Source organism: Planktotalea frisia, assembly GCF_001890925.1.
Classification (GTDB): domain Bacteria; phylum Pseudomonadota; class Alphaproteobacteria; order Rhodobacterales; family Rhodobacteraceae; genus Planktotalea; species Planktotalea frisia.
On record NZ_MLCB01000133.1, the window covers coordinates 1 to 41,428 of the forward strand.

Below are 41,428 nucleotides of genomic sequence, written 5' to 3' on the forward strand. Positions count from 1 at the left end.
GTCTTCAAGGTTGGATACATCTTAGCACGCTGTCCAGTTTTGCCGGACCACTTCAGTTCACTAACAAAAATCGCAATTGGGGATAAACCACATCTTCAGCTCGCTTAGCACTTTTTGGACAGCAGATGGCGTGATGGCATCGCCGCAAGCCGACTCTTGCGCGCGACCTGCATCGTATAGACCGCAATACCTGCTTGCCAATCGCACAACCCCGATCGTCGAACTAGAGGAGGCATTTGCACAGCCTTCTGCCTTGAATGGGTCGAAAAGCTGCCATTGACTTGTGTGCATCGAACTAGCGCTAGGTCCCGCATCACGGCCATCTAAGCTCAACGAATGTTACACGACATATGAATTGCCACATCGCGAACGCTGCGCAGCAGATTGTCACTTTACACGAAATTCGAATGGAGCACCGCTCCACTGCGAACTTAAAGACATTCAACCCCACTTCCGATCGTCAAATATTCATGAGCTAACGCCTGAGTGATTGAGTGGACCTGATCGTCATTGCGTCTTGAGGGGAACGCGAGGATTTCAGCTTCTAGTTCAGATAACCAGGGCGCTGATCTGGGGAACAACACGCGACTGCTTTGGAATTTTGGCGTCTGAATGTGGGCTCGTATTTCTTTTGATTGTGTAGGCTGGACTTCAACCGCATTGAGGCCTTCATGCCGAAGAACGTCAATCAGACTTGTGCCGACCCCGGCATCTTCAAGCAAGATGACAGACGGATCATACTCATGGGCTTTTTCGATCATTTTAGCCCGAAGTTCAGTATACGTTAGCTTTTCTCGACTGACGTCAAACAGGCGAAGGATTGGTGGAGTGGCCCTGCTTTTGAGGACAGGTTGGTGGCTTGGTAAAGATGCGTCAGGTTGGTTTTTATGCCACTTTTCGTATGTCCGCTCGGGTGAAGTATGCTGTGTCTGGCATGCGCTTATCAAGAGCGGTTCTGAGCGCGCTCAGAACTTAGCATTCTATGCATTCATCGATGATGTGTTTTGCTTGGAACTCTTCGGTGATTTCGCGCCCTTAATCGCCAGCCGTTTCCATTTTCTTATACGCGTAGGGTGCAGCTACCTCTTGGCTACGATCTCTTGCATCGCTTGTCACCGTGTAGCGCCACCAGTTCCGCGAAATCCGCTTTGAAAAGTTCGCATCGTCGCGTGATTTAGACCTCTGCATGGGGCTGGTTTCTCTTTCGGAGGCTCGCGCCATCTGTTTCCGATTTTCCTTTCGCTTACGTTTCGTAATTGCTGCAATGCATCTAGCCATGCCCTGAAATTGAGAAGAGTATGGGGATAGCTATAATTTAAATCGGAACGAATATGACTTACGCATTGGTACTTCACGGCGGGGCAGGGGCGCGGCCCGGGACTGATTATACGAAGCAAAAAGAACATCTCTCAGAATTGATCTCTGCTGGCCAAGAAATGCTGATACAAGGTCAACCCGCGTTAGACGTCGTGGTTTGGGCAATCGAAGCACTTGAGGCGTCGGGATTGTATGTGGCTGGAAAAGGATCTGCTCCGAATTCGACTGGGGCGTTTGAACTTGATGCTTCGCTGATGTGTGGACCGAAAAGGCGTGCAGGCGCAGTGGCTGCGATTGAGGGCATCAAAAGCCCGATTAAAGCAGCGCTGAGCGTTTTAGAAGATGGACGTCATGTCATGCTGGCAGGTGCTGGTGCACAGCTTGCGGCCAAAGATGCCGGCTTGGACGAAATTCAGGACCCACTGGCATATTATACAGAGCATGAAACCCATGGTTCTGGCGACACAGCCAATCACGGTACAGTCGGGGCGGTTGCCTTGGATGTTCACGGAGAATTGGCCGCAGGAACGTCTACAGGCGGCACATTTGGAAAGCTTGTTGGCCGCGTGGGTGACACGCCCATTATCGGGTCTGGAACATGGGCGGATGACACAGTTGCTGTGTCCTGCACCGGTTTGGGCGAGGCCTTTATGCGTACGGCGACAGCATATGATGTGTCCGCCCGTATGCGGTATGCCAGCGCACCGCTTGATCAAGCTGCTCTTCAAGTACTTGATGAAGTTGCAAAATTTGAGGGTGACGGTGGGCTCATTGCGATTGATGCACAAGGCAACATCGCAATGCCGTATAACAGCGACGGGATGAAACGGGCCGCTGTTTCCAGCACAATGCAGCCCGTTGTTAGAGTGTTTGAACCTGAGATTTAAGTCGCATTTTGTGGTGGCAATGCATCGCCTGCCTGCCATCCACATTGTCGCAATGTGTCTAGAAACGCCATTGTTCTCACACGATCTTCATGGATCAAAAGTGCTAGGAAGTCGCCCGGTTGCGCCCATTCCAGCGCCTCAAGGACAGCTTCAAATTCGGTGCCAGTCTTGATGATCCCATCTTCGCTTGCGCCGAGGCGCAGCAATTCATCCGACATCACTTTGGTAAGGTCACCCGGCTCGCGCCCGCGCAACAAATGCGGAAGTTCTGCAACGACAACTACGTCCGGCTCAATGGTCCACATAGCTTGGATCATGTCGCAGGTATCTTTGTTGCTGCGATCCCCGGCTTGCCCCGCAATCACCAAGCGTCGCTTTGAGGGAAATGATTTGATCGCAGGCGCTAGGGCTGCAACGCCGTGAGGGTTATGCGCAAAGTCGATCAAAAGTGTGAGGCCGCCCACTTCGATATAGTTCCCACGCCCCGGATTTTCGTCCGGTGAATCGGTGAACCCTGCAAGCCCAACGGCCATCGCGGAGCGGGGGATATCCAGTGCATCAGCCAGCGAAATCGCGGCGAGTGCGTTGTACACGTTAAATTCAGCCGCGCCGCCCAAGGCTGGCTTAAAGTCGTCAATCGACAGAACTGGCATAGCTTTGCCATCGCGCGCGAGCATCAATTGGCCGTCACACACAAACGCGACGCGGCTGCCTGTCGCGATCCAAACGTCGCGCGCGGCTTGGCCGAATTTCAAACCGAACCATGTTATGTCACCACCAAACTGAGTGCTTCTGGCGACCAGTTCAGGATCATCAGCATTCAAAACTAATCGCCCTCTGGGGCGCACTGCTTGGGATAATTGGAACTTGGCATCGGCCAGAGCGGCAACATCCATTATGCCATAGGTGCCGAGGTGATCGGCCGCGATATTGGTCAGCACGCAAACATCTGCTTTGGGAACAGGCAGGCCGCGACGCATCAGACCACCACGCGCGGTTTCAATGATCGCAAGTTCAACGCGCGGATCGCGCACCGCAAGACGCGCACCTGCGGGACCGGAGTAATCGCCTTCGTCCAAGATATCGCCACCTACACGGACCCAATCACTTGATGATAGGCCAACACATTTGCCAGCTGCCGCACCAATTGCAGCCGCCAATCTGACGGTTGTTGATTTGCCATTTGTCCCCGTCACCATAGCCACAGGAACGTCATGCAGTCTGTCCCAATCGACGGCGTCTGGCGTTGGCAGGTCGGCAGTCTCATAAACCGCTGCACCAACGCCTAAACCAAGCGATATCTTGTCGTCATGCCCAAGGTAGGTCACGCCATGTTTTTGTGCGGCTTGCGCAAGGGCCACTTCTTTTGGTGCCAGCTCTGATGCTATTTGCGCGCGCAAAGCTTCTATGGCGGCGTCAATATCGTAGGTTTCGTCTGCCAATTGAGCGCTGACTGCGTCCCAAGACAGTTCGATCAGATGCGTTGCAGCAAAAAGGGCGTCGGTTGGTGCACTGACTTGCAATGTCGCGCCCCCGTCAAATGCGCGCATTGCGATCTTGCTGTTTGTCCAGCCAACACCATCCAAGAGTGAGCGCGCGCAAGTGCGCCAAAGCGATATCGTGAATGCCTTGTTCGTATCAATAATCGTTGCTTCAGCAGCGGCACCTACATCAGGCATTAGAAAGTTTGAACCGGTCAGACGGCGCAGGTTTTGTAGTTCAGTCACCGTCTTCGTCTCCTGTGTCCTCAAGGCGAACGCCGCGCGCGTCACGGATCATGCGCATGCCGCCCAGCAACATATTCTCGGGGATATCTGGTGCATCCTCAACAGGGGTCGCGTCAGCGAGCGGATCTAGCGTGCTGTCGGGCGCGCCCAATGTTTGAGGGACAGATACAAGCTCTGTCGTTTCTGCAGCGCCTTCCTCTACAACGCCTTCGGGGCGATTGAGGTAGATAATTTGTTTCCAAGTCCGCGAAATATTGTCACCGAACACCATCAAAAGATCATCAGCGGCGGCCAAGCCCAAGGCGGTGTCAACCGCAGTCGCTTCATCAGGAATAACGTTGATTTGCGCGTCAGTGACGCCGTTCTCCAACAGCGTTTTTCGCAGCAGATCAGGCACTTCTGAATCGCCGCGCCCGCGTCGCCCGTCATCTGCTTTGCAGATATAGTGATCAAACTTTCCTGCAACGATTGTGGCCGCTGCAACAATGTCTTCATCGCGCCTGTCACCGGGCATCGAGAAACAAATGATCTTGCGACCCTTTGGCTCTAATTGAGTGCAAAGTTTTGTCATCGCCTCGATCGCAGCGGGGTTGTGCGCGTAATCAAGGATCACTTTGAAAGGATGCTCATCAAAGACATTCAAGCGACCTGGCGCTTGGAAATAGGAGGTCGCGAATGTGCGCAAGCCTTGCCTGATGTCTTCAAGTGACTTACCCATTGAGAAACAAATAGCAGCTGCGAACATCGCATTTTGGACGTTGTGCATGGCCTTGCCGTCAAGGGTCGCAGGGATAAGATGTGTCCACATCAGCTGAATATTCGACGACTTCTCGTAGATTGTGATCATGTGGCCATTCATGCCTTGCTCAAGCACAATTGCGCGCCCACCAAGACGGACATGTTCACGCACCAAAGGATGATGGGCGTTCATCGTTACGTAGCAAATGTTATCAGCTTGGGTATGGCCTGCCATTTTCAAGCACAGCTCATCATCCGCGTTGAGCACGGCTGTGTCTGTCGCCACCTCGACAACGATGCGCTTAACACGCGCGAGGTCTTCGACGGTTTCGATGCCCTTCAGGCCCAAATGATCCGCGTCCACGTTGATGACGGCACCCACATCGCAACGCTCATAACCCATGCCGCTGCGCAATAAACCGCCGCGCGCGGTTTCCAAGATTGCAGCGTCAACTGTTGGATCACGAAGGATCATCTGCGCCGCGCGTGGGCCAGTCAAATCGCCTTTGACCGTAAGATTACCGTCAATATAGACACCGTCAGTGGTGGCCAATCCGACGGTATTGCCGCTGAGTTTGTGTATATGCGCAACCATCCGTGAGACGGTGGTTTTGCCATTTGTTCCCGTGATCGATGCAATCGGTACGCGGCTGGGCGTGCCAGCAGGAAACAACATGTCCATCACGGCACCCGAGACATCGCGCGGCTTGCCCTCGCTCGGTGCGACATGCATTCGAAAGCCGGGGGCGGCGTTCACTTCGCAAATGCCTGCGGGAATGTCCTTGTAGGATTGCGAAATATCCGCTGTGAGAAAATCGACGCCGCCAATATCAAGGCCAATGGCTTTGATCGCGCGTTCTGCCATATTGCGGTTATCGGGGTGCACAATGTCGGTCACATCCACAGCCGTGCCACCTGTAGAGAGGTTTGCGGTCGAGCGCAAAAACACAACTTCGCCTTCAGCGAGAACGGTATTTTCGTCGTAACCAACCTCTGCCAAGTGCTCTATCGCTGTCTTGTCCAATTCCAAGCGCGTCAGGACTTTCTCGTGGCCGACACCACGTCGCGGATCGGAGTTCACAATTTCAATCAACTCGGCAGCGGTGTGTGTCCCATCGCCGACTATGTGCCCCGGCACGCGCTTTGAGACGGCTTCCAGTTTGCCATCAATCACCAACATGCGGTGGTCCAAGCCCTCAATGAAGGTCTCGACAATGATCGTGCGCCCGCGCTTGTTGTTTGCAAGTGCGAAATCGAATGCTTCTGTGACGGCCTCGGCTGTCATTAGGTTGATAGAAATTCCATTGCCGTGATTGCCATCCAGTGGCTTTACGACGACGGGAAACCCAATGCGTTTGGCCGCTTTGACCGCGTCTTCTGCGCTGGTTGCTGAAATCTGGCGTGGGACTGGCAAACCAAGGTCGCCCAAAATCCGATTGGTCGCTTTTTTATCAGAGGCCAAGTCTGTTGCGATATAATCAGTCTCGGATGTGATCGTTGCCTGAATGCGTTTTTGATATTTACCGTATCCAAGCTGGATCAAGCTGTATTCGTTGAGGCGCATCCACGGGATATCGCGTGCGATACCTGCATTCACCAACGACGCGGTAGAGGGGCCAAGTGCTTTGCGTTGAGCGGTCCGGATAAACGCCTCTGACTCAGCGGTATAGTCAAAACCTTCAACGCGCTCGCCGTTTTCGACCAAGTGGTCCGGTAGCAGATTATGAATGAAATCAAGCGCAAGCTGGCTGGCGTGTAGGCCAACCTCTTCTTGCTCGTATTGAAACACCATATTGTAGAGGCCAGTTTCGCCGGCGTCACGCGTGCGCCCGAAGGACACGTCAGAGCCTGCAACATTCTGCAGTTCTATCGACATGTGTTCCCAAATATGGGCCATCCACGTGCCTTCATCTTCGCGCAGACGACGCACAAACCCGCCAGGTTCGCGGTAAGAGCAGCCATGCTCTTGAAGGCCGGGCAGGGCATCAAGCAATTTCTCGATAAAGTCTTCGCCGATCTTTGCGGACGGCCATTCTTCTAAGATGCCGATATCGACGACATGCCGGATAACTGGGAACTTTGCATATATGTTTGGACCTCGAAAGACAGACGTTTCAAGAATCTTCATGCAGGTTCCCCTTTATTTTGTTATTTGGATCGTCGCAGCTCACTCGCTTCCGATTGGAAACGCCTTGCGTGTGTTGAGATCGTAGCGATCTCCTGCGAGGAGGATATGCAGCTTTACCCCGATAAGTCCAACAGGTGCGCCCATATTTGTGTCCGCCATTGATGAAAACTCGATTTCTGATGGATCAACGATCGTTAAACCACCACTTCCGAAAACTTCGATGACATCATCGGGTCCAATGAACGCCGCCGTGTCCTCATCAACGCCAATACCGGTCGCGAAGGGGTTGTACGCAAGTGCTGTCATCAGCCTGCCAAGCCTGTCGCGCTCGCGAAAGTGCTGATCGACGATCACGCGATTGGTCAGACCCAAACCGGGTGCCAAGGATGCCATGCCGCGCTTTGGTGTTCCACCAGATTTACCGATGGCAATCATATGTTCGCACACAAATGCAGCACCCGCAGAGGTTCCAGCGATGTGAACGCCGCGCGCGTTGCCGGCGCGCAATGACTTTGCCGCAGATGTGCCGCCGATGGTGGTCGCCAACCGAAGCTGATTGCCGCCTGTCATAAAGACACCTGTCGCCGCGTCCAGTTTTTCGAGGATCTCCGGGTTTTCGCAATCAGCCCGTGTTTCGATGTCTAATATCTCGATGTTGGTAACGCCGAGTTCCTTAAACACATCAGCCGTCCGTTGCCCGGCCGTTTCCAACTGGGAAGCGGTCGGAATAATCACCATTCGCGCGTCGGCACCACCGCTCAATTCGACCAAGCGTTGCAAGATTGGAGAAGAGCGGACTTTTCTGTCACCTCCACCGATCGGGATGATCCATCCACGTTGAAGGTTCTTAGGGGTTTGAGCCGGAGACATGGGGGCGATTCTTCCTAGAATTAAAGTCTCGTACCACTCGTACCAAAATGCCAAGAAGTACACAGATAACATTGCGCAGGGTTATGAAAGAAACACGCTCCTCGGTCGCGTTGTTCATTTTGCGCTCGTCGCTGAACTTTAATGAAACCAGTGAAACCGCTGACTCTAGATGCCCGTTCACAAATCAAATTGCGTTAGAGCGCAGGTGCCAAGTGCGCAGCTAAAAGGGTTCTTTCAGATCGGGCCATGTATCGCTCAGACGGTATCCTTCGGGCCATGGGTCATCGGGGTCCAGCATGTGTTGATGTGTGCCAGTGATCCAAGCGCGGCCTGTGATTTCGGGGATGATCGCGGGTGTGTCACCTACGGTGGCCGTTTCAGTGATCCGGCCATGGAATTCTGAGTTGATGATCGAGCGGGCTGTGAAGGTTTCACCGACGTGCATGTCACCGCGTGCATGAAGAAGCGCCATGCGCGCGCAGGCGGCTGTTCCCGTTGGAGATCGATCAATTTTGCCCGGCTGTATAGCCACCGCGGCAGAAGTGGTAAGGTGGCTGCCATCGCGTGTGATCGGTCCTGCAAAAAGGCAAAACGAGAAGTGCTGCCAGTCTGGATTGTCAGGGTGGTGAAATGTCAGTTGTGCATTGGCAGCGTTTGTAATCTCGACGCCCAAATCAGCGAGCTCTTTGGCCTCGCGCGCGATCAATTCAAACCCGAGCGCCGCCGCATCAACGACGACAAAACTATCGCCGCCAAAGGCTGTGTCGACCGTGATCTTGCCGATCCCTTTCACATCCAACGGCACGTCCAGTTCGCCCGCAAAGCAAGGCAAGTTGCGCACGGTGATCCGCTCGGCTTTGCCGTTGCGGCATTCAGCGCGTACGCGGACCAACCCGCCGGGGGCCTCCAAGGTCATTTCGGTGACGGGTTCTGTCATCGCGATGATACCGCTGTCCAAAAGCACGGTCGCAACGCAGATCGAGTTTGAGCCAGACATCGGCGGCGTGTCTTCGGGCTCCATTATGATCCACCCCATTTGGGCCTTTGGATGCACAGGTGGCACGAGCAAATTTACATGGCGAAACACGCCGCCGCGTGGCTCATTAAGCATGAAATTGCGCAAGGTTTCATCCTTGGCGATCCAAGTGCGTTGCTCCCATAAGGTTTCTCCCGGCGGAGGAGACACGCCACCGACGATCACATCGCCGACTTCGCCTTCCGCATGGCAGGACACGACGTGAATGGTTTTACTGCTGCGCATATCAGATGTCCATTAGCAGACGCAGGGCGTCATAGATTGCAGCGTGTGTGTTGCGCGCGGAGACGGCATCGCCAATGCGAAAGAGCTGGAAGGTGCCATTTGTATTGGGCTCGATGCTTTGAGGTGTGCCAGCAATAAGCGCTTCATAATCCACCTCTCCCAAGTTAACCGAGGCGGGTTTGAGGTCGAAATAGAGCTCATCCAGCGGTAAAGTGCCGTAGTTTACAACAACCTGATCGACCTCGGTCTCGTAGGTATGATCACTATAATCCGTGCCGATCGTCGCGGTCAGTGTGTTGCCGGTTTGCATGACCCCTATCAGGCGACGGGTGACCGTAAAAGTCACATCCTTATCCTGCAAAGAGCGCATGTAGGGCACTAAATTCATTGCCATAACATCCGGCGAGAAGGTGCGATCAGGCGTCATGATTTCGACGCAAGCACCCGCGTTGGCGGCAACTTCGGCAGCTTGTAGCGCAGGATGATCCCCACTTTCATCATAGATCAGAACTTTGCCTGCGGGCTTTACGTCCCCTGAGATAATATCCCAGGCTGAGACGACATGGGCCTGCGTGCCCTTTTGTTCGAACAGTTCCAAGTTTGGCATGCCGCCTGTTGCGACGATCACGACATCAGGGTTGAGGGTGGTCACATCCTCCGGTTCGGCCCACGTGTTGAAATGGAACGTGACATCGCGTGCTGCGCATTGCGCCATACGCCAGTCAATAATCCCGATCATTTCTCGGCGGCGGGGGGATTGCGCGGTCAAGCGTACTTGTCCGCCAGCCTCTGCTGCGGCCTCAAACACGGTGACGTCATGACCACGCTCGGACGCGACGCGAGCGGCTTCTAGCCCTGCTGGGCCTGCGCCGATGATCACAATTTTCTTCCTGACCGCAGCGGCAGGAATATCATGCGGCATAGATAATTCACGACCCGTTGCTGCGTTATGGATGCATAGAGCTTCGCCCGCTTGGTAAATGCGATCAAGGCAGTAGGTTGCGCCTACGCAGGGACGAATGTCGTCTTCGCGACCTTCAATGATTTTGCGCACGACATGCGGGTCGGCCATATGCGCGCGTGTCATTCCGACCATATCGAGCAGACCTGCCTGTACCGCATGTCGGGCTGTGGCCACATCAGGAATGCGCGCCGCATGAAAGGTCGGCATACCTGTGGCCTTGCGGACCTCACCTGCGAAATCGAGGTGTGGCGCGGACTTCATCCCTTGGATCGGGATCATATCGGTCATGGCTGGATCTGTATGTATGCGTCCCTTGATCACGTTGAGAAAGTCGACCTGACCTGTGGCCGCGATACGTTTGGAAATTTCCAAACCTTCGTCATGGGTGATACCGCCTTTCTGTGCTTCGTCCGCCGTGTAGCGAAGGCCAACGATGAACTCTGCACCAACGCGTTTGCGGATTGCGTCGACTACGTCCAGCGGGAATCGCATGCGGTTTTCCAGCGTATCAGCGCCGTAAGGTCCAACCAGATCGTTGGTCAAAGGCGACCAGAATTGATCGAGCAGGTGGCCGTAGACCTGTAATTCAATCCCATCCATGCCGCCTGCCTTCATACGTTCAGCGGCGTCAGCGAAGTCGCTAATGATGCGCTCAATGTCCCAATCTTCTATCAATTTGGGATAAGCGTGATGCGCAGGCTCGCGGTGCTTGGAGGATGACAGCGACGGCAACCAATCCCCTTTGTTCCAATTTGTGCGCCGCCCCAAGTGGGTGAGCTGGATCATCACTGCACAGTCATGTTCGTGCACCGCATCTGTCAGGTTCTGGATCCACGGCACGACCTCGTCCTTGTAGGCAAGGATGTTGTTAAACACAGGCGGACTGTCACGGCTGACCGCTGCCGATCCTGCCGTCATAGCAAGGGCCACGCCCGCTTTCGCGCGCTCTGCATGATATGCGGCGTAGCGTTCTTTTGGCATGCCATCTTGCGGATAGGCTGGTTCGTGGCTGGTCGTCATAATGCGGTTTCGCAGTGTGAGGTGTTTGAGCTGAAACGGTTGCAAGAGTGGGTCGCTGGACATTTTATTTCTTTCTTGAGCGTGCTTTCCTGACATAGGTGTCAAGTCGACATTTCCGTCAATTGACACATCTGTCAAGTTCTTTAGTACAGTCGTATGAACGAAGTCCCACCCATCAGAACACGCGCAAGCCGAGAGATTTGGCTCAGCGCGGCCTATGATCTTTTCGTCACCGAAGGGATAGACGCGGTCAAAATCATGCCGCTTGCCAAAAAGCTGAATCTGACGCGGACAGGTTTTTACTGGCATTTCAAAGATCTGTCAGAGCTCCATGATGGCATCATCGACATATGGCAGACCCGCAACACAGGCATCATTCTGGACCGCTGTGCGATGCCTGCGCCAAGTCTCTGCGCAGCTCTTTTTAATCTCATTGATTGCTGGATCGACAATGACCTGTTTGACGCGCCGCTCGATCTCGCGATCCGAAACTGGGCGCGCAATGATACGCGCTTACAAGACATCGTCGATCAGTCCGACAAAGATAGGTTAAGCGCGGTTACGGCATTGTTCGAGCGGTTTGGGAGGGCTGGAGATGTGGCACACTTTCGTGCGCTAACAGTTATTTTGACCCAAACGGGCTACTATTCAATGCATGTGTCCGAACCGCGTCTTCGACGCGCGCTGGCAGGATGTCAGTATGTGGAAATCTTTGCAGGCGAAACACCATCTCAGGTGGAAAAGGATGCTTTCTTAAGCCGCCATCGCTGACTCACTTTTTTCAGAAACACGATACTATGGGTTTCGCGAGGTCTCGCGCAGCTTGGTAGCATGAGGTTTCAGGCATATTGACGTCCTATAGCGAGCACGGGTTCATTCAGCGCATGACGTCCTGATATGGGGAAACATCATCCTCAAAAGGCACATGTCTGCGCCTAAACGATGTGCCAATAAGGCACTCTGGTGCGCTGATACGATCCATCCTGAAATGGCGGAACCCATCCCGCGCAGGATCCCACGCCACCAGATACCACAAAGGTTGCAAAATCAGCATCGCTTGCGGCTCAACCTCTCGATATGTGACTGCGCCCTTAGCGTCACGGTACGCGAACCGGATCAGGGTTTGATCCAAAAAGGCGCTCTCAAACGCGGGAAGCAAGGCGGGGTCAATCTTGCCCAGATCGGACAGATCCTGTTTTGGCGAAAGCTGACCAATGTGCAGACACTCCAAGAAGCGGCGTAAATCGCGGACCTTTTCGGAAGGCAAAGACTTTTCGATCTTGGCAAGCCCTGCATCCGCGAGATCAGAAAACGGCAGATTTTGCGCCGCGCGCATCGCAGCGACACTGATCAGTAGGGCAAACACCTCAGCCACAGACAGGCGCGTGGCGGTTTGCATCGATTGCGGATCAAGTTGCAGTCCCCCGCCCGGACCGCTTTCGGAATAGATAACAAAGCCTTCATCGCGCAGGGCTGAAATATCGCGCAACACGGTACGCCGCGATGCACCCACCTCTTGGGCCAGCGTGTCTACTGTTGCTGTTCCGTTGCGCCGCAGCGTGCGTACGATGGTGTCATGTCGGTTTCTAATGTTCATTTTGTCACTCTAGCATAAATGGTGACAAAATTTGGCACTAATTAATTTTAGAAAGGTTTCAGAACACATCAACCAAAGGAAACGAACATGAAACGTACTGCTGTAAACCCATGGAACTGGTCTCTGAAGCTTGGTTACAATCAAGCTGAAATCATCGAGGGCCAAACGCGCCAGTTGATCGTCGCGGGTCAAATCGCTGTCGATGAGAATGGCGCGCCGCAACACGCTGGTGACATGCGTGCCCAGATTGCTCTGGCGTTGGATAACCTAGAAGCAGTTCTGAAAGGGGCAGGGATGGATCTGAGCAATGTCATCAAGCTTGGCGTTTATGCGACCGACGTTGATGAGGCGTTGAAGAACTTTGATCTGATGGGGATGCGATTTGGTCCGGTACAAAACGCTCCGCCCATGACCCTGCTCGGCGTGACCCGCTTGGCAATTCCTGGCCTGTTGTTTGAAATTGAAGCGACGGCTGCCGCCTAAAGCTAGACCAAAACCACAGACCTGAACCTTAGAAAGCCATTCGGTGAAATGCGCCGGATGGCTTTTTGCTGTCCATATGAAATGCCCAGAAAGGACATTGAAATGCTAACCTGCATTATTCGCTATCAGATTGATCCGACCAAAAAACCCCAGTTCGAGCAATATGCCCGCAATTGGGGGCAGGCGATACCGCGCTGTGGTGCCGACCTTATCGGGTATTATTCCCCTCATGAAGGGTCCAGCACGTTGGCCTATGGCATCTACAATGTTGCGAGTCTGGCCGATTATGAAGCCTATCGCGCGCGATTGGCAGATGATCCACTTGGTCGCGAAAACTACGAATTTGCGCAAAAGGAAAAATTCCTGCTACGCGAGGATCGCACGTTCCTGAAGTTGGCATCAACGCCGCATAGTGCAGGAGCAACGCATGTTTGATTACACACCACTTTTGTTGGCGGCTTGGCTCGCCCTTGCAAGTGCGGCCATCTCACCGGGTCCTAACTTGGTCGCGGTCGCTTCGCGCGCCTTGGGGTCTGGACGTCAATCCGCACTTACCGTCGCTGCAGGTTTGGCTGCTGGTGCATTCTTTTGGTCCTTCCTGACGGCCGTTGGCCTTGGCACCTTGTTTTCTGCTTATCCGGCGCTTTTGCTTATTCTTGGCGTGCTCGGTGGCACCTATTTGGTATGGCTCGGTTTCAAAGGCTGGCGCGCAGCATTTACCGGTACAGGCGGACAGATCAAGGCTGTGCAAAGCCATGGGATGTGGACTGATTTTGCGCATGGGCTGACGGTCACGGCCACCAATCCGAAGGTGGTTTTGCTTTGGGCGTCTTTATCTACGTTTGTCGGACCAGCTATGACCAACACCGCCGTTTTAATGATGTTCACGCTTGGATCTGCTGCGATCATATTCACAATCTACGGCACCTATGGCCTGCTGTTTTCGCTTGGCGGGGTGCGGGGCGTTTATCATCAGTTCGAGCGCATTTCAGAAGCGCTGTTTGGTTCAATGTTTGGCCTTTTAGGGATGTTTCCGCAGCTATATCGAGCTTTTCACGCAATATCACTTTGGCACGTACTTGATGAACTCCGCGCTCGTTTCTTTCGCGACGGTTGCGATCACTCTCTTCTTCGCGGTGCCTGGGGCCTACGCCGTTGCGCGCTTGCGTTTTCCGGGGCAGAAATTTCTCTCTCGCTCGATCCTACTGATCTACATGGTCCCCATGATCGTTCTGGTGATCCCGCTCTATGCAATCTTTAGCCAGCTCGGCATGCGCAACACGCTCTGGGGTTTGTTGCTTGTCTATCCTGCTACGACCATTCCTGTCGCGCTTTACATGCTGCAAGGTTACTTTCGCGGCATTCCCGCAGAGTTGGAAGAAGCGGGTTTGATGGATGGTCTTACGCGGATGAACGTGATCCGCAAAATCACATTGCCGCTTGCGCTGCCAGCATTGGCGTCCGTGGCGCTCTACGTCTTTATGATTGCGTGGAACGAATTTCTGTTTGCGTTTATGTTCCTCGATAATGTCGATCTCTATACGCTCTCGCGCGGTATCGCGGAGTTGAATTCATCAGAGGTTCCGCGCCAACATCTCATGGCAGGCGCGGTTATCGCAACAGTTCCTGTGCTCGCGCTGTTTTTGTGGTTTGAGCGTTTCTTGGTTGCGGGTCTGACCGCTGGCAGTGTGAAAGGGTAAATCTATGTCACTCACTCAGAAAGCGATTGATATCCTCACGAAAAATGATCGTGGTGGGTATACAATTCCAACCAGCGGTCTCTATCCCTATCAATGGAATTGGGACAGCGCCTTTGTTGCGCTGGGCATTGCGACCTATGATTTCACGCGCGCATGGTCCGAGATTACAACCCTGATCGAAGGGCAATGGCCCGATGGCATGATCCCTTCGATCATTTTCCGCAGCGATGATCCTGACTATTTTCCGGGGCCTTCGCGCTGGGGCAATACTTTAGGGCCGATCCCTTCGACGGGAATTTCGCAGCCACCTGTTTTGGCGACGGTTGTGAGAACGTTAACTGATAACGCAACGGCCCAAGACAAAGCGCGCCGCGCTGAAGTCTATGATGCGCTTTATGCGTCTCACAAATGGTTCCACGAGGCGCGCACCGTTGCTGGCATAGTGACCACTGTGCATCCTTGGGAAACGGGCCGCGACAATTGTCCTGAGTGGAACATCGGTCTTGACGGAATGACGGTTGCACCGGATCTCGCGCCCTACACGCGGATGGACAACAAGCATTCCGATCCCAAATTCCGACCCAGCCAAGAGCAATATGACAAGTTCCTCACCATCGTGCAGTTTGGTCAAAGTGTGGGTTGGGATCAGCGCCGTTTGACCGACGAAGGGCCGTTCTTGATGGCGGATCCTAACATTCACTTTGTGCTTTTGCGTGCCGACAAAGATCTGCGCGCTATGGCGGTGGATTTGGGCAAACCAACAGATGAGATCGATGGCTGGATCGACAAAGGTGAAGCGGCAACGGATTATCTTTGGAACGACGACCTAGGTGCCTTCACTGCGCGTGATGTGCGCACGGGCCAGTTCTCTGGTGGTTTCAGTAATTGCAGCGCTTTGTGTTTCTACGCAGACAGCGGCACGCCTGAGCAACGTGCCAAAACGCTGGAAAATATGGAGCGGATCGCGGCGCGCGTCGATTATATGTTGCCGAGTTGGGACCCTGATGCCGCCGATTTCGAACCACAGCGCTATTGGTGCGGACCACTTTGGCCACAGATGAATTACATGACGGCGCTTGGACTATCCGAGCAGGGCGAAAACGCGATGGCAGAGCGCGTGCGCGCAGACCTGTGCCGCGCGATTGAGCAATCTGGTTTTTGGGAATGCTTCAATCCGGTCACGGGCGAAGGTTGCGTGAGTTCACAATTCTCTTGGACCGCCGCTGTGTGGCTGTCTTGGCAGCATGAAACAAAACTAAAAGGCGTGGCTTAAGCCGCGAAGGGGAGAACCGCAGATGGGGTCTATCAGTCTGAAATCTGTCGAAAAATGGTTCGGCGAAGTGCAGGTCATCAAAGGGATTGATCTTGATATCCTATACGGTGAACTGATCATTTTTGTAGGTCCTTCGGGATGCGGAAAGTCCACGCTCTTGCGCATGATCGCAGGTCTGGAAGAGACGAGCCGAGGACAAATCATACTTGATGGGGACGATGTCACCCACAAGGTCCCGTCAGAGCGCGAGCTGTCGATGGTTTTCCAATCTTACGCGCTTTATCCGCATCTCTCTGTTGGTAACAATATGGGGTTTGCGTTAAAAACCGCAGGTGCACCAAAGACTGAAATCGCAGAAAAGGTGAACGCGGCAGCGGAAACGTTGAAGCTGAACGACTACCTCGATCGACGTCCCAAAGACCTGTCTGGTGGTCAGCGTCAACGTGTTGCGATTGGCCGCGCGATTGTGCGTAAACCCAAGGGTTTCCTCTTTGACGAGCCGCTCTCGAACCTCGATGCATCCTTGCGCGTGGACATGCGCTTTGAGATTGCGCGCTTGCACAAGACGCTTGCCAGCACGATGGTCTATGTGACCCACGATCAGGTCGAAGCGATGACTTTGGCGGATCGCATTGTGGTGCTGAAAGATGGCTTGATCATGCAAGTCGGCTCTCCGCGCGAGCTATATGAGCACCCCGATAATGTGTTTGTTGCGCAGTTTATCGGCAGCCCGAAAATGAACTTGATGGCGTGTGAAACCGATGCGCTGAAGAACCTAGGTCCCAAAGACGCCGTGCAGCTTGGTATTCGACCTGAACACATCGCTGTCGTAGCGACGGGGCAAGGCCATTGCGAAGGCACTGTGCAAGTCAGCGAATATCTTGGTGCGGATTATTTCCACTATGTCGATTGCGGTGATTTAGGTTTGCTGACTGTGCGCACTGCCGGTTCTGCGGATGAGATTGAAGGGCAAACGATTGGTCTACGATTTGATGAAACGCGTTTGCACTTTTTCAACGCTGAAGGTTTGCGTACGGGAGAGTCCGCATGAAGCGTTCTGAGATTAACGAGATCATCGCGCAGGCCGATGAGATGATGCGCCGCTATGGCTTTGCGCTACCGCCTTTTGCCTATTGGACACCCGAGCAGTTCAAAGCCAACATCGCCAACGCGCGCCACGTGATTGATGCACGTTGCGGCTGGGATATCACCGATTACGGCGAAGGGCGCTTTGATGAAATGGGTCTGTTCCTGTTCACTTTGCGAAATGGTTTGCAGTCTGATCTCGAGCGAGGCGGTGGCATGTGCTACGCAGAGAAGTTGTTGATTTCAAAGCAAGACCAGCTCTCGCCGATGCACACTCATGTGCTCAAAGCCGAAGACATCATCAACCGTGGTGGTGCCACTTTGGTGGTTGAGTTGTTCGGTTCTGATGAGGCCGGTAATTTTTCACAAGATCGCGGCGGGCAGGTCATGTGCGATGGCATTTTGCGCAACTATGCGCCCGGCGAGAAACTCAAATTCGCCCCCGGTGAAAGTGTCACGCTGCGCCCCGGTGATTGGCATGCGTTCTGGGGCGAGGGCGGTGATGTTTTGATTGGTGAAGTCTCTACGGTGAATGACGACGAGACAGACAATATCTTTCGTGAACCAATCGGTCGTTTTGCCCAGATTGACGAAGATGTCGCGCCCAAACATTTACTGGTAAGCGATTACGCGCGTTGGTTGGCGTAAGCAGTGATGGAGCAAGGCGCACAGATCAACCTGACGCAAGAGGCTGATTTTGCAGATGAAATCGAAGCCAAGCTGCTGTGTGAATTGCGCAATAAGTCGACGCAAAGCGAGAACGCCGCCTTTTCGTTAGCGCTGAGCGATGCGAGTGGCGCAACGCTTGGCGGACTTACTGCGTCTACAGCCTACGGCTGGCTTTTGATCAAGGTGTTGTTCGTTGAGCCACCCGCACGCGGTCAAGGTTACGGGCGTGATCTGATCGATGCAGCCTTGAGCCGGGCGAAGGAATTAGGCTGCCACAGCGCATGGCTCGACACATCCGACGCGGCTGCACATCACTTCTACCTCTCGCAAGGATTTGTGACGTTCGGCGCATTGGCGAATGAATTGAACCAAGCGCCGATGGGCCATCAGCGCTGGTTCATGAAGCGCGTGATTTGATTATTCACTCGCAGCGCTTGCCCCTGCAAGCCGCCCAAACACCGCGCCAGAGGTCAGACCGGACCCGCCCGGATAGCCGTTCAAGAACACGCCACCTACGATTTCGCCGCAGGCAAATAAACCTTCGATAGCTGCGCCGTCTTCATTCAGAACTTGCCCTTTTTCGGACACCTTCAAACCACCGTAGGTAAACGTGATACCACCCGTCACAGGGAACGCGCGAAAGGGTCCTTTGTCGAGCGTTTGGGCCCAATTGGATTTCGCAAGATCGCCTGATTTTGCGGATTTGCCATCTTTGATCGTCGGGTCAAAAACGATTTCTTGGGCAACGGATGCGTTGTATTCTGCGAGGGTCGCGAGAGCGGCATCAGCGTCTAGTCCATCGCACTTGCCCAGCAGCGTCGCTAGATCATCGGCTTCTTCAAAATGAGCATCGTGGAAGCGGTATTCGCCGTAAAGAATATCAAAAACCTTCGCATCATAGATTTGCCAAGCGCGTTGTCCCGGTTGCTGCAAGACGGCACGACCGAATTGTGCATAAGTATAGTTGCGAAATTCGATGCCCTCATCGACAAAACGCTGTCCTTCTTCGTTCAGCATGACACCTAGGAAGTAGCTGATCTTGCGATAGTTTTTGCGTTCGCCATGGGGTATATCGAGATTGCCGTAGTTCTTCATGAAGTAGTCCATCGGCGTCGCGTGGCAGCCATCATAGCGCCCGTATTTCTGCGCGCCGATCGCCCATGCCGCCTTGAGGCCATCACCTGTATTATGCGGCGTACCGCGCACTTTGGCATGTTCCCATTCTGGGCCAATCAGCTCAATACGCATTTGCTCATTGCTCTCAAAACCACCGCACGCGAGGATGACAGAAGCGCTCGAAAGAGTAGAGCCATCGGCGAGTGTCACGCCGCAAACAGTGCCATCCTGCACCACAAGATCTGCAAATTCAGTGTTGTATCTGATCTGACCACCAAGGCGCTCAAACGCGGCGAGTTCCATGTCAAAGAGGCCAACGCCCTCATTCTCTGCCGCCAAAGTCAGGCCGCCCCAAAAGATGATTTTACCATCCTTCTCAAAGCTTTGCCGCGCCCAGATCGGCTCGTACGTGACGCCATGACCTGCGAGCCAATGCATCGTTTCATAGCTTTGCGATACCAGAATATCCTGTTCCGGTGTGAGCGGTTTGCCGTCGTTAAAGCCAAGCAAATCGGACTTGAATTTCTCTTGCGTATAACTGCCAAAGTCAGCGCGCGGCACGCGTGGATCTTCGGGGTGTGCAAGTAAAGGAAGCAGGGCGTCGCTGGTCTCATAGGCAAAGCGCATCGCGCCGGCGGTGTATTTGGTATTGCCGCCGGACATGTGTTGGTCTGCTTTTTCGATCATCAAGACCGACGCCCCTTTTTCGCAGGCCGCAATGCCTGCGCTCAAGGCTGCGTTGCCTGATCCCACGATGATAACGTCCCAAATCGGCGATCCAGTATCTGACATTTTACATTCCTTGCTAAATTGTATCCATGCGTATACAATATCTACATCAAACGACAAGGCCTCTCATGCAATCTGCTTATGATCAACTTTTTCAAGCTATCGAGACCGGCGAACTCAAGCCTGCGGATCGTTTGCTTGAGACCGAACTCGCCACGCGATTTGGCGTGTCTCGAACCCCTGTGCGCGAAGCGATCAGGCGGCTAGAGGCAGAAGGCATCGTCATTCACATGCCGCGCGTTGGCGCTGTTGTGCGCACGCTTGGTCAGCAAGAAATCGTAGAGCTCTACGAGATGCGCATCGTGCTCGAAACCACAGCAGCGGCCATGGCTGCAAAGCATGCATCAGGCGCGGAAATTCGCACGCTTGAGGGCCTAAACGAAGACATGGCGCAGAACTCTGGTGATCCGATAAAGGTCGCTATTCTCAACCGCGCCTTTCATCACTGCATCATGCAAGCAGCGCGCAACCAGTTTCTTGCACATAGTTATCATGCGTTGTCCCATGCGCTTATTCTACTTGGTAAAACAACATTGGAAACAGACGCGCGCGTCGCAACGGTCGTGGCGCAGCATGCGGACATTATCGAAGCCCTCAAAGCCGCAAACCCTGACGATGCTGCTGACAAGATGCGCCAACACATGGAAGCATCGCTTGATCACCGCCTGAAGGCGCTACACATTGCGCCCTAGTCACCTCATCACCCATCTTATCAGCCTCACAGGCGTGCTCGCGTTCTTGTGGCTGCATATTCCGCTGCCTTGGCTGTTTGGCCCTATGTTTGCCTGCTTGCTCGCGGCCCTTTTCGGGGTGAAACTCTCGGTCATCAAACCGCTCAGTGAAGGCATGCGCACGATCCTCGGGGTGGCGGTTGGTGCAAGCGTGACGACCGCTTTCTTCGTCGCGTTGCCGGGTATTTGGGACACGCTGATCCTAATTCCGTTTATGGTGATCGGCATTGGTGTTATGGGGGTTTGGTATTTCCAACGCTTCGCGGGCTATGATTTTGCGACATCATATTACGCTTCAATGCCGGGCGGTTTGCAGGACATGATTGCCTTTGGCGAAGAGGCGGGCGGCAATGTGCGCGCGATCTCGTTGATCCATGCAACGCGCGTTTTGGTGATTGTGGTCATCCTGCCGTTGATCTTGACGCAATTTTGGGACGCGAATTTAGACACACCTCCCGGGGCGTCGGTGACGACGTTCGAGTTGGATCAAATTGCGATCCTGACTATTTGCGGCCTTGCGGGTTGGCGTATTGCCAAAAGGATAGGGATGTTCGGGTCGTCGATTTTAGGCCCGCTTATTTTGACAGCAATCGCCAGCTTGGCAGGTATTCTGCACACGCGCCCCCCAGCCGAGGCGATCTGGGCCGCGCAATATTTCATCGCTATTGGAATTGGCGCAAAATACGTCGGGATCACCAGCAAAGAGTTACGCCACGATGTCGTGGCAGGCTTGGGCTTTTGTGTCGTTCTGTTGGTGCTCACAAGCGTGGTCGTCTTGGGCGTCTTCGCGCTCGATCTCGCGCCACCGATGGAGACGATCTTGTCATTGGCTCCGGGTGGGCAGGCTGAATTGGTCGTGCTCGCGCTCATTGTTGGCGCGGACATGGGGTTTGTGGTGGCGCACCACCTGTTCCGCATCTTCTTTGTGATTTTGGGTGCGCCGGTTATTGCGAAGCTGTTTGATCCCAAACAGACGGGTTGATCATGTGGATCGGCGCGCTGTTTTTATAGGCTGCGACCTGATCGAAAATGTCCGAGAATTGCAGCTCGAACTCGTCTTCAGTGACAAAGCCAATATGCGGTGTGCAGGTGACGTTGGGATGGGTGATCAGCGGATCATCCAGCCACGTGATTGGCTCAACATCAAAAACATCAAGCGCCGCTTTTTCAGGTCTTCCCGCGTTGAGCGCGTTCAGCATCGCATCAGGCTCGATAAGACCTGCGCGTGACGTGTTCACAAACAGCGCATCGTCGCGCATTAGCGCCAAGTCATGGGCGGTGATGAGACCCCGTGTCGAAGGCTTCAAACGCACATGCACAGAGATAACATCAGGCGTGCTAAAAAACGCGTCACGACTGCTCGCGATGGTTTTGCCATCGGCCTTCGCGCGCGCGCGACCCGCCTCGGAGGACCACCAGAGTACGTTCATTCCAAAGGCCGTCGCGTAGGTTTCAACAGCCTTGGCAATCCGCCCATATCCATAAAGCCCCAAGGTGCGCCCATTGAGAGTTTTGCCAACGCCCATCTGCCAGCGTCCGGCCTGCATATTCGCCATTTGTTGCGGAATTTGGCGCATCGCAGCAAGGATCAGCGCCCATGTGTGTTCAGCCGCCGCAAAGCTGGGCGTTCCTGCGTGCATGTTAGAACACAGGAGCGTTCCATTGGCGGTGCAGGCGTCAACGTCCACATGCGGATAAACGCTGCGCTGGGAGATGAGTTTTAGATTAGGGAGTTGGCGCAAGATTTGCGCAGTCATGGCACTGCGCTCGCGAAAGAGCACGACGGCATCGAAGGGTTTGAGCCGTTCAGCGAGCCTATCTGGATCGGGCTCATGATCGGTGAAAACCGTGACATCGATACCGTCGAGCTTGGTAAAGCATGGCAGCGTGCGCAAGGTGTCGAACCAATCATCAAGAATTGCGAGTTTCATGATGTCGCTCCGTCCCAAATGCTTCGCGGGATAAACACCTCACCCGACGCAAGTTTGCGACAGGTGCGCACCAATCCTGCGGATGTGTGGTGAAACGCGCCGTCTTTCATTTCAAAGTCGATCAACACGTCCATAAGACCCATTGGATGCTCTAACGTAACGGTTACAGGACCACAGCTAGGGCGCTCTAGCAGCCCATCCGCAACTGTCCCCGGTGTCAGCGCACAAGACGCGATGCATTGGCTGCCTGTGACGGCCATTGTGGGATGCGTGGTCCAAGGCATGAAATAACGTGTCGCAATGGTGCCACCCTCTTTTGCTTTTGCCAGAAGTCCGAATTTTGGCGTAACCGATTGGGTGCAATCGCCCATGCCCATGGCTTTGCCTGCCTTTAGTCGAACAGCTTCCATTTGTTTGAAAAACGCGAGGTTGGCGTCTAGTTCTTCGCGGGTTTCATACCCCGTCAGGCCAAAGTCAGAGGCTTTCGCGAGAGCCATCGGCATTGCGACGTCCATGCAGGTTACGTCAATGCCGTCAAAGGTGTCCGTCAGGTTTCCTGTGGGAAGAAACGCCCCTGTGGAGGAACCTGCAACCTTCATGAAATTGAGCGCAACAGGGGCGGCGGTTCCGGGGACGCCGTCAATTGCTGCGTCGCCCTCGTAGCTCACCAATCCATCTGGCGTTTGAACACGGGCAACGACTTGTGCGCCTGTATTCACCGCGTGAATGCGCACTTCTGTTTCGCCATTTTGCGCGCCAACAAGCCCCATTTCAAGCGCGGCAGAGGCGACGCCAGAGAGGATATTTCCACACGTGGGTTTGAAATCAACGATCTGATCCTCAACGCTCACTTGCGCAAAGAAGTAATCGACATCGGCCCAGTCATCCTCAGACTTCGAGAGCATAGCGACTTTGGTTGTCACAGCATTGCCGCCACCGATCCCGTCGATATTGAGCGGATGGCCAGAGCCGATCGTAGCGATAAGCACTTTTGCCAAGGTCTCGCGATCGCTCGGCAAATGGGCGCGGTTAAAGTACGGGCCACGTGATGTGCCGCCGCGCATGAAGATATATGGAACTGCTGTCTGTGTCATGTGAAAGGCCAAGGTAGGTCAAAGTAGCTTTGCAAAATTCCGGGCGGGAAATCACGACCCAAGAGCCATGCCATGCCCAGCATGAATGCGATGCCCGCTACGCTGAAGATTAGTGTTTGCGCCCAGCTTAGTCCCGCACGAATGCGTAAGAACGACAGCAGAAACGCGGCGAGTGCAATGATGAAACCTGTGATTGCGGTGACGATCAATAGGAACGCAAACCAAGCAAGGGTCGGCCACAGGCCGTAGGTGTCGTCCTCGGATTCCTTGCCCGTTTCGCGGTCCGCAAACAGCGTGTGCGTTTCAGGTGCAAGCATCATTTGTGTCAGCAAAATCACCGCACCGACCAAAGAAACGCTGGCCACGAACATAGGAAACACGCGGTCAGTCCAAGCGTAGTCAGGGATCGTTGCTGCGTCATAAAGCGCGTAAGCAATGAAGCCGAGGATCGCGAGCAAGAATATCAAAGGCGCGCGTTTTCCACCTGAGGGAACATCGCCTTCGGCCAAGATGTTTTTGGCTTGGCGCAGGCCTACGACGACAGAGGCGACTGTGATCACGATCAAGGTGATGGTGATCCATGACAGGATATAGTCGATGCCTGTTTCCCAGCCTTGGCGGAATTTGATGCCTTGGATCTGGTAGGCGTTGTTTGAATAATTCTCGACGGGTGTGGAGAGCACGAAACCGATCAGGAACGCAGGGCGTGACCAATCAAAGCGGCGCATAAGGATGCCCAAGAAGCCGATCGCGAAAAGGGCAACAAGGTCCATAAGGTTTTGTCCACTTTGGAACGCGGCAAAAGCAATGACCATAAAGATGAACGGTGCGAGCAGTGCGAAACGAATGTTCGTTAACTTGGCTATGCCGCCTGACATGGCAATGCAAAGCACCGTGCCAACAACGTTCGCAAGCGCCAAGAGCCATACGATGGAATAGACAAAGTCTAGGTTGTTCTCGAGCAGGCTTGGACCCACATCAATGCCATTCCCGAGCAACGCCAGCGCGCCGATGAAGATCGCCATGGAGCCTGAACCGGGGATGCCAAACAGCAAGGTAGGGACCAATCCGCCGCCTTCTTTGGCGTTGTTGGAACTTTCAGGTCCGATCACGCCGCGCACATCGCCTTTGCCAAATTGATCTTTGCCTTTGGCCGTCTGAATTGTGTGTCCGTACGCAATCCAATCGACAACAGAACCACCAAGCCCGGGGATAACACCCACGACGACCCCAATGATCGAACAGCGCATAGAGAGCCATTTGTTCGCCCACCAATCCTTGATCCCGAGCACCCAACCACCGCCAAGCGCTTGACGATCACTGATCGCTTTGTCTTTGCGTAAAAGGGCGACGATCTCGGGGATGGCGAAGATGCCTAGACCGACAATGACCAGCTTGAGTCCGTCTGTCAGATAGGGGAAATCATAGCTCGACATGCGCAGCTCGCCATTGAACGGCCCTTCGCCAATCGTGCCGATAAGCAAGCCTAGTCCAGCCGCGACAATGCCTTTGATTGCGATGCGTCCTGCGAGAATACCAACCATCGAAAGGCCGAAGACGGAGACCATCAACAACTCTGGCGATTGGAATTTTAGCACCAAAGGGCGTGCGACAAGGATAAAAATGGTCAGAAACGCCGCCCCGACCAATCCACCAAAGAGCGAGGATGCAAAAGCCGCAGACAATGCGCGTGCCGCTTGGCCCTTCTTCGCCATTGGAAAACCATCAAGCACCGTCGCTTGGGACGCCGATGATCCGGGAATGCCCATCAGAACAGAGGCGAAAGTGTCAGAGGTCGGAACAACAGCGACCATGCCGATCATCAGTGCGAGGCCGAGAATGGGGTCCATGCCGAACATGAATGGCAAAAGCAGGGAAAGTCCCGCGATACCGCCCAAACCCGGAAACACACCAATGGCGAGGCCCATGCAAACGCCCATCACCAGATAGCCGATAACCAAAGGTTGCAAGATTTGCCCCCACGCGGATCCGAGCGCTGGCAGAGCGTCTAGAAAAATTTCCATGAATGACCCCAAACAGACAGGTTACAAAAGCGCCCCGCACACTAAATACGGGGCGCTTGAAAACCTGTCGGCTTAGTTCAGTTCAACACCGAAGTCTTCTTTGAGCCAGCCCTGAACAAAGGCTTTCGCGCTGTCGCTCACGGTGATCGCGTTGGTAAGTGCACCTTTCGCGTCTTTGCCTGTGTACATCGGGTACTTGCCCAAACGTGCAGCAGAGATTTCTGCGAAATCGTCACGTGCAGCGATGCTTGCGAATGCGTTGCTGAAGGTGTCGATGATCTCTTGATCCGTACCTGCTGGCAAGAACGCGATCTTCTGGGATGGGAAACCAGCTACGAAGAAGGCTTTCCATGCGTCCCACTGATCGCCGGATGTTTCACAGCCGTCTGTTGCTTCGCAGACTTCTTTAAACGTTGGCATGTCGGGGAATGTTGGATCACGTACAATGTTGCCTGCGGCGTCGATGGAGCCCCATGTCATCATTGGAACCGCTTTGCCTGCTTCTACAAGCTGCGCAGAGCCTTTGAGGTAGCCAGAGGATGTCTGGTAGTCAATTGTTGCTTCGCCGCTTTCAAACATCTTACGACCATCGCCGCGACCTTTGATACCGAGCACGTGCTCAACATTCATGCCCAGCATCTTCCATGCGAGTGCTGGGATGATGTCCAGACGCGTCGCGCCTTGGTTGCCATAGATGAATGTCATGTCTTTGAGATTGTTGGCAGAGCCGTCAAACTTCGCGCCTGCTTCTGCGTTCAAATACGCGACACCACCTGTGCCGGAGGCCATAACAGGGTTCCAGTCGTTATACTCATAGCGCACGCGCGGATCGCCCAAGAGATATGGGAACTGCGTAGAGCCGGAGGAGCCGAACATGACTGTGCCGTCGCCGCCTGTCTGCTCTTGGAACCAGTTCGCGCCTTTGGTGGAACCAGCACCTGGCATGAACTTCACAACAACTGTTGGGTTGCCCGGTAGTGCCTCGGATAGAAGCGGTGCAAAGAAGTTCGCCCATTTCGCAGAACCACCTGTTTCTGAGAATGGAATTGTCCACTCAATCGTTTTGCCGGACATGTCGACGTCTGCGGATGCGGGCAGTGCAAAAGCAGCTGTGGCGGCAATCGCCATCGCTGCGCGGCGTGTGAATGTGGATAGTGTCATGTTGTCTTCCTCCCAAAGCGCACAAAACGGCGCTGAATTCATATTGACCAAAGCGTTATTTTCGCTCTTGATTCTTGCACCATGCATGCCCAACCTTGCGCGAAGCTTTCAGCAAAGGCAAAAAAATGCGCTTCGCAGTCGTAGAGGACAACCAAACATTGGCCAAAGGCATCGCGCACCAGTTGCGGGATCAAGGCCACGGCGTGGACGTCTTGCATGACGGTGCTGCTGCTTTGGAATTTCTGCTCCATGACAGTGCGGATATGGTGATTTTGGATGTGAACCTGCCCACACTTTCAGGCTTTGAAGTGCTGCGCAGTCTACGCACTGCGGGCAAAACGATGCCTATCATAATGCTCACAGCACGCGGAGATTTGAAGGATCGCGTTGCTGGGCTGGATGCAGGGGCGGATGATTATTTGATCAAGCCTTTCGATATGGAAGAGCTCGATGCCCGCATCCGCGCTTTGATAAGGCGTAAACCGCTAGACGATGGCGCGCTCGTGCAAATTGGGGTGCTGAGCTATGATCGTACTGGGCGAAAACTACAGGTGTCAGGCGCGGACATTTCGCTGACCCAACGCGAGCTCGCGGTGTTTGAGTGCTTGTTCGAACGCTCTGGGCAGCTCGTTTCGAAAACGCAAATCGCGGATCATCTATATGGCATCGGCGCTGAGGTCGAAGAACGCGTGATTGAGGTTTACGTCTCGCGCCTGCGCAAGAAACTGAGCGCAGCAGAGATCAAGATCAAAGCCGCGCGCGGGTTGGGATACATGATGGCTATCCCTGCATGAACTGGCCCCGCATGAACTGGCTTCGCGGCTCTTTGCGCCTGCGCTTATCGGTTTTGATTTTGCTGCCGTTGATCCTCGTGTCCTTCGTTGCGGTCAATTGGCGTTTGAACAACGCACGTTCAACGTCCGAAGGGATCTTTGATCGGAACCTCGTGATGCTCAGCCTCGCGGTGTCGCGCGATGTGGCCTATTCGGGGGGTGACACACTTTCAGAAACCACCTCAAGGCTGTTCCAAGAGGTGACAGGCGGCTCTGTCTTTTATCACGTTTATGGCCCCGACGGCAGTTTTGTGACAGGCTACTCTTCGCCACCTGTGCGCCCTAGTGAAATTGCACTTGAACCCAACACACCCTTATTGTTCGACACCCGCTACCTAGGCATTCCTGCGCGCGCTGTCAGTCTCGCGGAACGCGTTGAGATTGACGGTATTCGCGGTCTTTCGGTGGTCACTGTTTGGCAACATCTGCAAGCACGCCAAGATTTTGCCCAAGCGCTCGCGCTGCAAGCGGTGTTGCTTGCCCTGATTTTAGTGCTCACTGTTGCGATGGTTGTCTATTTTGGTGTGCAAATCGGCCTGCGCCCGCTGCAACAACTCGAAGCCGCGATTCAGCAACGCTCCACCGCTGATCTGCGCCCGATCGAGCGTCATATCCCCGCAGAAGCGCGCGGCATTGTGCAACGTCTCAACGAACTCTTTGGTAAACTGACGGAAGCACAAGTTTCCAAAGACCGCCTGATTTCAAACGCGGCACATCAGCTGCGCAATCCTGTGGCCGCGATCCATACGATGGCGCAAGCGGTGGAAGCATCCAAAACCATGAAGGACAGTCGCGAGCGGGCGTCTGAGTTGGTGCAAGAAACGCGGCTTGCTATGCACATCACCCAACAAATGCTGTCTTTGGAACGGCTTAAGGCGGTTGAGCCTGATTTGGTCTCTACGGACCTCAACACCTTTCTGACGGGCATAGCTGGCCGCATCGGACCAAGCGTTCTGAGTGCGGATGTGGATTTTGAACTGTCGCTTGCGCCTGAGCAAATCAGCGCACGGATTGATCCGACAATGTTTGGCGAAGTTCTCAGCAACCTTGTTGATAATGCACTGCAACACGCAGGCCCTAAGTTGACGCAAATCAAAGTGACTTTGGCGCAAAATGAAGCGCGCGCCTGTATCGGTGTCGAGAATGATGGTCGCGCGATAACAGCCACAAACGCACGCCATATTTTCGAACGCTTTGCGCAAGGTAGCGAAAGCCAAGGTGCAGGGCTTGGGCTGTCGATTGTTCACGAAATTGTTGCAGCGCACGGTGGTGATATCGAACTGACCACCGAGCCTGTAACGCGCTTTGAAATTTTTCTGGATGCTGCGGATTAACTCAAAGCAAACGGCATGAAAAACGACATTAGTTTGCGTGAACGCCTCACCACTTCTTGGCGCGCCGCGTCGAAAACTGTAGAAAGCGATAAAATGTCGTCAGAGAAAGAACTCCACATGATCCAACCCACCGCATCGTTCAAAACAATTTGCAACTTTTGCCTACAGTCGATGGTGTTGAACGTCTCGATCTGGTTGATCCGGAAGGTCAAGTCGTTGCGTCGATTTTAAATCAGCCGGGAAAACAGGGGTCACTTTGTGTTTATCAATACCTTGATCAGACCTTTGGCATTATCGATGCGAAAGCAGCCGCGCATGGGCTTGCGGTGTTTGGTGAACATACTGAAGACGCAAAGCTGCGCCCCGGTGCGCATCCGAATATTGATTTTCTGACAGCCATTCTCGACGGCGGTAACCCGTTGAGCGTCCGACTAACGACAGCGTAACGCTGTCTGTAATGTTCTGAGTATCCAAAGTAAGTGCTGGGCTATGCACGTCTTAGAGTGTGCTGAGGACTGAGGCTTTGCAAAATAAAACCCTGCCCCCTCGCGATCTTGGCAAAGATCATTGCAAAAAGATAGCAGCAAAAAACTCTTTGGTTTAGCGGCCGATAGATTGCGGCTTTTCAAGCGTGCGAGCTTACAGGTTTACAGGCAAGACGCCGCCAATCTTGTTCGTAATGATCTGAGAGACACGGCGCAGTTCTGACGCGATTTGTGTTTGCAAATCAGGTGTCATTCGTAGCGCAACTGATGCGATGGCTACGGAGCCAACCGCATGCCCCGTTTGACCAAAGATGGGCGCAGCTGTTCCGACGACATCATCCTCGAACGTGGATTGAACACACGCAATGCCACTTTCTCGGCAGACGTTCCATTCCGTCCGCATATCTTCCTTGTTTGAAGGCGTTTTTGGCGTGTAGGGCGCAAACTCTAACCGATCTAACAGCTCTTTTTGCGCTTCATCCGGTAAGTGTGCAGCGATCGCAATGCCAGAAGCAGTGGCGTGCCACGGCAATGCCGTAGAGGGGCTCACATGCACAAATAACGCGCGGTTGGGGCTACTGATCGCGACGGTTACAGGATCGCGGCCCGCCATCAGTGTGCCATGCGCCGTTTCGCCAACCCGCGTGGCCAAGGCGTCCAAGTGCTCGGCAATAATCGATTCTACCGGAAAGCTCTGCTCTCTGATTTGAGCGAGGTGAAAAGGCGATAGCCCGACCCTGTATTTTCGGCTCAACACATCTTGTTCAACGAAACCATTGCGCTCTAGTGCGTTCAGACAACGTAGTGTCGTCGCCTTGTCAAAACCGGACTTGCGCGCGAGTTCCGACAGGCCAAGCTCGGGAATTTGCGGTGAAAAAAACCGCATGAGCGAAAGCGCTTTATCAACAGTTCCCATCATTTGCTTTGGCATAGGCGTTAACTTTTTTGGCGATAGGGTTTCACAGGAAATTCGAGCGTTGACAGGTATTCGCGATCATCGCACAGTAGTTGAACCATTTGGTAGCAATAGTGAACCGACTACACAAGAGAGTCTGGCGCTTTATCCATCACCGGGAGAGATGAAATGAAATACTTAACCTCAACAATCTTGGCCGCTGGCCTTGCCGCGACGGCGCTTGTGGCACCGTCCGTGGCCCTTGCTGAATACCCAGAAAAGCCTGTGTCCTTTATCGTTCCATGGCCTCCGGGTGATCTTGAGGACGTGTTGACGCGGATGATCGCGGAAGACTTTCAGACAGAGTACGGCGTCGCAGCCGCAGTTGTGAACAAGCCCGGCGGCGGCGGCGGTCCTTTCCCCGGTGCGATTGAAGTCGCGAATGCGCCTGCAGATGGCTACACCATTGGGTCCTTCATCATTGCGATCCCTGTCGTTGGCCCGCAGATCGGTATTCCAGAGCTGAACCCGAACCCGTTCGAGCCGCTCGGCAATTTCTTGACTTACCCCTTCGTGATCGCCGCTGGTGGCGACGCGCCTTATGACGATATTGCTGGCCTTGCAGAGCACGCAAAGTCTAACGACGTTGTGCTTGGCCACTTTGGTGCGCCGCTTGTGCCAACGCAGGTGACTATGGGCCTTGCTAAGGAAATGGGCTTCTCTTTCGCGTCTGATGCGGCGTTTGACATGCTTGATTGTAACTCCATCGCGTCTGGTGATGTGGATGTGATCAACACCACGCTTCAGTTGATCCTGCCTTGCCTTGATGACGTAAAGGTGCTCGCTTCTATCGGGTCCGAGCGTATTTCGCTGACGCCTGACACGCCAACAGTAGCAGAGCTTGCGCCTGCGCTGGATGTCGCGCTTTGGAATGGTCTGTTTGTTCACAAAGACACACCTGCCGATGTGCGCGAAAAGATCATTGCTGTCGCAAAGAAAACAGTGATGTCAGAGCGTGCGCAAAAGCTTGCCGCTGAAACTGGCGCGCTGGTTTACTGGCAGGATGTTGCTGCGGTTACGGCTCAGATCACGACCGATATCGAAACACTTGCTGGCATCGAAAAGATGCTCTCTGAGTAAGGCTCAAATCTCTAGGATCGGGCGGCCTGTTCGCCCGATCTTTCACATTTCAGATCTTTCAATAACAGGGTTATCCGCATGTCCCGTGTCAAGACATTGCAAGAGCTGTTCAAGCGCTACCGTCGCCCCGGCGATATCGTGTTCGCTTGGGCATTTCTGATCCTGTCGCTCTTTCTTGTGAGCCAGCTGGATAGCCAGGCCCCTTGGAAACCTAGCGCCAAGACGTTCTCACAACCTGCGTTTTGGCCCACTGTGGCCGTCTACGCGATGAGTTTGTTCGCGGCGTTTCATTTGCTCTCTTCATTCCTCTCCGAGCGGTTAGAAGGCCGCTGGATCGAGATCTGGAATTGGGTGAAATCTGTCGAATATGCGGGCTGGTTCATGGCCTATGTGTCTTTGGTGCCAAAGCTTGGTTACCTGCCAATGACAATGGTTTTCGCCGTTCTGCTTGGGCTGCGTGCCGGGTATCGCTCGCTCAAAGTATTAGGTTTTCTGCTGTTGCTCGCCGTTATTATTGTTGTGGTGTTCAAAGGCTTTTTGCAGGTCAAAATTCCCGGCGCTGCGATTTATGAATACCTTCCAACTGCGATGCGCAGTTTCTTCCTCACATATTTTTAGGGGGCTAACCCGTGGACGCACTCATTTCCGGCGCAGGCCTTCTCGCTGATTGGCAAGTTATCGTCGCGTTGCTCGTTGGCTCTATTGGCGGTGTGATCATCGGTGCTATTCCGGGCGTTGGTGCGGCGGTTGCGATTGCGATCCTTTTGCCTGCGACTTTCTCTTTGCCGCCTTTGGTCGGCCTCACAATGCTCCTTGGGATCTATGGATCCTCCATGTATGGCGGCGCAATTCCTGCGGTGTTGCTCAACACACCGGGCACGGCCGTGAATGCGCTGACGACCTATGACGGCTACCCGATGACCCAAAGGGGCGAGGGGCGGCGCGCGGTTGCGCTGGCTTATTCGGCCTCGTTTTTTGGGGGTATCATTTCGATCATCGCTCTGATTGCTTTGTCGCCCCTGCTCGCCGCGATTGCGCCGATGTTTGGCTCGCGCGAAATCTTCCTCGCGGCTTTGCTCGGCATAATTCTCGTCATTTTAGCCCATCGCGGCCAAACCTTTGCCGCAGGCATGCTGGCAGCATTTGGTATCTTGTTGCACACGGTCGGATTAGAGCCCGTCAATTACACGCGCCGTTTCACATTCGAGCAAAGCTGGCTTGCGTCAGGGGTTGATCTTATCGTTGTGGTGCTTGGCCTTTTCGCGTTGAGCCAAGCTTTCCTTCTCTTGAGCCAACCTGACGAGCAGCCGCAAACCACGTCTGTAGAAGGCTCTGTTTTGTCAGGTCTCAAAGAGTTGTGGCTTTATAAACGCGTCGCGACTGTCGCGTCAGGTTTTGGCGTGATGATGGGTATGGTGCCAGGTGTCGGGGAATTCACGGCGCAATTCATGTCCTACACCTATGCGCAAAAGACCTCGAAAACGCCGGAAATGTTCGGCAAAGGATCGCCCGAAGGATTGATCGCATCAGAGGCGGCCAACAATGCTGTCCCAGCCGCCGCAATGATCCCTTTGCTGGCGCTGGGCATACCGGGCGAAGCCCTCACGGCGATGATGCTATCGGTCTTTTACGTGCATAACGTCATACCGGGCCCGCAGCTGTTCCAGAACCAGATGGACTTTGTCATGGCGCTCTACCTTGCGCTTTTGGTGCTCAATGTGCTGGTCCTCGTGTTCTTGTTGTTCTCGACCAATATCCTGACGCGTATCATCCAAGTCCCGACGCGACTTGTGGGCATTGTCATTTTGCTGCTCAGTTTTGTGGGCGTCTACAGTCTGCGCAATTCGATCACTGATTGTGCGATCGCTTCTGTCTTTGGTGTGCTGGGTGTGATCCTGAAACGGCTTAATCTTCCTTTGGTGCCGATCATCCTTGGCATGGTTCTGGGCGGTATCATGGAAGTCAAACTGCGCTCGTCTATGCCGCGCGTGAAAACGCCGCTCGATATGATTGATCGCCCGATTGCAATGATCCTGTTTGCTTTGATCTTGCTGGTTATCGCACTGCATATCCGCACCTTGGTCCGCGAGTATCGCAACCCACCTAAAAATCCCGATACGGACATTCACGCGACACAAGGTGGGCAGCAGTGACGCACCCCGCGAGCGCGCCTGTTGTCATAATCGGCGGCGGTATCATTGGCTGCTCGACGCTCTACCACCTTGCGCACAAAGGTGTGCCAGCGGTGTTGCTCGAGCGTAAGCAGATTGCATCCGGCACCACTTGGCACGCTGCGGGCATTGTTGGGCAGTTGCGCGAAAGCGCGGCGCAGACGGAGCTGTCCAAATACACGGCCCGCCTGTTTCAAACGCTCGAAGAAGAAACGGGCCAAGCGACTGGCTACAAGCAAAACGGCACTATCAATTTGGCGCTGTCAGATGTGCGGATGGAGCAGATTAAACGCAGTCATGATCATGCTTTGCGCATGGGTATTAAGAGCCATCTTTTGACGCCCGAAGAAACGGCAGAGCGTTGGCCGTGGGTAAACTATGACGGGGTGCAAGGGAGTTTCCATGTTCCTTCAAACGGACAGGTAAACCCGCTTGATGTGTGTCTTGCGATGGCGAAGGGCGCGCGTCAAAAGGGCGCTCAAATATTTGAACACACCGCCGCCACGCGCATTCTCACTAAGGCGGGACGCGTGATTGGCGTGGAGACCGACAAAGGCGTGATCGCCACCGAAAAAGTCCTGCTCGCTGGGGGGATGTGGACGGCGCGCTTTGCCAAAGCCCACGGCGTCACAGTGCCTCTGCACGCGGCAGAACATTTCTACATCGTCACAGAACCCGTCAAAGACTTGCCCAAAGACCTACCGATCCTCAACATCCTCGAAGAGCGCACTTATTGGAAAGAAGACGCCGGAAAACTGCTGATCGGCGGGTTTGAGGCGCGCGGCAAAGCATGGGCCAAGGACGGTATTCCTCAGACCTTTGAATTTGATGAGCTGCCCTTTGATATGGATCACGCAGAGCCTGAGTTGCAGGTCATGTTCGAACGTATGCCTGCGCTTGCGGATATGGGGATCCAGACGTTCTTTAATGGTCCTGAAAGCTTTACTCCAGACGGGCGTCCGTTTATCGGTCCTGCGCCGGAAATGCCGGGATTGTTCATCGCGGCGGGGATGAATTCCAATGGAATTTTGAATTCGGGCGGTGTTGGGTTGACCATGTCTGAATGGATGACCGACGGGATGCCTAAACGCGGCATGGGGTCCATCATGGCCGCGCGCGCGCTGCCTTTTCAATCCAATCTCGCCTATAATGCAGAACGTGTAACCGAGGCGATTGGCCTTCATTATGGCCTACATTGGCCCGGTCGCCAGATGGAAACTGCGCGGGGTGTGCGCCGTGTTCCTTTGCATGAACCACTCGCCAAAGCAGGCGCCAAATTTGCAGAGCGGATGGGCTGGGAGGTGCCGATGTATTTCGACACCGATACTGCGGATTGGCCGAATGAACCCTCAATCGGGTATCAAGCGTGGTCGCCTTGTATCGCGCAAGAGGTGAAGGCCGTGCAAAACGCGGCTGGTTTGCTCGATCAATCCATGTATGCGAAATTGCTGTTGGCTGGCCCTGATGCTGTGACGCTTTTGAACCATATCTGCGGTGCTCAGATGGATGTTGCCGTTGGCACCAGCGTCTACACCCAGTTTCTAAACAAACGCGGCGGGATGGAGGCGGATGTCACTGTGACCCGACTTGCAGATATGCGCTTTATGATCATCACTGGCCACCCCAGCCAAGCGCGTGACATGGCGTGGATCAAAGCGAATGCCGATCCAAACTGGCAGGTTGAGCTGATCGACATGACCTCTGCCTATAGCCTTTTGACGATCCACGGCCCTAAATCGCGCGCGATTTTGCAAGCTTTAAGCAGTGACGATCTCTCTAACGACGCGTTCCCATTTGGGGCCGCGCAAGACATGGATGTCGCCTTTGCGCGTGCTTGGGTCATCCGGCGTTCTTTCTTTGGTGAACTGGGATATGAGTTGATGATCCCGTCCGAGTTTAGTGCGCACGTCTATGAAGCGTTAATGCGTGAAGGCGCGCCGTTTGGGCTGCGCCATGTTGGCATGTTTGCGATGAACGCCTGTCGTTTGGAAAAAGGGTTTCGCCATTTCGGTCATGACATTGCCGAGGATGATACACCTTTTGAGACGGGTCTTGGCTTTGCCGTTGATCTCTCAAAGGCCGATTTTATTGGGAAAGCCGCACTGCTCAAACAGAAAGAAACCTACATGGCCGCTGTGCCAGACAGGCTTGTCGCAATCGCTGTCCCAGAGCTGACCCTTGAGAACGGACCGTATCTGTCGCACGATGAAACGATCTGGAAGAATGGTGACATGGTGGGCTACGTGACCTCAGGTGGATGGGGGTATCGATTGCAACAAATGATCGGAATTGCGACGCTGCATCAGAGCGGCGGTGTAACGAAAGCTTGGATCGATGAGGGTGGTTTTACTGCGCGGATTGCGGGTGTTGATTATCCAATCCACGTTCAACTCGCGCCGCTTTATGACCCCCAAGGCGAAAAGATGCGCAGCTAAGACGCGAAAGGACATGAAATGACAAAGACCATACTCGTGATCGGCACATACGACACCAAAGACGAAGAGCTGCACTACATTTGCGAGCGTATCGCGGCGCAGGGCGGCAAAGTTTTGTCGATGGACGTGAGCGTCTTAGGCGATCCGTCAACACCGACGGATGTTTCAAAGCATCAAGTTGCACAGGCAGCAGGATCGTCGATCCAAGCAGCCATAGACAGCGGGGACGAGAATACCGCGATGCAGATCATGGCGCGCGGTGCATCCGTTCTGACGGCGCAGCTCTATGGTGCGGGCAAGATCGACGCAATGCTTGCACTGGGCGGAACCATGGGCACCGATCTTGCGCTGGATTGTGCACAGGCTCTGCCACTTGGCGTGCCGAAATATGTCGTTTCCACTGTCTCTTTCTCACCGCTTATTCCTGCGGATCGCCTTAGTCCTGATATCCAGATGATACTTTGGGCCGGTGGTTTGTACGGGTTGAATTCAATCTGTAAATCTTCGCTTTCGCAAGCGGCAGGTGCGGTTCTTGGTGCGGCGAATGCGGTTGAGCCGCCAGTCTCTGACAGACCTGTCATTGGCATGATGAGTCTCGGATCGTCGTGTTTGCGTTACATGAAATACCTGCGCGACCCGCTGCAAGAGCGTGGCTTTGAGGTTGCGGTGTTTCACGCCACCGGCATGGGCGGCATGGCGTTTGAGGCACTCGCGCGCCAAGGATATTTTGCGGCTGTTATGGACTTCGCATTGCCGGAGTTGAGCAATCTAATGGTCGGCTCAGTGGTCAATGCAGGTGCGGATCGTCTCACCAATGCAGGTACGCAAGGCATACCGCAGATCGTTTCGCCCGGCTGTGCGGATCTGATTGATTTCGCGGGTTGGCAAGACATTCCAGAGGCCTACTCGGACCGTCCGTTCCATGCGCACAATCGTTTGATCAAATCCTCAGGTCTATCGCCTGATGAACGTCGTGCTTTGGTACGCGATATCGCAACGCGTTTGAAGGGGGCGAAAGGACCGGTGCATGTTCTGATGCCAACCCAAGGGGTCGAAGAGTGGGATAAAGAGGGCGCGCCAGCGTATGATCCAGAGGGTCTCGCGGCGATGGTCGACGAGATGGGCAAAGCCATCAAAGCGCCCGCAGAGCTGACGATGATTGATTGCCACATCAATGATGAAGCGTTTGCCGACGCGGCTTTGGCTATTCTTGATGCTTGGATTGCCGATGGCACTGTGAAGCTCGATGCTTGACGTCAGCAAAACCGATGAGCGTTACAAAGTCCTTTTCGAACCGGTGAAAATCGGCCCTGTGATTGCACCAAACCGTTTCTATGCTGTTCCGCATGCGATGGGTCATTCGCCGCTGATGCGCAATGGTAGCCATGCGATGCGCGCCACCAAGGCCGAGGGCGGCTGGGGCACGGTTTGCATGCAGCTGGCGGAGATTGATCCGACCTCTGATATTTGTGATCTCCCGATTGAGACATTCTGGGACGAAGGCGATGTGCGCGAGCACCGCGTTTTGACTGATCGGTTGCGTGAAATTGGCTCGCTATCCGCGATAGAGATTGCGCACACAGGTATTCGCGGGCGCGGCATGGGAACGGGGATGCCTGTCTGGGGTCCGTCGAATTTGCCCTGCCTGAAGCCGCAAGTGCCTGTGCAATCCAAAGCGATGGACAAGGCAGATATCAAAGCTTTGCGACAGAGTTTTCGTGCTGCTGTGCGGCGCGCCAAACAGGCGGGATATGACATCGTCTATATCTACGCGGCACATGATGCGTCGATCCTTTGGCACTTCCTTTCGCCCGCTTACAATCACCGCTCTGACGAATACGGCGGCAGTTTCGAGAACCGTTTGCGCCTCATGCGCGAAGTGCTCGAAGAAACGGTCGAAGAAGCGGCCGGAGAAATGGCTGTGGCGGTGCGCCTTGCTGTGCACGAAGTCGGTGGGCGCGGAAAGATTACCCATGACGGCGAAGGGCGCGATGTGGTCGAAGCTTTGGCAGATTTGCCTGATCTTTGGGACGTCAATATCGCCACATGGCCACACGACAGCGGCACCGCGCGGTTTGACAATGAAGGTTGGCAAGAAGAGTTCACGTCCTTTGTAAAGCAAGTGACGTCCAAACCCGTTGTGGGTGTTGGGCGCTTTACTTCACCCGATACAATGGTCAGCCAGATTAAACGCGGTGTGCTTGATCTTATCGGTGGCGCACGCCCGTCGATTGCGGATCCTTATTTGCCCAACAAGATCCGCGAAGGCCGCATCGAGGATATTCGCGAGTGCATCGGCTGCAACATTTGCGTGTCCTCTGATGCGTTTTCGATCCCTTTGAATTGTACACAAAACCCTACGATCTCGCAGGAATGGAAACGCGGATGGCATCCTGAAAACGTGCCACATGCAAAGGTTAAGAAAAACGGGCTTGTGGTTGGCTCTGGTCCTGCTGGCTTAGAATGCGCGTTGGTTCTTGCGCGCGCTGGGCATCACGTCACGGTTGCTGAAAAAGCGGGCGAGCTGGGCGGCAGATCACTGTCCGAGAGCCGCTTGTTCGGGCTGGGCTCTTGGGCGCGGGTGTCGGATTATCGGCTCTATCAGCTGCGCCAAATGAGCAATGTCGATTTGTTTGCTAACAGTGATCTTAATGCTGAAAGCGTCGCAGAGATGGGCGCGGATCATACGTTTATCGCAACCGGGTCCCATTGGTTGAAGAACGGTCTGGGCAGCACTCACTTTGAAGCAATTAAAGGCTTCGAAGAGAACGCGTTGAGCGTCGATGAGATCATCAAAAGTGCCAAGCCCGAAGGTCCCATCGTGATCTACGATGATGAACATTACTACATGGGAAATGTGATCGCTGCGCATTTCGCTCAACTTCGCCACGACGTGACTTTGGTCACTCCTCAACCCTATATCGCGGGTTGGATGGGCTACACGCTAGAGCAACCGCGGGTGAACAAGCAGATGTTAGAGCTTGGCGTCAAGGTGGTCCCAAATGCTGTTGCGAGCCATCACGATGGATCCGCGCTGCATCTAAGTGATGCCAATACAGGTGCGCTGCTCGCGCCGGTTGCAGGGACGTTGGTGCCTGTGGGGCTTCGTGCGCCCAATTTGGAACTTTGGCAGGCTCTGGATGGGCTTGAGAACAAAACACTAATCGGCGATGCTGTCGCGCCAGGCATCATTCAATCTGCTGTCTTTAGCGGGCACAAAGCCGCTAGGACTTTTTTGAATCGCGGCGTTGAACCTGCGATGAAGCGCGAACGGGGTGTGCTTTATTAAAAGCGACGTATTTAGCCCACCGCTGCTAACCAAGTCTTTAACCAGCCGCGATACCGCTTGCTTGAATCTGCCCCCTCACTCTGGGGCTGTCAGCATAAAGCGGGGCGCAAATCGATATGGCTACTTTGGATTCTGGTCTTGGTGGTATCGCGAGCTTTGGTGAGAACGATTTCTCGTCCGCCACAAAAGTGTTGGGCGACAATGATGATGGTGCCGTTGCTGTAAATGTGACTTCGGTGTTCAGTGGTGGCATCAATTTTTTTGGCACGAACTACACCGAAATCTACATAAATTCGAACGGTGCGATTTCTTTTGGTTTAGCAAATAATGCCTATGATTTCGCTGGTGCCGATGACTTTTTCGCCCCGGCACTACTGCCGTTTTACTCAGACATAAGCATCGGCAACGGTGGCGAAATTTATTGGGATCTTGACCCTGTAAACGGGAATATAACCATCACCTGGGACGCGGTTTCACCTTACAGCGGATCAGGGTCGAATTCGTTTCAAGTCGTTCTCAGTGATGCAGGCGGCGGCGAAATGGACGTCGAATATATCTATGGCGACATGCAATGGGGTGATGTTGGTGGCAACGCTGCGACGGCGGGATTAACGGATGGCGGTGCGAATACGTATGAGCTTGAGTTTTCTGGCAATTCAACTGCGATGCAGAGTTATGAGAGCAATGATTTCGACAATGGTGATCCCGCAGGCATTTTCAGTACAAGCGATAGCTTTCCCTATGTTCTGATTGTCGCAGGCAGTAGCGGAAACGATATTCTGGGCCTTGGGTCCATTGATATTGCAGGCAACATCATTTCAACGGGCAATGATGTCATTCTGGGCGGGGCTGGCGATGACACGATCAGCACTGGCTCAGCTGAGAGCATAAACTGGGTCGCATTCGGGGCTGGCGCGGATGCGAACGGAACCACGGGACAGGACTTTTTTCAGTACACAGGCAGCTCTGGCAGCAGTGCAACGATCCGGATGAACAATTCTCCGGATGCAGGCGATGCAGATAGTGTTGCTGATTATATCCATGTCATCTCAGTCGATAACAACGTCTCGCTGATGGTTGGCGACTTTGCGGTTGGCACGGATAACGATGCGCTTTATGGTGGAGGTGACGCCGATACATCTGAGCTTAAGGACAGTTTTGGCTCTGATGTTGTCTTTGGCGGTGAAGGCGGAACAGACAGCGATGTCATTAACGCAAGTGGCATGACTACTGGCGTTAATGTTTGCTTTACAGTGGATGAGGCAGGGCAAGTCACGTCTGGTGCCAACACGCTCGATTTCGCCGAGGTGGAGAGTTTTGATTTAAGGGCTCAAGCCGACACCTTAGTTGGGACCAGAACAACATCTGGCATTAACGCCGATGGTGGCGGCGATGACAGCTTTTTAGGGGGCAGTGGAAACGACAGCTGATCGGCGACAACGCGGTCACATTTAAAGTCACCGCGCTGCGTTTGGGCGCAGATTATACAATCAATACGGGTGATCTGGACAATGGCAGATTTGGCACGACGCTTTCTGTCACATCCACCAGCTCTGCGACGTTCATCGCCAATAACTTTGAAATTCGCGGCGATGCGACGAACGAAACCTTCACTCACATGGATCAAGGCATTGTCATTCACGGTGTCAATTATAGCGTCCTTTTTGACCACCTTATTGCCTATACAGATGATAACACAGATGACACCTACACATTTGCGGCGATTGACGTCGATCTCAATTCAGATGGGACTGCCGGCAACGGTGAGGATGGCGTTTACCTAGTCCAAGTCAGCGGCCCCGCAGTACCAAATGGCGCTAACCTGACCTTTTCATCCTTGTTGGATAGCAATCCTGCTCCATTTGATCTGGTTGGGTTTGATGTTGGTGGCAATGACACGCTGGAGGGCGGAACCGCCTTGACATATTGTCAGGCGGTCTTGGTGAAGATCTCCTTGATGGTGGCGTAGGCGCGGATTCGATTGCGGGTGGCGACGGCAGTGACACACTTACGGGTGGGGCAGGTGCCGATACGTTAGACGCGGGGCATGACGCCGATACATTCGCGCTCCAAGATGGCTTTGGCAGTGATGTCATCGAGGGTGATGAGGGCGTATCCACCGGCACTGATACGGACCAGATCAGCACAACTTCGTTGACAGCGGGCGTCGGGATCGTCCTCACCGGGGCTGAATCTGGGACACTTTCAAGCGGTGACCTGCCCCCCTAGGCTCCCTCATTCATAACGAGAGTTTGCGGGTTTGGATTTCATATTCTTTAT

General features: G+C 54.0%; 35 protein-coding genes and 2 pseudogenes. 24 read left to right on the top strand and 13 right to left on the bottom strand.

The annotated features are described in order from the left end of the window. Positions 1-431: 431 nt before the first annotated feature. Positions 432-947: a phage terminase large subunit gene (terL, locus tag PFRI_RS21855; RefSeq protein ID WP_281249319.1), complete on the bottom strand. Its 516-nt coding sequence runs from the start codon at positions 945-947 to the stop codon at positions 432-434. Positions 948-1,331: 384 nt separating this feature from the next. Between terL and PFRI_RS10105 the strand changes: the two genes are divergently transcribed. Then, positions 1,332-2,204, top strand: coding sequence for an isoaspartyl peptidase/L-asparaginase family protein (locus tag PFRI_RS10105; RefSeq protein ID WP_072630588.1), 873 nt, complete (start codon positions 1,332-1,334; stop codon positions 2,202-2,204). On the opposite strand, the gene PFRI_RS10110 is transcribed toward PFRI_RS10105, so the two are convergent. From PFRI_RS10110 to PFRI_RS10130, 5 genes are all read right to left on the bottom strand, one after another. Then, positions 2,201-3,931 carry a Mur ligase family protein gene (locus tag PFRI_RS10110; RefSeq protein WP_084649664.1) on the bottom strand — a complete coding sequence of 577 codons (1,731 nt, stop codon included), beginning with the start codon at positions 3,929-3,931 and terminating at the stop codon, positions 2,201-2,203. The two genes, PFRI_RS10105 and PFRI_RS10110, sit on opposite strands and share 4 nt — an antisense overlap. Then, positions 3,924-6,797 (bottom strand): cyanophycin synthetase, encoded by a 2,874-nt coding sequence (gene cphA / locus PFRI_RS10115; RefSeq protein ID WP_072630589.1) that lies wholly within the window; start codon positions 6,795-6,797, stop codon positions 3,924-3,926. The genes PFRI_RS10110 and cphA overlap by 8 nt, the downstream gene beginning before the upstream one ends. Before the next feature lie 39 nt (positions 6,798-6,836). After that, positions 6,837-7,667, bottom strand: coding sequence for a cyanophycinase (locus PFRI_RS10120; RefSeq protein WP_072630590.1), 831 nt, complete (start codon positions 7,665-7,667; stop codon positions 6,837-6,839). A 220-nt stretch (positions 7,668-7,887) separates the two neighbouring features. Further along, the gene (locus PFRI_RS10125) at positions 7,888-8,928 is read right to left on the bottom strand and encodes a trans-3-hydroxy-L-proline dehydratase (RefSeq protein ID WP_072630591.1); all 1,041 of its coding nucleotides are present in this window, start codon (positions 8,926-8,928) and stop codon (positions 7,888-7,890) included. Position 8,929: 1 nt separating this feature from the next. Continuing rightward, complete coding sequence (locus PFRI_RS10130; RefSeq protein ID WP_072630592.1) at positions 8,930-10,975, bottom strand: NADH:flavin oxidoreductase; 2,046 nt, start codon at positions 10,973-10,975, stop codon at positions 8,930-8,932. A gap of 93 nt (positions 10,976-11,068) precedes the next feature. Here PFRI_RS10130 and PFRI_RS10135 point away from each other — a divergent pair, with 93 nt between their 5' ends. Beyond that, positions 11,069-11,683 (top strand): TetR/AcrR family transcriptional regulator, encoded by a 615-nt coding sequence (locus PFRI_RS10135; RefSeq protein WP_072630593.1) that lies wholly within the window; start codon positions 11,069-11,071, stop codon positions 11,681-11,683. 106 nt (positions 11,684-11,789) lie between these two features. Here PFRI_RS10135 and PFRI_RS10140 read toward each other — a convergent pair whose 3' ends face one another. Continuing rightward, entirely contained in the window at positions 11,790-12,509 is a 720-nt protein-coding gene (locus tag PFRI_RS10140; RefSeq protein WP_072630594.1) for a helix-turn-helix transcriptional regulator, read from the bottom strand. An 87-nt stretch (positions 12,510-12,596) separates the two neighbouring features. On the opposite strand from PFRI_RS10140, the gene PFRI_RS10145 reads away from it, so the two are divergent. The 8 genes and pseudogenes from PFRI_RS10145 to PFRI_RS10180 all read left to right on the top strand — a co-directional run bounded on the left by PFRI_RS10145 (position 12,597) and on the right by PFRI_RS10180 (position 18,137). Next, entirely contained in the window at positions 12,597-12,992 is a 396-nt protein-coding gene (locus PFRI_RS10145; RefSeq protein ID WP_072630595.1) for a RidA family protein, read from the top strand. A 102-nt stretch (positions 12,993-13,094) separates the two neighbouring features. Beyond that, a complete protein-coding gene (locus PFRI_RS10150; protein ID WP_072630596.1) occupies positions 13,095-13,427 on the top strand; it encodes an NIPSNAP family protein in 333 nt (110 codons plus the stop codon). Beyond that, positions 13,420-13,962: pseudogene (locus tag PFRI_RS21660) on the top strand (LysE family translocator); the annotation flags it as partial. The gene PFRI_RS10150 and the pseudogene PFRI_RS21660, both read left to right, overlap by 8 nt. A gap of 61 nt (positions 13,963-14,023) precedes the next feature. Continuing rightward, a pseudogene (locus tag PFRI_RS10160) lies at positions 14,024-14,692 on the top strand (carbohydrate ABC transporter permease); the annotation flags it as partial. A gap of 4 nt (positions 14,693-14,696) precedes the next feature. Then, on the top strand, positions 14,697-15,965 hold the full coding sequence (locus PFRI_RS10165; RefSeq protein ID WP_072630598.1) for an MGH1-like glycoside hydrolase domain-containing protein: 1,269 nt from the start codon (positions 14,697-14,699) through the stop codon (positions 15,963-15,965). A 22-nt stretch (positions 15,966-15,987) separates the two neighbouring features. Next, entirely contained in the window at positions 15,988-17,016 is a 1,029-nt protein-coding gene (locus PFRI_RS10170) for an ABC transporter ATP-binding protein (protein WP_072630599.1), read from the top strand. Further along, on the top strand, positions 17,013-17,699 hold the full coding sequence (locus PFRI_RS10175) for a D-lyxose/D-mannose family sugar isomerase (protein WP_072630600.1): 687 nt from the start codon (positions 17,013-17,015) through the stop codon (positions 17,697-17,699). The genes PFRI_RS10170 and PFRI_RS10175 overlap by 4 nt, the downstream gene beginning before the upstream one ends. 6 nt (positions 17,700-17,705) lie before the next feature. After that, positions 17,706-18,137: a GNAT family N-acetyltransferase gene (locus tag PFRI_RS10180; protein ID WP_072630601.1), complete on the top strand. Its 432-nt coding sequence runs from the start codon at positions 17,706-17,708 to the stop codon at positions 18,135-18,137. On the opposite strand, the gene tcuA is transcribed toward PFRI_RS10180, so the two are convergent. Then, positions 18,138-19,628: an FAD-dependent tricarballylate dehydrogenase TcuA gene (gene tcuA / locus PFRI_RS10185; RefSeq protein WP_072630602.1), complete on the bottom strand. Its 1,491-nt coding sequence runs from the start codon at positions 19,626-19,628 to the stop codon at positions 18,138-18,140. A gap of 65 nt (positions 19,629-19,693) precedes the next feature. Here tcuA and PFRI_RS10190 point away from each other — a divergent pair, with 65 nt between their 5' ends. Together PFRI_RS10190 and PFRI_RS10195 are read left to right on the top strand one after the other, a co-directional pair. Next, a complete protein-coding gene (locus PFRI_RS10190; RefSeq protein ID WP_072630603.1) occupies positions 19,694-20,317 on the top strand; it encodes a GntR family transcriptional regulator in 624 nt (207 codons plus the stop codon). Next, positions 20,307-21,338: an AbrB family protein gene (locus tag PFRI_RS10195; RefSeq protein ID WP_072630604.1), complete on the top strand. Its 1,032-nt coding sequence runs from the start codon at positions 20,307-20,309 to the stop codon at positions 21,336-21,338. The genes PFRI_RS10190 and PFRI_RS10195 overlap by 11 nt, the downstream gene beginning before the upstream one ends. Here PFRI_RS10195 and PFRI_RS10200 read toward each other — a convergent pair. From PFRI_RS10200 to PFRI_RS10215, 4 genes are all read right to left on the bottom strand, one after another. Next, positions 21,301-22,287: a D-2-hydroxyacid dehydrogenase family protein gene (locus tag PFRI_RS10200; protein WP_072630605.1), complete on the bottom strand. Its 987-nt coding sequence runs from the start codon at positions 22,285-22,287 to the stop codon at positions 21,301-21,303. The genes PFRI_RS10195 and PFRI_RS10200 overlap by 38 nt on opposite strands. After that, positions 22,284-23,381, bottom strand: coding sequence for a 4-oxalomesaconate tautomerase (locus tag PFRI_RS10205; RefSeq protein WP_072630606.1), 1,098 nt, complete (start codon positions 23,379-23,381; stop codon positions 22,284-22,286). Before PFRI_RS10205 ends, PFRI_RS10200 begins: the two co-directional genes overlap by 4 nt. Continuing rightward, complete coding sequence (locus PFRI_RS10210) at positions 23,378-25,405, bottom strand: tripartite tricarboxylate transporter permease (RefSeq protein WP_072630607.1); 2,028 nt, start codon at positions 25,403-25,405, stop codon at positions 23,378-23,380. Before PFRI_RS10210 ends, PFRI_RS10205 begins: the two co-directional genes overlap by 4 nt. A gap of 72 nt (positions 25,406-25,477) precedes the next feature. After that, positions 25,478-26,566, bottom strand: a complete 1,089-nt coding sequence (locus PFRI_RS10215; RefSeq protein WP_072630619.1) for a type 2 periplasmic-binding domain-containing protein — start codon at positions 26,564-26,566, stop codon at positions 25,478-25,480. A 125-nt stretch (positions 26,567-26,691) separates the two neighbouring features. Here PFRI_RS10215 and PFRI_RS10220 point away from each other — a divergent pair, with 125 nt between their 5' ends. The 3 genes from PFRI_RS10220 to PFRI_RS10230 all read left to right on the top strand — a co-directional run bounded on the left by PFRI_RS10220 (position 26,692) and on the right by PFRI_RS10230 (position 29,179). Then, positions 26,692-27,360, top strand: coding sequence for a response regulator transcription factor (locus tag PFRI_RS10220; protein WP_072630620.1), 669 nt, complete (start codon positions 26,692-26,694; stop codon positions 27,358-27,360). Next, entirely contained in the window at positions 27,357-28,733 is a 1,377-nt protein-coding gene (locus PFRI_RS10225; RefSeq protein ID WP_084649665.1) for a sensor histidine kinase, read from the top strand. The genes PFRI_RS10220 and PFRI_RS10225 overlap by 4 nt, the downstream gene beginning before the upstream one ends. Positions 28,734-28,882: 149 nt before the next feature. Beyond that, positions 28,883-29,179, top strand: a complete 297-nt coding sequence (locus PFRI_RS10230) for a DUF2322 family protein (protein WP_245812338.1) — start codon at positions 28,883-28,885, stop codon at positions 29,177-29,179. Between the two features lie 193 nt (positions 29,180-29,372). On the opposite strand, the gene PFRI_RS10235 is transcribed toward PFRI_RS10230, so the two are convergent. Beyond that, on the bottom strand, positions 29,373-30,149 hold the full coding sequence (locus tag PFRI_RS10235) for an IclR family transcriptional regulator (protein WP_084649666.1): 777 nt from the start codon (positions 30,147-30,149) through the stop codon (positions 29,373-29,375). Positions 30,150-30,302: 153 nt separating this feature from the next. On the opposite strand from PFRI_RS10235, the gene PFRI_RS10240 reads away from it, so the two are divergent. The 9 genes from PFRI_RS10240 to PFRI_RS10280 all read left to right on the top strand — a co-directional run bounded on the left by PFRI_RS10240 (position 30,303) and on the right by PFRI_RS10280 (position 41,377). Further along, positions 30,303-31,253: a tripartite tricarboxylate transporter substrate-binding protein gene (locus PFRI_RS10240; protein ID WP_072630609.1), complete on the top strand. Its 951-nt coding sequence runs from the start codon at positions 30,303-30,305 to the stop codon at positions 31,251-31,253. 78 nt (positions 31,254-31,331) lie between these two features. Beyond that, positions 31,332-31,871, top strand: coding sequence for a tripartite tricarboxylate transporter TctB family protein (locus PFRI_RS10245; RefSeq protein ID WP_072630610.1), 540 nt, complete (start codon positions 31,332-31,334; stop codon positions 31,869-31,871). Positions 31,872-31,882: 11 nt separating this feature from the next. Continuing rightward, positions 31,883-33,406, top strand: coding sequence for a tripartite tricarboxylate transporter permease (locus PFRI_RS10250; protein WP_072630611.1), 1,524 nt, complete (start codon positions 31,883-31,885; stop codon positions 33,404-33,406). After that, positions 33,403-35,859, top strand: coding sequence for an FAD-dependent oxidoreductase (locus tag PFRI_RS10255; protein ID WP_072630612.1), 2,457 nt, complete (start codon positions 33,403-33,405; stop codon positions 35,857-35,859). The genes PFRI_RS10250 and PFRI_RS10255 overlap by 4 nt, the downstream gene beginning before the upstream one ends. 18 nt (positions 35,860-35,877) lie before the next feature. Then, positions 35,878-37,113, top strand: coding sequence for a Tm-1-like ATP-binding domain-containing protein (locus PFRI_RS10260; protein WP_072630613.1), 1,236 nt, complete (start codon positions 35,878-35,880; stop codon positions 37,111-37,113). Further along, a complete protein-coding gene (locus PFRI_RS10265) occupies positions 37,106-39,148 on the top strand; it encodes an oxidoreductase (RefSeq protein ID WP_072630614.1) in 2,043 nt (680 codons plus the stop codon). The genes PFRI_RS10260 and PFRI_RS10265 overlap by 8 nt, the downstream gene beginning before the upstream one ends. A 116-nt stretch (positions 39,149-39,264) precedes the next feature. After that, entirely contained in the window at positions 39,265-40,578 is a 1,314-nt protein-coding gene (locus tag PFRI_RS10270) for an NIDO-like domain-containing protein (protein WP_072630615.1), read from the top strand. A 41-nt stretch (positions 40,579-40,619) separates the two neighbouring features. Next, entirely contained in the window at positions 40,620-41,117 is a 498-nt protein-coding gene (locus PFRI_RS10275; RefSeq protein ID WP_072630616.1) for a hypothetical protein, read from the top strand. Further along, entirely contained in the window at positions 41,075-41,377 is a 303-nt protein-coding gene (locus PFRI_RS10280; RefSeq protein WP_072630617.1) for a calcium-binding protein, read from the top strand. The genes PFRI_RS10275 and PFRI_RS10280 overlap by 43 nt, the downstream gene beginning before the upstream one ends. The last annotated feature ends 51 nt before the right edge of the window (positions 41,378-41,428 follow it).

What these genes read in the sequence shown, in the direction of transcription:
- PFRI_RS10220 (WP_072630620.1), top strand. Translation starts at nt 26,692, where the DNA reads ATGCGCTTCGCAGTCGTAGAGGACAACCAAACATTGGCCAAAGGCATC.
- PFRI_RS10150 (WP_072630596.1), top strand. Translation starts at nt 13,095, where the DNA reads ATGCTAACCTGCATTATTCGCTATCAGATTGATCCGACCAAAAAACCC.
- PFRI_RS10125 (WP_072630591.1), bottom strand. Translation starts at nt 8,928, where the DNA reads ATGCGCAGCAGTAAAACCATTCACGTCGTGTCCTGCCATGCGGAAGGC.
- PFRI_RS10265 (WP_072630614.1), top strand. Translation starts at nt 37,106, where the DNA reads ATGCTTGACGTCAGCAAAACCGATGAGCGTTACAAAGTCCTTTTCGAA.
- PFRI_RS10165 (WP_072630598.1), top strand. Translation starts at nt 14,697, where the DNA reads ATGTCACTCACTCAGAAAGCGATTGATATCCTCACGAAAAATGATCGT.
- PFRI_RS10225 (WP_084649665.1), top strand. Translation starts at nt 27,357, where the DNA reads ATGAACTGGCCCCGCATGAACTGGCTTCGCGGCTCTTTGCGCCTGCGC.
- PFRI_RS10235 (WP_084649666.1), bottom strand. Translation starts at nt 30,149, where the DNA reads ATGCCAAAGCAAATGATGGGAACTGTTGATAAAGCGCTTTCGCTCATG.
- PFRI_RS10190 (WP_072630603.1), top strand. Translation starts at nt 19,694, where the DNA reads ATGCAATCTGCTTATGATCAACTTTTTCAAGCTATCGAGACCGGCGAA.
- PFRI_RS10270 (WP_072630615.1), top strand. Translation starts at nt 39,265, where the DNA reads ATGGCTACTTTGGATTCTGGTCTTGGTGGTATCGCGAGCTTTGGTGAG.
- PFRI_RS10200 (WP_072630605.1), bottom strand. Translation starts at nt 22,287, where the DNA reads ATGAAACTCGCAATTCTTGATGATTGGTTCGACACCTTGCGCACGCTG.
- PFRI_RS10175 (WP_072630600.1), top strand. Translation starts at nt 17,013, where the DNA reads ATGAAGCGTTCTGAGATTAACGAGATCATCGCGCAGGCCGATGAGATG.
- tcuA (WP_072630602.1), bottom strand. Translation starts at nt 19,628, where the DNA reads ATGTCAGATACTGGATCGCCGATTTGGGACGTTATCATCGTGGGATCA.
- PFRI_RS10215 (WP_072630619.1), bottom strand. Translation starts at nt 26,566, where the DNA reads ATGACACTATCCACATTCACACGCCGCGCAGCGATGGCGATTGCCGCC.
- PFRI_RS10130 (WP_072630592.1), bottom strand. Translation starts at nt 10,975, where the DNA reads ATGTCCAGCGACCCACTCTTGCAACCGTTTCAGCTCAAACACCTCACA.
- PFRI_RS10140 (WP_072630594.1), bottom strand. Translation starts at nt 12,509, where the DNA reads ATGAACATTAGAAACCGACATGACACCATCGTACGCACGCTGCGGCGC.
- PFRI_RS10170 (WP_072630599.1), top strand. Translation starts at nt 15,988, where the DNA reads ATGGGGTCTATCAGTCTGAAATCTGTCGAAAAATGGTTCGGCGAAGTG.
- PFRI_RS10210 (WP_072630607.1), bottom strand. Translation starts at nt 25,405, where the DNA reads ATGGAAATTTTTCTAGACGCTCTGCCAGCGCTCGGATCCGCGTGGGGG.
- PFRI_RS10180 (WP_072630601.1), top strand. Translation starts at nt 17,706, where the DNA reads ATGGAGCAAGGCGCACAGATCAACCTGACGCAAGAGGCTGATTTTGCA.
- cphA (WP_072630589.1), bottom strand. Translation starts at nt 6,797, where the DNA reads ATGAAGATTCTTGAAACGTCTGTCTTTCGAGGTCCAAACATATATGCA.
- PFRI_RS10260 (WP_072630613.1), top strand. Translation starts at nt 35,878, where the DNA reads ATGACAAAGACCATACTCGTGATCGGCACATACGACACCAAAGACGAA.
- PFRI_RS10135 (WP_072630593.1), top strand. Translation starts at nt 11,069, where the DNA reads ATGAACGAAGTCCCACCCATCAGAACACGCGCAAGCCGAGAGATTTGG.
- PFRI_RS10205 (WP_072630606.1), bottom strand. Translation starts at nt 23,381, where the DNA reads ATGACACAGACAGCAGTTCCATATATCTTCATGCGCGGCGGCACATCA.
- PFRI_RS10245 (WP_072630610.1), top strand. Translation starts at nt 31,332, where the DNA reads ATGTCCCGTGTCAAGACATTGCAAGAGCTGTTCAAGCGCTACCGTCGC.
- PFRI_RS10240 (WP_072630609.1), top strand. Translation starts at nt 30,303, where the DNA reads ATGAAATACTTAACCTCAACAATCTTGGCCGCTGGCCTTGCCGCGACG.
- PFRI_RS10105 (WP_072630588.1), top strand. Translation starts at nt 1,332, where the DNA reads ATGACTTACGCATTGGTACTTCACGGCGGGGCAGGGGCGCGGCCCGGG.
- PFRI_RS10145 (WP_072630595.1), top strand. Translation starts at nt 12,597, where the DNA reads ATGAAACGTACTGCTGTAAACCCATGGAACTGGTCTCTGAAGCTTGGT.
- PFRI_RS10120 (WP_072630590.1), bottom strand. Translation starts at nt 7,667, where the DNA reads ATGTCTCCGGCTCAAACCCCTAAGAACCTTCAACGTGGATGGATCATC.